The sequence below is a fragment of the Burkholderia multivorans ATCC BAA-247 genome (assembly GCF_000959525.1).
Lineage (GTDB): Bacteria > Pseudomonadota > Gammaproteobacteria > Burkholderiales > Burkholderiaceae > Burkholderia > Burkholderia multivorans.
Genome location: NZ_CP009831.1, coordinates 1,027,548 through 1,085,218 on the forward strand (window position 1 = coordinate 1,027,548; position 57,671 = coordinate 1,085,218).

A 57,671-nucleotide genomic window follows, 5' to 3' on the forward strand; every position below is an offset into this window, starting at 1 on the left:
ATTCTCGAAGCCGACCGTCGTGTGCTTGCCGCACAGCAGATCCGCGATCAGGTACAGCGCTTGCTGACAGCCGTTCGTCACGACGATCTCGTCCGGCATCGCGAACACGCCGCGGCGCGGCAGCACGCGCGTGCGGATCTGCTGGATCAGCGATTCGTCGTCGCGTTCGATCAGGTCCGGCGCCCAGTTGCGGATCTCCATCACCGACAGCGCCTTCAGGCAGCATTCGCGCCAGTCGTTGGTCGGAAACAGCGACTGGTCGAACTGCCCATAGATGAACGGGAATTCGTAGTGCTGCCAGTTCGCGGGCTTCACGATGTTGCGCTGCCTCGACGGCGGATGCGCGATCCGCTCGTGCCACGCGGGGCGGCCCGCATCGTCGTCGCTGTCCGGCTTCGCTTCGGGCGGCGCCGGCGTGAAGCCCGGCAGCCCTTCGAGCATCTTCGGATTGACGAAGTGGCCGCTGCGCTCGCGCGAGATGAGGTACCCCTCTTCGACGAGCATCTGGTACGCGAGCACGACCGTGTTGCGCGCGACGCCGAGCTGGTCGGCGAGTTCGCGGCTCGACGGCAGCGCGGCGTCCGGCCCAAGCTGACCGTCGAGGATCGCGGCGACGAGCATGCGCCGGATCTGGTCCTGCAGGCTCGTCTTCGACGTCGACGACCGCCGGAACTGCTGCGCCCATAACGCGGTCGGGGTACGGCTCGACATGCTTTCTCCTTCGAACGTGGCGGACACCGCGGCGCATCGCGCGGTCCCGCGGCGGGCGCGCGGTATCGCGAGCATACGCGCGCCGCGACCCAGATGTGGACTCAATGAAAGGCGGCGTCTGGTACTACTGCGCACCGACGTGGCAAGACGATACTGAACTCGTCGCCGCTGCACGATCCGGAAAACTCCCCGGTACGCAGGCGCGGGACGACGCACGCGCGGCGTGCGTCGCGAAAGCGGAGCGGAGGGAGCGTGATGCACGTCGTCGTGTTCAGGGATCGTTGCGCGCGCGTGATGCGCATCGTGTTCGACGATGCGCAGGCGCTGGCGGTCGCGTATCGCGACGACGAAGCGGTCGGCGAGCTAAGCATCGACGACAGTGCGCGTACGCCGCTGCTCGTGCGGCTCTATGTCGAGCCCGCGTACCGGCGCAGCGGCATCGCGCATACGCTGCTCGCGCATGTGTCGCGCGTGCTCGGCGAGCCGATTCGTATCGATACGCACACGCACGGCCGGCCCGATTCGCCGGCATGGACGACGCTGTGCCGCTGCCTCGCGCACGAAGGGATCGTCGTCGTCGACTGACGAACAACGACAGAAAAAGGGAGACCTCATGAGCACGGTGCTGAAGTCGATTCCCGTCGCGGACGCACGGCACGAAGCGTTGCGGATCGACGGGCAACGCGTGTGGCGCGACGCGACGATCGACGTGCGCAACCCCTACGACGGCACGCTCGTCGGCACGGTGCCGAAAGCGACGCTCGACGACGTGCGGCGCGCGTTCGCGGTGGCGCGCGCGTATCGGCCGACGCTCACGCGCCACGAACGCGCGGCGATCCTGCGTCGCGCGGCCGACATCGTGCGTGCGCGCACGGGCGAGATCGCCGCGCTGATCACGGCGGAAGCGGGCTTGTGCATCAAGGATTCGACCTACGAAGCGGGGCGCGTGGCCGACGTGCTGACGTTCGGCGCCGGCGAAGTGCTGAAGGACGACGGGCAGATCTTCTCCTGCGATCTGACGCCGCACGGCAAGAAGCGCCGCGTGTACACGCAGCGCGAGCCGCTGCTCGGCGCGATCTCGGCGATCACGCCGTTCAACCATCCGATGAACCAGGTCGCGCACAAGGTCGTGCCGTCGATCGCGACGAACAACCGGATCGTCGTGAAGCCGTCGGAGAAGGTGCCGCTGTCGTGCTACCTGTTTGCGGACATCCTCTATGAAGCGGGCCTGCCGCCGCAGATGCTGCAGGTGATCACCGGCGACCCGAACGAGATCGCGGACGAGCTTGTGACGAATCCGGCGATCGATCTGATCACGTTCACGGGCGGCGTGTCGATCGGCAAGTCGATCGCATCGCGCATGGGCTATCGGCGTGCCGTGCTCGAGCTCGGCGGCAACGATCCGATCATCGTGATGGAAGATGCCGACCTCGACGAAGCGAGCACGCTTGCGGTGTCGGGCTCGTACAAGAATTCCGGGCAGCGCTGCACCGCGATCAAGCGGATGCTCGTGCACGAGGCGGTGGCCGATCGCTTCACCGAGCTCGTCGTCGAGAAAACGCGCGCGTGGTCGTACGGCAATCCGGCCGATCCGTCGAACGACATGGGCACGGTCATCGACGAAGCGGCCGCGATGTTCTGCGAGTCGCGCGTAAACGATGCGATCGCGCGCGGCGCGCGGCTGCTGGTCGGCAATGTACGCGACGGCGCGCTCTATTCGCCGACGGTCGTCGATCGCGTAACGCCCGACATGTCGCTCGTGAAGTACGAGACGTTCGGGCCCGTGTCGCCGATCATGCGCTTTCGTGACATCGACGAAGCGATCCGGATGTCGAACAGCACCGACTATGCGTTGTCGTCGTCGATCTGCACCAACCGCTTCGACTACATCACGCGTTTCATCACCGAACTCGAGGTGGGCAGCGTGAACGTGCGCGAGGTGCCGGGTTATCGGCTCGAACTGACGCCGTTCGGCGGCGTGAAGGATTCGGGGCTCGGCTACAAGGAGGGCGTGCAGGAGGCGATGAAGAGCTTCACGAACGTGAAGACGTATTCGCTGCCGTGGTGAGCGACGCGTGTCGTTCCGCTGCGATCGTCGCGGCTAACAGGATCGATGTTGCATGCGAGCGTGCCGAAGCGGGGCCGGCGTTGCGCGATCGTCGATTCTTGACGCGTGAGGCACTGCGCGCGATCGCATGCGTGCAGCATCGCGCCACCCGACATCGGCGCGACGCGCACGCATCGCGCGGAGACGAAGTTAGCTCAACCCCACGCGCTTGCCGACCCACCGGCCGAAATCGCGCACCATGTCGGCCGTCAGTTCGTGTCCGGCCGCATAGCGCCGCGTGTCGTGCGCGACGCCGAGCGCAGTCAATTTCGCGTCGGCCGTTTCGGCCCACGTGACGGGCAGCTTGTCGTCCGCGTCGCCGTGCAGGATCAGCGCGTGCAGCGAACGCAGTGCGTCGCGCGGCGCGATCAGCGGATCGATCTCGGGCAGGATGCGTCCGCAGAGCACCGCGAAGCCGACGACGTCGGCCGGCGACGTGAGCGCGACGCTCGCGCTCATGATGCCGCCCTGGCTGAAGCCGGCGATCACGGTCGGCAGCGCGGCATCCGCGCCGTCCTGCGCGCGGAACGCGTGCAGCAGCGCGATCAGTTTCAGGCGGCTCGCGTTCGCGCGCGCGGGATCGATCTCAGGGCCGTTCGGCCCGAAGCGCACCGGAAACCATGCATGCTGGCCGGGACCGAAGCCGAGCGGCGCGCGCAGGAACGCGATCTCGATGCGCGGGTCGATCGCGTCGGCGACGTGCAGCAGGTTCGTTTCGTTGCCGCCCACGCCGTGCAGCAGCAACAGGCGCGCGGCCGGGCGCGTGCCGGTTGCGGCGCGCAGCCGATACTGCAGGCCGGATTCGGGATCGGTGGTCAGCGGCAGAACGTCGGTCATCGTGAGCTTCCGGAACAGGACGAAGCTGACAGTCTAGTGCGTCGCGGTGCGCGCGTGAACGCGCGCGGCGGAACGAGTCCGTTTCTTTTCCCGCATGAGTGGCCTCGCGCACATCGACGACGTGGGGGCGTGACGACGTGCCGCCCATTGGACGACCGACGCGCCGTAGATAAAAAACCGCGCGATAATCGGTATTCGGGAATGCGAAAACGTTTGCCGATAATCGAAGAATCGATTTTCGATCGATTATCGATGAGTCATTGAACCGCGCCATACCGCAAGCGACGTGCGGCGCGCAGCGCCTTTGCCCGACACGGAAGGGCGAAAGTTAACGGCAATCCGCCGAAAATCTTTAGCGTTTTTGATCGCAATAAATCATTGCATTTTCGTCGATGACGGATCGATTTTGCGTCATCAGACAGTCATATACCTTCCCCGATAATTCGGCGCTCACATTCTTTCAACAGACCAGAGCGCGAGTGAAATCGAATCGCGGCGGGGAGCAGTTCACATGACCATTCGTCATCGCATTACGTTGCTGGTTGTTCTGACGTTCGTCGCGTTGTCCGCGATCGGCGTCTATGCCGTGTACCAGACGCGCAAGAGCGCATCCGAGGTTCGCCAGGTCACGCAGGGCATCGTGCCGAGCGCACTCGCGTCGGCCGATCTCGTCGCCGACGTGAAGAACATCCAGATCGCGACGATGACGCTCGTGTACGCGCCCGACCCCAACACCGTCGCGCAGGCGGCCGACGAGCTGAAGACGAAGGAGGCCGCATTGCGCGCGGCGCTCGACGCGCAGGCGCGCTCGGCGGTGGGCCGCGCGCAGCAGGGCCTCGTCGCGCAGGCGAAGGACAGCGCCGCGAACTATTTCGCGGCGATCGACGACACCGTGAAGATGAAGACGGCCGGCAAGGCCGAAGTCGCGCAGGCGTACCTGTTCGCGAACGTCGCGCAGTACCGAGACGAACTCGAAAGCATCGTCGACACGCTGCGCGTCGAGAAGAACCGGCAGAAGGACGACGCGATCCTTGCGCTGAACGGCATGCTGTCGACGACGGCGACCGCGATCGGCGGCGTCGCCGGCACGGTCGTCGTGCTGCTGACCGCGCTCGGCTTCGTGCTGTATCGGCAGATCACGCGTCCGCTGAGCCGGATGCAGACGATGATGAGCGAGATCGCGACGAGCCAGGACTTCACGCGGCGCGTGCCGGTCGGCCGGATGGACGAGATTGGCCACTCGATCGTCGCGTTCAACGGGATGATCGAGAAGATCCAGGAGAACGCCGCGCAACTGAAGCAGAAGACGGCCGACATCCAGGCGATGCTGCAGAACATGCAGCAGGGGATTCTGACGGTGGTCGACGGCGGCGTCGTGCATGCCGAATATTCGGCGTACCTCGAGACGATCTTCGAGACGCGCGACATTGCGGGGCGCGACCTGATGGCGCTCGTGTTCGACGATTCCGACCTCGGTTCGGACGCGCGCTCGCAGGTCGAGGCGGCCGTGCACGCGTGCCTCGGCGAGGACAGCATGAACTTCGCATTCAACGAGCATCTGCTCGTAAACGAAGTCGCGAAACGGATGCCGGACGGCCGTCACAAGTGGCTCGATCTGAGCTGGTCGGCGATCACCGACGAGAGCGATACCGTCGTGCGGCTGATGCTATGCGTGCGCGACGTGACCGAGATTCGCGAGCTGACCGCGCAGGCCGGCGAGCAGCAGCGCCGCCTCGAGATGATCGGCGAGATTCTCGCGATCAGCCAGGAAAAGTTCCACGACTTCGTGCACAGCGCGAAGGGCTTTCTCAGCGAGAACGAGCGGATGATCCGGCAGCACGAGCGCGCGGATCACTCGGTCGTCGCCGCGCTGTTCCGCAACATGCATACGATCAAGGGCAACGCGCGCACGTACAGCCTGCAGCATCTGACCAACATCGTGCACGAAGCCGAGCAGGCGTACGAATCGCTGCGCCGCGCGGACAGCGGCCCCGAATGGAACCGCGACGCGCTGATGGAAGATCTTGCGCGCGTGCGCGAAGCCATCGATCACTACGCGACGATCAACGCCGTCACGCTCGGCCGCAGCGGCGGCCCGGCCGACGGCGCGCCGGCCGATTATCTGATGGTCGAGCGTGCGCATATCAGCGAAAGCCTGCGGATGCTCGATCGCGCCGACCCGGCAAACGCGGCCGACTGGCGCGCGGCGCGCGATGCGGTGCGCCGGATGCTGAGTCAGCTCGGCACGCAGGGGATCGGCGACGCGCTCGGCGGCGTGATCGAATCGCTGCCGTCGCTCGCGACCGAACTCGGCAAGCCGGCGCCCGTCGTGCACATCGACAGCCGCGGCTGGCGCGTGCGCAGCGAGATCGCGCCGACGCTGAAGAACGTCTTCATGCACCTGATGCGCAATGCGATCGATCACGGGATCGAGACGTCCGACGAGCGCCGTGCGGCCGGCAAGCCGGCGGCGGGCACGATCGACGTCGCGGTCGACGTCGATGCAGAGGCGCTGCGCTTCGTGCTGCGCGACGACGGCCGTGGGCTCGCGCTCGAGCGCATTCGCGCGATCGCGCACGAACGCGGCTGGCTCGATGCGGATGCGCCCGCGCTGTCGGACGAGGCGGTCGCCGAACTGATCTTCCGGCCGGGCTTCTCCACCGCGCGCGCGGTGACCGAGGTATCGGGGCGTGGCGTCGGAATGGACGCGGTGCGTAACTTCCTGAAGCGCGATGGCGGCGACATCGTGCTGCGCTTTACCGACGCGTGCGTCGGCGCGCCGTATCGTGCGTTCGAGACGATCGTGTCGCTGCCCGCACGCTTCGCGGCGGACGGCCACGCGCACGGCGACGGACACGCGGCCGACGCCGCACGGCAGCCGGCCGACGCCGGCATCGGCGCACGCTTCAGTACCGCGGAGCGATCGTGAGCGTGTGGACGATCGCGATCGCTGTGGCGCTCGCATCCGGTTTCGTCGTCGTGCTGGCCGCAATCGGCGTGCTCCGCGTGCGCGACGCACGGCGCGTTGCCGCGCTGACCGGCGAAACCGGTGCATTGCGCGCCGCGCTCGCCGCGGCCGACGCGCGCGCCGACGAAGCGACCGCAGCGCATGCGGACGCGGCGGCCGCATGGGCGGAGCGCGAAGCGCAGCTCGAGGACGCGCTCGCGCGCGCGCGTGCCGAATGCGACGCGCAGCGTGACGCCTGCCGTACGCTCGCCGCCGAACGCGACACGCTCGCGCAGCACGCGACGAAGATCGCCGACGAAGCGGCGCGCCTGCGCGGGCTCGCGGGCACGTTCGAGCGCTGGCACGAGCAGATGATCTCGCTGACCGCGCAGAACCAGGACATGCGCATGAAGAACCAGGAGCTGTCGGCGATCGTCGCGCACGTGTCGATCGTGTCGCTCAATGCGTCGATCGAAGCCGCGCGTGCGGGCGCCGCGGGCCGCGGCTTCTCGATCGTCGCGAGCGAGGTGCGCGGGCTCGCCGCGCGCTCGCAGCAATTGTCGAACAGCTATCGCGACAGCCTGAACCGCAACGATCTCGTGACGGCCGCGACGTTCCAGGACATTCAGGCCGGCGGCAAGATGATCACGGCCGCGCTCGCGACGGTCGAGACGCTGGCCGGCCAGCTGCGCGCCCGACTCGACGGAGCGGCCGCGTGATCAGCGCACAGGCGAAGGCCGGTTTCGAGCGGATCTTCTTCGACGCCGCGCGCACGCGGCTCGCCGCCGACAGCGCGTGCGACATCCGCCCCGTCGCGCACGATGCAGGCGATGCTTCGAGCGCGTCTACGCCCCCGTCCGCGTCGCGCCCGACGCCACGCCCGAACGCGCGCGCGGCCGAGCACCTTGCCGTGCTGACGATTTCCGCGCTGCATTTCCGGCTGCTGCTCGCGCTGAATTTTCGCGACGACGAAGCGACACGCCGCCATTTCGCGTCCGCGATGCAGACGGGCGGTGCACAGCGGCCGTTGCCGGAAGCGTTCATGGAGATTGCGAATCTGTGTTGCGGGGCGATCAACCAGGCGCTGACGGCGGCGTTCCCCGATCTCGGGATGTCGACGCCGTATCTGCTGCACGGCGCGAGCGTCGACTATCTGGCCGCGCTTCGCCCGGACCACATGGCCGCCTACGACGTGACGCTCGACGGCGACGTGCGGATCGGCGCGACGCTCTGCGTCTGCGCGAACGCGCCGGTCGACTTCCACGTGCCGGAAACGGCCGCCGCGGTAGACGCCGGCGGCGCGCTCGAACTGTTCTGACCGGCCCCGACGAACCCCGCGCGCGTGCCGCGCGATCGAACCCGAGGATTTCGCGAGATGACCGAAGACCAACCCGTCAGCAAGGTGCTGGTGCTCGAAGACAGCCGCGCGCATGCAGACGCGATCAAGCGCTTTTGCGACGAACATCATCTGGTCGGGCTGACCGTGCGACGCAACCGGCTGCTGCAGGTGCTGCGCTCGAACATCGACCTCGGCGCGATCCTGCTCGCCGAAGACTACGGCGGTTCGCCGGCCGAGAGCGCGATCGTCGCGACGCAGATCGACGCGCTGCGCCCGGAGTTGCCGATCATCCTGCGCCGCACGTCGCTCGCGTCGCGCGAGGGGCTGCCGGAGGCGCTCGCCCGCGTCGCCTGCGCCGCGTACGTCGCGGACGACATGACGCCGCTGCGCCGCGCGATCGACGAATACCTGTTCAGCCGCGACTACCCGAACGCGCTCGTGCGCGGCATCTCGGAGATCACCGAGGCGCGGCTCGACACGCTGTTTCCGGGCATGACGATCGAGCGCGACACGCCGTGCATCGTGCGCGACCAGATCATCTTCGGCGAGGTGTTCAGCCTGATCGCGCTGGAAAGCGCGTGGTGCCGCGGCTACATGCTGCTGCAGACGAGCGAGCAGCCGCTGCTCGACATGATCGGCAGCGTGCATCGCGACCGGGCGCCGGACTTTCGCGACGTCAACGGCGTGCTCGGCGAACTGACGAACCTCGTCTGGGGCGCGTTCAAGAACCGCTACCTCGGCGACGCCGACGCGCTCGCGCGTCATCCGGTGCAGGTGCCGCTCGTCGTCAATCACAAGCAGAAGTTCATCTCGTTCGGCGGCGACTGTCCGCAGCTCTGTTTCAAGTACCGGATGACGGACCCGTCGAGCGGCCGCGCGGTGCAGATCGATCAGCGCTTCGTGTTCAGTCTCAGCTGGTCGCCGGAGGATTTCCGCGAGCAGGTGCCGGACGTCGGGCCGATGGTCGAGTCGGGCGAACTCGAACTGTTTTGAAGTCAGCAACACACGAAAGGGGAATACCGCATGGCAAAGATTCTGGTGGTCGACGATTCGGGCACGGTGCGCGACGAGGTCGCGGGCTTTCTGCGCAATCACGGGCTCGACGTCGCGACGGCGGTCGACGGCAAGGACGGGCTCGCGAAGCTGCGCACGACGCCGGGCGTGCGGCTCGTGATCAGCGACGTCAACATGCCGAACATGGACGGGCTGACGATGGTCGAGAAGATCCGCGGCGAGCTCGCGAATACGTCGGTCAACGTCGTGATGCTGACGACCGAAAGCAGCCCGGCGATGAAGGAGCGCGGCAAGGCCGCGGGCGTGAAGGGCTGGATCGTGAAGCCGTTCAAGGGCGATGCGGTGCTCGATGCGCTAAAGAAGCTCGCGAGCTGAGCGCGGCGTCGCGCGGCGCCGCCGGCGACTGGACGGCGCGCCGAATGTGGAGGACCATTTGACCGTCTTCGTCTGTCGATGCCGGAGCGAATCCGGCCGAACCTCGTCGAGCGGAACATCATGGAACCCGATCACGCGACTTCCGAGCCGATCCTGTTGCGCGACATGCGCGACGGCGTCGTCACGCTGCGGCTGAACCGGCCGCAGCAGTTCAATGCCTTGTCCGAAGCGATGCTGGCCAGCCTGCGGGACGCATTCGATTCGCTGGCGGCCGACGCGCGCGTGCGCTGCGTCGTGCTGGCCGCCGAAGGCAAGGCGTTCTGCGCGGGGCACGACCTGCGCGAGATGCGCAGCAAGCCGGATCTCGACTATTACCGCACGCTGTTCGCGCAATGCAGCCGCGTGATGCTCGCGATGCGCGCGCTGCCGGTGCCGGTGATCGCGCGCGTGCACGGGATCGCGACGGCGGCCGGCTGCCAGCTCGTCGCCGCCTGCGATCTCGCGATCGCCGCCGACACCGCGCGCTTCGCGGTGTCCGGCATCAACGTCGGGCTGTTCTGCTCGACGCCGGCCGTCGCGCTGAGCCGCAACGTATCGGCCAAGCGCGCGTTCGACATGCTCGTGACCGGGCGCTTCGTCGATGCGGCGACGGCCGCCGCGTGGGGCCTCGTCAACGAGGCCGTGCCGGCCGATGCGCTCGACGCGGCGGTCGCGCGCAAGGTTGCGGAGATCGTCGCGAAGAGCCCGGCCGCGGTGCGCTACGGCAAGCAGATGTTCTACCGGCAGCGCGAATTGCCGCTCGACGACGCGTATGCGTACGCGGGCGACGTGATGGCGCGCAACATGATGGAAGAGGATGCCGGCGAGGGCATCGATGCGTTCCTGGAAAAGCGCGCGCCGACCTGGCGCGCGTAGCGGGGCGGCGGGCACTGCGCCGCGGTCGGCGCGGCGCTGACCGGAACGCGGCGGCGCGGCCGCCGCGCGTTCAGCGCCCGTAGCTGCCGGTGCGCAGCGCGGGCTGGAGCGTCGACGCGCCCGGCGGCACGATCGCGACCGGCACGCGGCGCGCGAGCGCGCACATCAGCTCGTAGCCGATCGTGCCGCTCGCTTCGGCCACGTCGTCCACCTTCACCTGGTCGCCCCACAGCTCGACGCTCGAGCCGATCCCCGCGTTCGGGCACGGCGTGAGGTCGACCGTCAGCATGTCCATCGACACGCGGCCGACGACGCGCGTGAGCACGCCGTCCACCGCGATCGGCGTGCCGGTCGGCGCGTGACGCGGATAGCCGTCCGCGTAGCCGCACGCGACGACGCCGATCCGCATCGGCCGCTCGGCCGTGAAACGGCGGCCGTAGCCGACCGTCTCGCCGGCCGCGAGCGACTGCACGCCGATGATCTTGCTCGTCAGCGTCATCGCGGCCATCAGCGGCGTATCGGCGATGTGCCGCGACGCGCCGGTCGGCGAGGCGCCGTACAGGATCGTGCCGGGCCGCACCCAGTCGCGGTGCGCGCGCGGATGCCAGAGCACGGCGGCCGAATTCGACAGCGTGCGCTCGCCGGGAATGCCGGCCGTGGCGGCGTCGAACTGCGCGAGCTGCCAGTCGATTTCGCCTTCGTCCGCATTCGCGAAATGCATCATCAGCGTGATCCGGCCGATCGACGGCGCGCTCGCCGCGCGCTCCCACGCGGCGCGGAATGCGTCGGGCCGGTAGCCGAGCCGGTTCATTCCGGAATTCATCTTCAGCTGGATGTCGATCGGCTGCTGCGGCCTGGCCGCGATCAGCAGGTCGAGCTGCTCGTCGCAGTGAACGGCGACCGTCAGCCGATGGCGCTCGACGAGTTCGACGTCGGCCGGCTCGAAGATGCCCTCGAGCAGCAGCACGGGCTTGTCCCAGCCGAGTTCACGCACGCGTACCGCTTCGTCGAGGTCGAGCAGCGCGATGCCGTCGGCGGCCGCGAGGCCCGGGTAGATGCGCTCGATGCCGTGGCCGTATGCGTTGGCCTTCACGACGGCCCATACGCGGGACTGCGCGGCTGTCCGGCGGATGAAGTCGAGGTTGTGGCGGACGGCGTCGGGACGGATATGGGCGACGATGGGACGGGGCATGTCGGGGCTCGTATCGATGGTCTTCGGCACGCGCGGCGGCGCGGGGCTGGCTCGCGCGAGAATGCGTCGAGCCAGTGTCGACCGCTATCTTATTGGTGTTCGACCAGTTTTAATTAACGTTTTTATCGCGGATTTGGTAGAAGTTTATGGTTCGCGCGACCGTCGCACGGCCATGACGCCCGAGTCTGCCGTCTAGAAAACCGGTGCACGACCGGCGCGCCGCAATGCTAAGCTCTCGCGACCTTGTCATTGATCAATGTAACCATAAGGAGGAGACGAAGATGACGACCTCGCAGCTATGCCTGTTCATCGTCGCGCTGTTGCCGTTCCCGATGACGATGCTCGCGAAGGCGCGCAAGGGCTATGACAATCACGCGCCGCGCGAGTACCTCGCAAAGCTTGAAGGCTGGCGTGCGCGAGCGCAGGCCGCGCACCAGAACGCGTGGGAAGCGCTCGCGCTGTTTACGGCCGCGCTCGTGGTCGCGTGGCATAACGGCGCGAACGCGCAGCACGTCGACCGGCTCGCGATCGCGTTCGTCGCGATCCGGATCGTCTATGCGCTGATGTATCTGCTGAACTGGGCGTCGCTGCGCTCGCTCGTCTGGTTCGCGGGCATGGTCTGCATCGTGTCGCTGTTCTTCGCCGGCCCGTGACGGCCGTGCATCGCTGATCGTCGACCGGCGGCGCGCACCGCGAGTGCGGATGCGCGCACGATCGCCGACCGCTTCCCCTCGGCGCGCGCGTCGCCGATGCGCGCGCCCGAATCTTGGCGCGACGTGCCGACGACGGCCGTCGCCGCTTCCGTTGACCCGCCCCGCAACGTCCTGCCGTGCCGACTGCATCGCGTCGGTCGCGCGCACGTCCTTTCCTCCGCCGCCACGCGTCGTCTCCGGCCGCGTCGCACCCGTCCGGGTTCGTCTCGATGCAAATGCATGCTGCGCACTCTTTTGTTGTCGTTGTATTGCTGTTGACAACATATGTTGTATCGATATCTAATTGCGCATCGCATGTTGTGATGCCGGCCGACGTGGTCGTTCGTGCCGGCCCGCGGCCGGCGCCTCGCTCGATCATGCGGAGAAGGCGACCCGATCGACCGGCCGCCGATGCCGCGGCTGAAGGAGTTTCTCAAATACGTGTCCTGAACCTCTGACCGATACGATATGCCGCTTACCGTTTCTCCCGTCATCGCCGGCACGCCGTTCGGCATCGGCGTGCGCCTCGGCGAGCTCGCGCGCCCGGTGTTCGACGCGTACATGCAGCAAAGCCGCGCATGGGCGGCCGTGCGCCGCTGGCGCGGCCACCCGTTCGTCGATGCGCTGCGGCAGGCCGCGCTCGCCGCCTATCCCGATCTCGTCGCGGAGCTCGACGGGATCGCGGCTGGCGTCGGCTGGCACGCCGACGACATCTTCCTCTGGAATTGCCGCGGCGAACTGATCCACAACGCGCCGGACGGCTGCACGACGCTCACCGCGCGCGGCGCCGGCGGCACGCGCTGGATCGCGCACAACGAGGACGGCGATCCGTTCCTGCGCGAGCGCTGCCTGCTCGTCGACGTGAAGCCGCACGGCAAGCCGGGCTTCGTCAGCTTCTACTACCCCGGTTCGCTGCCGGGCCATACCTTCGCGGCGAACCGCGCCGGCATCGCGCAGGCGATCAACAATCTGCGGATCCGCACGCCGGCCGTCGGCGTACCGCGCATGATCCTCGCCCGCGCCGTGCTCGACGCGACGTCGCTCGACGCGGCGCTCGACGTGCTGCGCACGCACGCGCGCGCGAGCGGCTTTCATCACACGCTCGGCGCGACCGGCGATGCGCGACTGATGAGCGTCGAAGCGAGCGTCGCACGCTGCTCCGCGATCGACGTCGCGCAGCGCGCCGGCCACGCGAATTATCTCGTGCATCGCGGCAGCGAAGCGGAACTGCAGATCGTGACGCAATCGTCCGACGATCGCCAGCGGCGCGTCGACGTGCTGCTGCCCGAACTCGACGCGATCGACGAAGCGGCGTTGCGGCGTGTGCTCGCCGACCGCGCGCCGCACGGGCTGCCCATCTATCGCGACGATCCGGCCGATCCCGACGACGAAAACACGCTTGCGACGGCGGTGTTCGCGATCGGCGCGTCGTCGATCGATTTCACGATTCATCAGCACGGCGCCGCGTGTTACGCGACGCGCATCGTGCCCGACGCACGCGCGCACGACGCGCACTGAACCATGAGGCAACGCATGACGACCGTTTTCCATCGCGCGCCGCGCGCCACCTTGCCCGTCGCCGTGGCCGGCGACGGCATCGAGATCATCGATTCGACCGGCAAACGTTACATCGACGCCTGCGGCGGCGCGGCCGTCTCGTGTCTCGGTCACAGCAACCAGCGCGTGATCGACGCGATCAAGCGGCAGGTACAGCAACTGCCGTATGCGCATACGTCGTTCTTCACGACCGACGCGGCCGAGGAACTCGCCGACCGGCTCGTCGCCGCGGCGCCGGCCGGCCTCGAACACGTGTACTTCGTGTCGGGCGGCTCCGAGGCGATCGAGGCCGCGCTGAAGCTCGCGCGACAGTATTTCGTCGAGAAGGGCGAGCCGCAGCGTCGCCACTTCATCGCGCGCCGGCAGAGCTATCACGGCAACACGCTCGGCGCGCTCGCAATCGGTGGCAATGCGTGGCGGCGCGAGCCGTTCCTGCCGCTGCTGATCGAAGCGCATCACGTGAGCCCGTGTTACGCGTACCGCGAACAGCGCGCCGATGAAACCGAGGAGGCGTTCGCGCAGCGCCTCGCCGACGAACTCGAAGGCAGGATCGTCGAGCTCGGCGCGGAAAACGTCGCGGCGTTCGTCGCGGAGACGGTGGTCGGCGCGACGGCCGGCGCGGTGCCGCCGGTGCGCACGTACCTGAAGAAGATCCGTGCCGTGTGCGACAAGTACGGCGTGCTGCTGATTCTCGACGAGATCATGTCGGGGATGGGGCGCACCGGCTATCTGTTCGCCTGCGAAGAGGACGGCGTCGCGCCCGATCTGCTGACGATCGCGAAGGGGCTGGGCGCCGGCTATCAGCCGATCGGCGCGACGCTCGTCAGCGACCGCATCTACCGGACGATCGTCGACGGATCGGGCTTCTTCCAGCACGGTCACACGTATCTCGGCCATGCGACCGCGTGCGCGGCCGCGCTCGAAGTGCAGCGCGTAATCGCCGAAGACAATCTGCTCGACAACGTGCGCGCGCGCGGCGAGCAGTTGCGCGCGGCACTGCGTGCGCGTTACGACGCGCATCCGCATGTCGGCGACGTGCGCGGCCGCGGCCTGTTCGTCGGCGTCGAACTCGTGCGCGATCGCGACAGCAAGACGACGTTCGATCCCGCGCTGAAGCTGCATGCGACGATCAAGCGCGAGGCGATGCAGCGCGGTTTGATGGTGTATCCGATGGGCGGTACGATCGACGGGCGCCACGGCGACCACATCCTGATCGCGCCGCCGTTCATCTGCACCGCGCAGCAGATCGACGCGATCGTCGAGCGGCTGTCGGACGCGATCGACGCGGCGCTGGCCGCCGCGCGCGCATGACGACGCCCGCACGCACACGTTGCGGCGCTTGCCGCGTTCACCTTTTCATCGACCGTCGATCGTGATGACAGACAGACTGCCTCCATTCGATGCCGCCACCGCGTCCGACGCGCAGAAGGCGGTGCTCGCCGAGATCCTGAACGGCCCGCGCGGCAACCTGAACGGGCCGTTTCTCGGCTGGATCGCGAGCCCCGAACTCGCGCAGCATGCCCAGCGCCTCGGCGCGTTCTGCCGCTACCGGACCGGGCTGCCGCTGCGGCTGTCCGAGCTCGCGATTCTCGTGACGGCCGCGCGCTGGCGCTCGCAGGCGGAGTGGCACATCCACTATCCGATCGCGCTCGACGCCGGCGTGCCGGCGGCGACGGCCGACGCGATCCGCCGCGGCGTCGAGCCGCCGTTCGAGTCGGACGACGACGCGCTGATCCATGCGTTCGCGACCGAGCTGTACGACACGCGGCGCGTGAGCGACGCGACGTTCGCGCGCGCACAGGCGCGCTTCGGGCACGCGGTCGTCGTCAATCTCGTCGCGCTGCTCGGCTACTACGCGCTCGTCGCGATGACGCTCAATACGTTCGATATGCGCGCGGACGGACAAACTGAATTGCCGTTTCCGGAATAATCTGCCCGCCCGCGCGCCGGCGCGGCCGCGCGCGGGTTTGCGCGCGTGCCGCGGCGCACGCGTGACAGCGCAAGAAATTTTCTCCGTCATTAGAATGCCGTCAACTGGCTTACGGGGAATCGGAAATGCGTTGGCTCCTGTTGATCGTCTTTCTCGCGTGCGTCGTCTACACGCATCGACGGGGCAGGGTGCGACACCGGTTTTTCCGCCAACTGTCCGATCATTCGACGTTCACCGCGCCGCTGAACTGCTTTTCGTATGCGTTTTCGGCGGTGCCGACGACACCGTTCATCGACACGCGTCATTTTCCGGAACTCGAGGCGCTGCGACGCGAATGGCGCACGTTCCGCGGCGAGGCGATTGCGTTGCGCGACGCGAGCCGCATCAAGGCGTCGGACGCATACAACGACATCGGCTTCAATTCATTTTTTCGCCGCGGCTGGAAGCGCTTCTATCTGAAGTGGTACGACGCGCCGCATCCGTCCGCGCAGGCGCTGTGTCCGCGGTCGGTCGAGATCCTGTCGCGCTTTCCGTCGATCAAGGCGGCGATGTTCGCGTCGCTGCCGCCGGGCGGCACGCTCGGGCTCCATCGCGATCCGTACGCGGGCGCGCTGCGCTACCACCTCGGGCTCGATACGCCGAACGACGACGCGTGCCGGATCGTCGTCGACGGCGAGCCGTACGCGTGGCGCGACGGCGAAGCGGTGATGTTCGACGAGACGTATCTGCACTGGGCCGAGAACCGCACCGAGCACGACCGGATCATCCTGTTCTGCGATATCGACCGGCCGATGAAATTCCGCTGGGCCCAGTGGATCAACGATGCGTTCGGGCAGCTGCTGATGCGCGCGGCCGCGTCGCCGAACGAGACCGGCGACCGCACGGGCGGACTCAATCGCGCGTTCCGCTATCTGTATATGATTCGGCTCGCCGGCAAGCGGCTGAAGGCGTGGAATCGCACGGTCTACTACATCGTCAAATGGGCGCTGTTCGGCGGCATCGCCGTCGCGATCTTCTGGCTCTGAAAGTAGGCCGCGGCCGATCCGTCCGACGATCGGCCCGAGATGCAACCAAATGTATTCGTCCGCGATGGCGCGGCGGCGCTCGAGTATGATGGCTTGTTCACGTCGTTCCGTCGGTGAGCAAGCATGACGAGTACCCGTAAGACCCTGATGATTGCCGGTGGGCTGCTGGTCGCCGCAGCGGCCACCGGATACGTGATGTTGCTGCGCGCGGATCATCGCGCGATCGCCGAGGCCGGCTTGGCGGATTCGTCCGCGCCTGGGCCCGCGCCCGCACCCGCGATTGCCACGCCGCCTGCAGACGACAGCCATACCGCGCAAGGCGCGATCGCGCCGCCCGTCGCGAAGGCCTCGAGCGCCGCGCACCCGACCCTTTCCGCTTCCTCCGCACCCGCGGCGATCGCGCCGGCGCCCGCCGTTGCCGCGGCGCCGCCCGCGCCTGCGCCCGCTCCGCCCCGGCCGGCTGCGACGCCATCCGTGAAGGTCGTGACCGTCGACGCGCAGGATGCACCCGCGCCCGCACCGGCGCATGCCGCGCCGCCGCAGCAGCACGCGCGACGCCAACGCGACGGCATCGAGCGCCATGCGGCCGTGAAGCCGGCAACGACGAAGGCGGAAATGAAAGCGGAAACGCCCGAAACGGCCGCGCTCGTCCGCGAATCGGCGAAGCTCGATCCATCGCTGCCGCCGCCGGCGATGCCGGTCGTCGCGACGACCGGCACGGCGCACACGAGCGCCGCGCGCCACGGTGCTTCGTCGGGCGCGAATCCGGTCGCCGCGGCGATGACCGAGCAACTGGTCCGCGAATCGACGAACCTGAGCGCGCCGCCGCGCGACAGCGCACCCGCGAAATAAAAAAGCGCCCCGCACGCTGACCAGCGCATGCGGGGCGAAGAGAGATGCGTTGTGTCGCGCGTCAGGCGGCGACCGCTTCGTCGGCTTGCGGCTGCGCGGCGACAGCCGGCGTCGCGTCCTGGCGGATCAGATGATCGAACGCGCCGAGCGACGCCTTGGCGCCTTCGCCGACCGCGATCACGATCTGCTTGAACGGCACCGTCGTCACGTCGCCGGCCGCGAACACGCCGGGCACCGACGTCGCGCCGCGCGCATCGACGACGATCTCGCCGTGCTTCGACAGCTCGACTGTGCCCTTCAGCCATTCGGTGTTCGGAACGAGTCCGATCTGCACGAACACGCCTTCGAGTTCGATCTTCTTCACTTCGCCCGAGCGACGGTCCGTATACACGAGCCCATTCAGCTTGCTGCCGTCGCCGGTGAGCTCGGTCGTTTGCGCTTCGGTGATGACGGTTACGTTCGGCAGGCTGCGCAGCTTGCGTTGCAGCACTTCGTCGGCGCGCAGCTGCGCGCCGTATTCGATCAGCGTGACTGCCTTCACGATGCCCGCGAGATCGATCGCGGCCTCGACGCCCGAGTTGCCGCCGCCGATCACCGCGACGCGCTTGCCCTTGAACAGCGGGCCGTCGCAGTGCGGGCAGTATGCAACGCCGCGGTTGCGGTATTCGCGTTCGCCGGGCACGCCGATCTCGCGCCAGCGCGCGCCCGTCGCAAGCACGACCGTCCTGGCCTTCAGCACGGCGCCGTTCGCGAGGCGGATCTGATGCACGTCGCCGGGAATCAGCGCTTCGGCGCGCTGCACGTCCATGATGTCGACGTCGTACTGCTTCACGTGCTGTTCGAGCGCAGTCGCGAACTTCGGTCCTTCGGTTTCCTGCACCGACACGAAATTCTCGATCGCCATCGTGTCGAGTACCTGGCCGCCGAAACGTTCGGCGACCACGCCGGTCGCGATGCCCTTGCGCGCGGAGTAGATCGCGGCCGCGGCACCGGCCGGGCCGCCGCCGACGATCAGCGTGTCGAACACCGGCTTGTTCTCGAGCGACTTTGCCGCGCGTGCGCCGGCGCCCGTATCGAGTTTCGCGAGGATTTCCTTCACGCTGCTGCGGCCCTGGCCGAACGATTCGCCGTTCAGGAACATCGTCGGCACCGCCATGATCTGGCGTGCTTCGACTTCGTCCTGGAACAGCGCGCCGTCGATCGCGACGTGACGGATGCGCGGATTGATCAGCGACATCACGTTCAGCGCCTGCACGACTTCCGGGCAGTTCTGGCACGACAGCGAGAAGTACGTCTCGAAGGCATAGTCGCCGTCGAGCGCGCGGATCTGTTCGATCACGTCGTCGTCGAGCTTGATCGGATGGCCGCCCGTCTGCAGCAGCGCGAGCACGAGCGACGTGAATTCATGGCCCATCGGAATGCCAGCGAAGCGGATCCGCGCGGGCTGGCCCGGTTCGCCGATCGAGAACGACGGCGTGCGCGCCTCGTCGTCGCGGCGTTCGATCACGGTGACGCGCGTCGTCAGCGATGCAATCTCGTCGAGCAGCGCACGCAGTTCCTGCGACTTCGCGCTGTCGTCGAGCGATGCGACGAGTTCGATCGGGCGCGTGATTTTTTCGAGGTACGCTTTGAGTTGGGTCTTGAGATTGGCGTCGAGCATGGCGTTTCGGATTCCGTAGCGAAGGTTCCGGCCGGGCACTGCATGCCGGAGAAGGGGATGCGGGCCGCGCGATGCGGCGGCCCGCCGTCGCGCGCCTCTGCGGCGCGCGGGGCGATCGTCAGATCTTGCCGATCAGGTCGAGCGACGGGGTCAGCGTTTCCGCGCCCGGCGTCCACTTGGCCGGGCAGACTTCACCCGGATGCGCGGCGATGTATTGCGCGGCCTGCACCTTGCGCAGCAGTTCGCCTGCGTCGCGGCCGATGCCGTTGTCGTGAATCTCGCAGAGCTTGATCTCGCCTTCCGGGTTGATCACGAACGTGCCGCGCAGCGCCATCCCTTCTTCCTCGATCAGCACGTCGAAGTTGCGCGACAGCGTCAGCGTCGGATCGCCGATCATCGGGTACTTGATCTTGCCGATCGTGTCCGACGTGTCGTGCCATGCCTTGTGCGTGAAGTGCGTGTCGGTCGACACTGCGTAGATCTCGACGCCGAGCTTCTGGAATTCCGCGTAGCGGTCGGCGAGATCGCCGAGTTCGGTCGGACACACGAACGTGAAGTCGGCCGGGTAGAACACGACGACGGACCACTTGCCCTTGAAGTTCTCGTCGGACACGGGCACGAATTCGCCGTTGTGGTATGCGGTGGCCTTGAACGGTTTGATCTGCGTGTTGATGATCGGCATCTGGTGTTTCCCTTTGCGTCGGTGATGAATGGAGAGACGCCAGTATCCGGGTTCACCCGCAGTCTGTGAAATTGCTTGTTTTAATCCGCGGCATCGGGAAATTCTATGTGCGGTGCCGGCGAGCGTCGCGGCGAACGGTCGGCCGGCTCGCCGGGGCTGTGTTCGAGGCGATTCAGCCGTCGGCGCGTCGCGGTTCGCACGACCATTCGGCGCGCGCATCGCGCTGATAGTCGATGCCGGACCGCGCGCGATGGCACCACAGACCGAACACGTCGGTGCTGCGTGCCTCGCCGATCCTGGCGACGTGGCGGCCGATGGCGTCGCGAATGACGGCATCGAGCGCGCGGTGTTCCGATTCGGCAATCCGCGTCAGTTCGGCGACGACCGTAGCAGGCAGATTGATTGAGATGCGACGCATTGTCACCCTCCGACTGTAGGACGCTCGTAGAGCGCCAAAGGGCGTGCTGCCCGTTGCTGTGAACGGGCATGCTGCGGCAATGCGAACGGCTATGTCAACCGTGCACTCCCGCCATCTCCCTCAACCATTCCGCGAGCCGCCTCGCGCCGTCCGGCAAGTCCGCGTCCTCGCGCGTGCACAGGTAGTAGTCGCGGCCGTCCTCGAGCGCATGATCGAACAGCTGCACGAGTTCGCCGCTCGCGAGTTCGCGCTCGACGAGCGGCGCGCGCAGCAGCGCGACGCCGAGATCCGCGCGTGCTGCGCTCAATGTGAGCTGCCCGTCCTCGAACATCGGGCCGACCGCGTGCGAGACGTTGCGCACGCCCGCGCCTTGCAGCCAGTTCACCCACGCGCTGCGATCCTCGTCGTGCACGAGCGGCGCATGCGCGAGATCGGCCGGCGTGGAAAACGGCCCGTGGCGCTTCAGGAACGACGGGCTGCACATCGGCATCATCGCGCCCGGCACCAGCCGTTCGCAGCGGTAGCCGGGCCAGTCGCCCGTGCCGAAGCGGATCGACAGATCCGACGCATCGCTGCGGTAGTTGCGGTGGTGCGCGTAGAGCACGGTGACGTCGACGTCCGTGTTCTCCGCAAGAAACGCGTGCAGCCGCGGAATGAACCAGCCGATGCCGAACAGCGGTATCAGGCTGATCGTGATCTGCCGCAGCGACGAACGGTCGCGCACGAAGCGCGTCGCGCTGCGCAGTACCGAGAACGCGGCGCTGATCGACCGGTAGTAGTCGCGTCCTTCGTCGGTCAGCGCGAGCAGCCGGCCGTCGCGTACGGTCAGCGGCGTCTGGATGAACGCTTCCAGCAGCTGCAGCTGATGGCTGACCGCGGACGGCGTGATGTCGAGTTCGGCGGCCGCCGCCGTGACCGAGCCGAGGCGCGCGAACGCCTCGAACGCGCGCACGGCACGCAACGGCGGATCGTCGTGTAACTGTTCGATATTTTTCATGTATCGAATTTTATAGAAAAATCAGGGTAAGCGACAACAATAAAAATGACCATGTTTTCATGGTGTTGGCGTATCGTGTGCGGAACGGCATAAGCATCCAACGATTGAGTATTTGGGATGTTCGTGTCGATTATTTAATATTTTTCATGTTTTGACAGACTCACGGTCCCCGCACATGAAAATCGCTCGTTTCACCGTTGGCTTCGCGTTGTCCGCGTTCGCGCTGGTCGCGTCCGTTACCGCCGGCGCGCAATCCGCGCCGCAGACGATCCTGATCGGTCTCGCCGCGCCGCTGACCGGCCCGTCCGCGCGCATCGGCAAGGATCTGCAGAACGGCGCGCAACTCGCGATCGACGATGCGAACGCGAAGCATCCGACGATCGGCGGCAAGCCCGTCGTGTACAAGCTCGTCGCAGCCGACGACCAGTCCGACCCGCGCACGGCCGTCGCGGTCGCGCAGCAGCTCGTCGACCAGCACGTGATCGGCGTCGTCGGGCACTGGAACACGGGCTGCAGCGTGCCGGCTTCGCGCGTCTATCGCGACGCGGGCATTCCGCAGATCGCGCCGGCGTCGACGGGCCATCAGTACACGCAGCAGGGCTACGCGACGGCCTTCCGCATCATGGGTCACGACGATGCGGGCGGCAACTTCACGGGCGCCTACGCGGTGAAGACGCTGAAGGCGAAGCGCATCGCCGTGATCGACGATCGCACGTCGTTCGGGGCGGGATTGGCCGACCAGTTCATCAAGGGCGTGCAGGCGAACGGCGGCACGATCGTCGATCGCCAGTACGTGAACGACAAGACAACCGACTTCAGCGGCGTGCTGACCGCGATCAAGGGCAAGCGCGCGGATCTGGTGTTCTTCGGCGGGCTCGATGCGCAGGCCGCGCCGATCGCACGCCGGATGCGCCAGCTCGGCGTGAACGTGCCGCTGCTCGGCGCGGGCGGTTTCGTGAGCCAGACCTTCCTGTCGCTCGCAGGCAAGGACGGCGACGGCGTGACCGCGCTCGAACCGGGCCTGCCGCTCGAGCGGATGCCGGGCGGCAAGGCGTTCGACGCGCAGTACCAGGCGCGTTTCCGCGCGCCGATCGAACTGCATGCGCCGTTTGCGTACGACGCGGCCGCCACGCTGATCGCGGCCGCGCAGAAGGCAGGCTCGACGCAGCCGGCGAAGCTGGTCGCCGCCGTGCGCGAGATCGACCGGCCGGGCGTGACGGGCGAGATCGCGTTCGACAAGGAAGGCAACCTGAAGAATCCGGCTTTCACGATCTATCAGGTGTGCGGCGGGAAGTGGACAGTCGTCGATGTGCTCGGCGGCGCGCGGACTGCGGCGAAGTAAAGGACGACCGCTTTGCAGGGGCTCGGAGAAGCGCTCAAGCGCCAACTCGGGACGACAGCTTTGCATGGGGCCCGAGTAAGCGCTAAAGCGCTAACTCGGGCCGACGCTTTGCATGGGGCCCGAGTAAGCGCTAAAGCGCTAACTCGGGCCGACACGGAGACGATTCCATGACCGAAACTACCAAAACCTCCACGACCACTCCGGAAGACACGCGCCTCGGCATCCTCGCGCGGCGCCGCATCGAAGCCGAAATCATCAAGCCGATCTACGAGATCATGAAGCGCGAATTCGGCACCGAGCGCGCGCAGGCCGTGATCGCGGAAGCGGTGCGCGGCGCGGCGGTCGACGCGGGCCGCACGTTCGCCGCGCAGGAGCCGCACGGCACGAGCGTGAAGTCGTTCATCGCGCTGCAGGTGCTGTGGGAGAAGGACGATGCGCTCGACGTCGAAGTGCGGCGCGCGGACGATGCGCACTACGACTACGACGTACATCGCTGCAGCTATGCCGAGATGTATCACGCGATGGGGCTCGGCGAGATCGGACATCTGCTCAGCTGCGCGCGCGACAGCTACTTCATCGAGGGCTACGATCCGCGCATCGCGCTGACGCGCACGAGCACGATCATGCAGGGCGGCAAGCGCTGCGATTTCCGCTACGCACTGCAACCGGCGCCGCAGGGCGGCGCACAGGAGGCCGGCGATGCGTGACGAAGCGCAAGCGGGCCTCCGCGCAGCGGGGCCGCGCGTCGACGGCGAGCGGCTCTGGGCGTCGCTCGAACGGATGGCGCAGATCGGCGCGACGCCGAAGGGCGGTGTCTGCCGGCTGGCACTGACCGATCTCGATCGCGAGTCGCGCGACCTGTTCGTGCAGTGGGCGCGCGACGCGGGCTGCACGGTGCGCGTCGACAAGATGGGCAACGTGTTCGCGCGGCGCGCGGGCCGCCGCGCCGACGCGGCCCCCGTGATGACGGGCTCGCACGCCGATTCGCAGCCGACCGGCGGCCGCTACGACGGCATCTACGGCGTGCTCGGCGGCCTCGAAGTCGTGCGCGCGCTGAACGACGCGGGCATCGAGACCGAACGGCCGATCGATGTCGTGATCTGGACCAACGAGGAGGGCTCGCGCTTCGCGCCGGCGATGGTGTCGGCCGGCGTGTTCGCGGGCGTCTATTCGCTCGAATACGGGCTGTCGCGCACCGACGCAGCGGGCAGAACGATCGGCGACGAACTGGAGCGCATCGGCTATGCGGGCGCCGAGCCGGTCGGCGGCTATCCCGTGCATGCCGCGTACGAGCTGCATATCGAGCAGGGCGCGATTCTCGAACGCGCGGGCAAGACGATCGGCGTCGTGACGGCCGGGCAGGGGCAGCGCTGGTACGAGGTGACGCTGACGGGCATCGATGCGCACGCCGGCACGACGCCGATGGAATTTCGCCGCGATGCGCTGGTCGGCGCTGCGCGGATGATCGCGTTCGTCGATGCGCTGGGCCGCCGCCACGCGCCGCACGCGCGCGCGACGGTCGGCATGATCGACGCTCGGCCGAACTCGCGCAACACGGTGCCGGGCGGCTGCTTCTTCACGGTCGAGTTTCGTCATCCGGACGACGCCGTGCTCGACGAACTCGACGCGGCGTTGCGTGCGGAGCTGACGCGTATGGCCGCCGAAACCGGGCTCGGCGCGCAGATCGAACAGATCTTCACGTATCCGCCTGTGCCGTTCGCGGCCGCCTGCATCGACGCGGTGCGCGACGCGGCCGAATCGCTCGGGCTGTCGCACATGGACATCGTCTCCGGTGCGGGCCACGATGCGTGCTATATCGCGCGCGTCGCGCCGACCGGGATGATTTTCGTGCCGTGCGTCGACGGTCTGAGCCACAACGAAGCCGAAGCGATCACGCCGGAGTGGGCGACCGCGGGTGCGGACGTGCTACTGCGCGCGGTGCTCAAAAGCGCGCAGGAAACCGGCGCGTAACGGCGTCGTTGCCGCTAGCGCGGCGCTTTGCGGCGCGCGACGTAGGCCAGATACGCGACGATCTCGTCGAGTTCTCGATCGCTCAGCTGCGTCGGCGGGAACGCCGGCATCGCGCGGCCCGGCCAGTCGCGCACCGACGCCGGGTTGCGGATATAGCGGCGCAGCGCGGCCGGCTGGAAATAGTCGACGGGGTTCATCGGCGCGTTCAGGTCGGGGCCCGCGTGGCTGCTGCCGGCGCCGTCGATCCGGTGGCACGCGAGGCATTGCGTGACGAACAGGCGCTGGCCCGTGCGCGCGGGGGCGTCCGCAGGAACGGACGGATCGACGGCGAGCGACGGCCAGCGTGCGAGCGGCGCCGATTCGACGGTAATGCGCACGATCTGATACGGCCACTGTTCGCCGCGCACCGACGACGCGTGCGGCCCGACCCACACGAGATAGAACGGCCCGGCGCTCACGGGCTTGCCGGGCAGCTTCGGCCACGGGCGCGACGGATCCTCGACCGCGAGCCACGCGACCGCGCCGGCCGCCGCGCCGCGGCGCACGAGATCGAGCGGCAACTGCGCGGCGAAGCCGTCGGCGGCGCGCGTCTCGAGCACGCCATCGGCCGGCAGCGGCGCACCGCCGAACAGGTTCACGAACGGCACCGCGCGGAACGTCATCGGGCGGCCGTATGCGATGTCTTGCGGCACGTGGATGTCGATGGCGTCGGCGCGCGCGAGCAGCGCTTGCGGCGTCAGCATCTGCGGCGTGCCGTCGATGTCGAGTTCGAGCGCCGGCGCGGACTGCGCGAGCGCGCGCGGGCCGATCGCGTAGAGGATCAGCAACAGAAGCGAAAACCACCGACGCATGAGCATTCGTTCTCCGGGAAGCGGCGTTCCGGGCGGCGCGATGCGCGGCCGCGGGTGACGAAACGGGTCGGGCGACAGTCTATCCGCTTCGCGCGCTGCCCGCGATCCCGATTTCGATGGCCGCGATGTCGGCGCGTGCTCGGATGGAGGCCGGTGCGTCTGCAACGATCCACGCTGCATGCCCGATAGCACAATGTCGCCAGCCGCGCACCGGCAATGTCGGTAGACCGCGCGCGCCCATATCGGTCGATACCGGCCGCTGCGGTCGCGCGCCAGCGGATTTCCGACGATGCTCGACGCGCATCCGGACGTGCTCGGCCGGCATGCGCGCAGACGCACGCTCGACTAGCAGAGGGCGAAACGGGGCGGGCACTGCATCGTGCGATTCGGCGAGGCAGGCGCATGCAGGAGCTCGCCCGACCGTAGCGGCGGCGCGGCCCGCGCTACCGCGACGCGGGTCCGCGCACGCGCGCGCTCAATGCGTCGAGCATTGCGTATCGGCGGCCGACATCGACGTATTCAGCACCGGTCCGAAGTCGGCTTCGCGCGTGCCCGACGAGGTCAGCGACACGAAATGCATCGCGTCGCCGTTCGAGCGGAACGCCGCGATGCCGGTCGAGCCCCACGGAATCGGCGAGCGCTGCGAGCCGGTCACGGCGATCGCGGCAGGCCCAAGCGTCAGCGTCAGCAATCGCCCGTCGCGCGTCGGCACGTAAGCGCGGGATCCGTCGACGCCGATCTGCGCTTCGCGCACCGATGCGGGCAGGCAGTCGAGCGTCGCGGTGCGCTGACCGTCCGGCGCGACGAGCATGGCGACGCCGCGACCGGCCGAGGTCGTCGTCACGACGATGAAGCGGTCGATCGCCGGCACGTAGGCGGCCGAGTACACGTAGTACTGGATCGCGTCGTTCAGCGTGCCGAGCTTGTCGAGCTGCGCGGATACCGGATCGAACATCGCCGCTTCGAGCGTCGCGTCGGTGCTGCCCGGAATGAATTTTTGCCAGAGCAGCAGCGCCTTGCCCGGCGAGCCCGCGATCATCGGCCACCATTCGCGGCGATGTGCGACGACGGGGACGTGGTTCAGCACGCGGCCGGTCGCGTCGTACGTCTTCACATAGACGCCGTTGCCGGTGCCGAGATTGTCCACGCCGCCGCCGTCGACCCAGCCTTCCGAATAGAACACGACGAAGCGGTCCGACGCGGTCGCGACGTGGCCGGAGTGGCCGCCCGCTTCGACGTCGTTCGGATAGGGCTTGATCGGCCGCAGGTCGCGCCGATAGATTCCGTAGCGCTGGTTCACGACCTGCGGCGTGTTCCAGCCGTCCTCGAACGTGACGAAGATGTCGCCGCGTGCGTTCTGCGCGATCGACACGGGCTCCTGCGCTTCCGGCCGGCTGATGAACGTGCGCACGCGCGCGATGCGCGGCTGGCCCGGGCTCCACTGGCCGACGTACACGTCGTGCGGCCAGTTGCCGTCTTTCATCGCGCCGCGCGGCACGCGCCCCGAACTGCTGAAGAACACCCAGCGCTTGCCGTTGCCCGCGTCGGCGACGCCGATGCCGTGCATGAAGCGGCGCGGGTCGCCGGTATCCTTCGCCGTGCCGTTCGGATCGACGGTGACGGTGTGCACGACCGGCGCGCCGGCGCGTGCGGCCGGCGGCGCCGCGCCGACGCAGCATGCGCTGCAGACGATCGACGCGGCGATCCATGCCGCGGCGCGACGGCCGGCGCCCGGCCGCGCGCCGGCGGAGGTGGCGACGCGCGGCGCCGTCATTCGACCGTCACCGATTTCGCGAGGTTGCGCGGCTTGTCGACGTCCGCGCCGCGCGCGCAGCCGACGTGATACGCGAGCAGCTGCAACGGGATCACGTTGACGATCGGCGACAGCGCATCGCCCGATTCGCGCACGCGGATCAGATGCGTGTCGCGGTCGGCCTCGAGTTCGAGCTGATCGCCGGCAAGCACGTACAGCCGCCCGCCGCGCGCGCGCACCTCGGCCATGTTCGACTTCAGCTTCTGGAACAGCTGGTCGTCGGGCGCGATCGTGACGACGGGCATCGCGCTCGTGACGAGCGCGAGCGGGCCGTGCTTGAGCTCGCCGGCCGGATAGCCTTCGGCGTGGATGTACGACACCTCCTTCAGCTTCAGCGCGCCTTCCATCGCGATCGGGAAATGAATGCCTCGCCCGAGGAACAGCGCGTTCTCGCTCTTCGCGAACTTCTCGGCCCAGCCCATGATCTGCGTCTCGAGCGCGAGCGCATGGCCGATGCGCGCGGGTAGCGCATGCAGCTGCTGCAGTCGTTCGGCCGCCTGTGCCGGGTCGAGCCGGCCGCGCATCTGGGCGAGCGTGAGCGTCAGCAGGTACAGCGCGACGAGCTGCGTCGTGAACGCCTTCGTCGACGCAACACCGAGCTCCGCGCCGGCGCGCGTCAAAAAGCGCAGCGGCGAGTTGCGCGCGATCGTGCTCGTCGCGACGTTGCAGATCGCCATCGACAGATCCTGGCCCGTCGTGCGCGCGCGTTCGAGCGCGCCGATCGTGTCGGCCGTCTCGCCGGACTGCGAAATGCCGACGACGAGCGTGCGCGGATCGGCAACCGCGTCGCGATAGCGGTATTCGCTCGCGATCTCGACCTGCGCGGGCACGCCGGCGATCGACTCGAGCCAGTATTTCGCGGTGAGCCCCGCGTAATAGCTGGTGCCGCAGCCGAGCAGCAGCACGCTTTTCACTTTCGACAGCAGCGCGCGCGTGTCCGCGTGCGCGTCGAAGAGGGCGGGCGAGATTTCCTCGATCCCTTCGAGCGTGTTCTCGATCGCCTTCGGCTGCTCGAAGATTTCCTTCTGCATGAAGTGCTGGTACGGGCCGAGCGCGGCATCGCTGTCGCGCGCGCGCACTTCGCAGAGCGGGCGGCGCGCTTCTTCGCCGAGCGCATCGACGACGTCGATACGGTCCGGCGTGATCAACGCGACGTCGCCGTCTTCGAGATAGACGAAGCGGTCGGTCAGGTCGCCGAGCGCCGCGCAGTCCGATGCCAGATAGTTCTGCGTCGCGCCGATGCCGATCACGAGCGGCGAGCCCGCGCGGGCGGCCACGAGCCGCTGCGGTTCATGCGCGCTCAGCACGGCGATCGCATACGCGCCGTGCAGCCGCTTGACCGCGCGCCGCACCGCGTCGAACAGATCGCCGCGATAGAGGCTGTGCACGAGATGCGCGATCACCTCGGTATCGGTCTCGCCGCGGAACTCGTAGCCGCGCTGCCGCAGCTCCGCACGCAGCGTGTCGTGGTTTTCGATGATGCCGTTATGCACGACCGCGATCGTGTCGCGCGACACGATCGGATGCGCGTTTTTCTCCGACGGCGCGCCGTGCGTCGCCCAGCGCGTGTGGGCGATGCAGGTCTGCGCCTCGAGCCCGAGCGTCAGCACGCGATCCTGCAAGTCGGCGACGCGCCGCAGCGTGCGCTCGCTGCGCAGGCGCCCGTCGCGCAGCACCGCGATCCCGCATGAGTCGTAGCCGCGATACTCGAGCCGGCTGAGGGCATTGACCAATTGCGGCACCTGATTGTTCAGGCCGCTTGCTCCGACGATTCCGCACATGTTTTCACCTCGTCCAGAAGATGGTTCCGGCTTGCCTGCGCGGCGCGTCGGGACGGCGTCCCGACAAGGTCGCACCGCGCGGAAGACGTGTCATGCATTGCTTCCGGGTTCGCCCGTCGCCCATTCGCGCGGCGGCGGCCCCGCGTGGGCGATCCATTCGATGCCGCAGATCGATCCGTTCGCGTCGTGCGACGCGACGAGAATGCGCGACGCGCGCGGCGTGCCGCTGCGTCGCCGGTTGCCGGTGAGCAGGGCGGCCGGCACCGAGTGCGCCGTGACGCTGGCCGAGCGTCGCAGGATCTTCGATACGCGCAAGCGGTACGCGAGCGGATGCACGACGCGCCCGGCGATCAGCCAGGTGATCAGCGAGCCGCCGATCAGCGCGATACAGGTCACGTAGAACACGAGCTGCTCGATCGGCATCTCCGCTTCGTTGAACGGCAGCAGATAGCGATACGTGTAGATGCAGATCGATGCCCATACGCCGCCGACCAGCGCAGGTCGGCCGAAGCGGAACCAGGCGACCAGCAGCGGGCCGACGACGCCGCCTCGTTCAGCGATCATTTCGCGCGGCGTGCGCAGGGAGAGGTCAATAATCGGTGCTTTGTTCATGTTGAATGCCTCGGTCGGGACTGACCCACACGGCTCGCTTGCCACGGCCTCGCAGCACGACCGCCGGCAGCGCGACGACGGTAGTGATCATGCTGATCAGCCAGAAAGCGACGGGGTACCAAACGGTGTCAAGGAAATACATCAGCAGCTTCTCGTCGTAGCGACGATCGATCATGCTGCCGATGATCAGCTGCAGGATGCAGGTGGCGACCAGCAGCATCCCGTGCCAATGCGGTACGACGGAAACATGCCAGCTCGGCGGCAGCGGATAGACGACATCCACGAGCGCGAGCAGCAGAATGAACGACATCGCGTAGGCCCACGCGATGCCGATCAGATACTCGATGAACAGCGGCCACATCATCATCCGCGTCGGCTTCGCGAGCGCGCCGGCGTACTTGATCAGCACCTGGATGCCGCCCTTCGCCCAGCGCAGGCGCTGCCGGTACAGGCCCTTCACGGTTTCCGGCATCAGGATCCAGCTCAGCGCATGCGGCTCGTACACGACGCGCCAGTCGCTGCACTGCAGCTTCCAGCTGATGTCGATGTCCTCGGTCAGCATGTCGGTGCTCCAGAATCCGACGTCGGCGAGTGCGGTCTTGCGGAACATCGTGACCACGCCCGATACCGTGAAGATGCGGCCGTACACCTGCTGCGTGCGCTTGATCAGCCCGACGATCGACGAGAACTCGCCGACCTGCATGCGGCCGAGCAGCGACGTGCGCGTGCGGATGCGCGGATTGCCGGTCACCGCGCCGACGCCCGGATCGGTCAGGAAATGGTCGAGCATCCATTCGATCGCATCGTGGCCGAGCAGCGAGTCGCCATCGATGCAGAGCAGATACTCGGCGTTCGACATCGTGGCCGCGGTCGTGAGCCCGACCGCCTTGCCCTCGTTGCGCGCGTGATGAATCACGAGCAGCCGCGGGATCTCCACCGCGAGCTGGTTCAGGATTTCGCCGGTGCGGTCCTTGCTGCCGTCGTTGACCGCGATGATGTCGTAGTTCGGGTAGTCCATCGCATTCAGATGCTCGATCACGCTGCGTGCATTCGCCTCCTCGTTGAAGCACGGCACGACGATCGACACCTTCGGAAAGCCGCTCGCGGCGATCTTGCGCTTCGACAGCACGCGACCCTCTTCGAGCAGGAAGTAGTGCACGACGCCGCCGATCATCCACAGGTACGACATGAAGAACGGATAGTAGAAAACGAAATCCTGCAGCTTCGTAATGAGGCCGTGCGTGGTCATGGTGTCTTGGTCCCGTTGCGGTGCATCTGCATCAGTGCATTGATCGAGGTCGGATCGAGACGCGATTTCAGCGACATCACGTCGCGCACCGTGTCGAGATTCGGCTGGTTGTTCAGAAAGTTGTCCGGGTAGTACCCGAAGTTCACCGCGCCTTCGCTGCGCAGTCTTCGCATCTGCGCGAGCAGCGTGTCGGCGCCGATGCTCTTGTTCGTGTGCCAGTCGTACGACTGCAGCTCGAACACGGTGCGCGACAGGCCGTTCGGTTTCGCGCGCACGGTGCGCACGAGCCGGTCGAGCCAGCCTTCGGGATCGTCCGCGCGTTCCATGTACGGCATCGCCATCAGCGCGACGTAGTCGTAGGTGGCGAGGAAGTCCGCATAGTTCTGCGCGTACCACGCTTCGGACTCGGGCTTCAGCACCGGCATCGCGAAGATGTTGCGCGCGGTCAGTACGTCACCCGCGTTCTGATGCGAGAGCACGATCTTTTCGAGCTGCAGCGTGAAGTCGATCAGATGACGCGTCTTGCGCCGCGTCCAGCGCGCCATCAGGTCGGGATTGCCGCGGATCTTCGCGACGTCGGCGGGCAGCCCCCACTGCGCGTACGCGCGCAGCGCGTGGCGGCTCGCATCCTCGTAGTCGTCGAGCACCGCATCGTCGCTGAACAGGATGCCGCTGAACGACGCGTACTTGCTCAGGTCCTCGTAGATCTCCTCGATCATCAGCCGCGCATCGGGGTCGAAAGGACTGAGCCGGAACACGCGCGAGCCGTTTTCGCGGGCCGGTGCGCCATCGAGCGCGCGGACGGCTTCGAGCGCGCGATGCTTGTCCGCCGGCGGCTGGAACGCGAGCACCGGCATCCACGCATAGACCTGCACGTTCGAGCGCGTGTTGAGCTGCCACGCGGCGCGCGAGAACAGGTCCGAGCGCATCGGCAGATGGCGGTTCGGGAAGTACACGGCTTCGGCGACACCCGTGCCTTTCGGATCCGCGTACGCCTGCAGGTAGACCGATTTCGGCTGCATCCGGTAGATGCGCTCGACGAGCACGCCGAGGTTCTTTTCCTGCTGCGCGGGGTTCGGGTCGTACACCTGGTCGAGATCGACCTGCACGATACGCTCGACCGCGTCGACCGCGCCGCGGTTCGTCGCCGGCTCGCGCATCGACCGTTCGAAGCCGCCGATGTCGACGTCGTACATCATCAGGATCCGGCGCAGGCGATCGAGCGGCACGTCGGGCGTGTTCGGCCCCGCGTCGAGGCTGAACTGGATGCCCATCCCGAGCGATGTCGAGATGTCGCGCACCGGCTGGTTCTCCGCGCCGTACGGCCACACCATCGAGCGAATGGTGATGCCGGTGCGCTCGCGCACCTGGTGGATGCAGGTCTGCAGGTCGTTGCGCACGCGTGCGTGGAATTCCTCGTCGGTTTCGTACCGCTTCTCGTCGGGCAGATACAGGTGCGACGTGGTCGCCGGCAGTTCGTTGCCCTGCGGATTCGCGATCGCGCCGTGATGCAGATTGTGCGTGTGGCACGCGAGCTCGATCAGGTCCGACGAGCCGAGCTTGCGCACGTCGTCCCACGACATGAAGTAGTCGCGCGGCACCGACACCTTGTCGCTGATCTTGATCGGCACGTCGGGCGGCGCATCGATCCACGACGTGACGATGCCCATCACGGCCGGATAGCGGAAGCGCTCGAGCAGCGGCAGCACTTTCGTGTAGTGGCTGCGGTAGCCGTCGTCGAACGTGAGCAGCACGGCGCGCGGCGGCAGCGGCTTGCCGCCGTGGCGCGACGCCTCGATCTGCTTGACCGTGATCGGGTGGTAGTTGTTCGTCTCGAGCCACGAGAAGATCGCGGTCAGCGTGCCGGTGTCGACCGCGAACGGGTCGACCATCGTCGACGATGAAAACGTCGACAGCAGATTGTCGCGGACATCGTGCAGGCAAATCACGCGAAACGTCTTGCCGTCGGCCGGGTCGGACGGCGGCAGCAGGTCGATCATCTTGGCCTTCGTCACGCCGGGAAACAACGAGCACGCGGCGAATGCCCCGAGGCATCCGCACATGAAGGTCCGTCTGGATTGCATGGAGAGCTCCTGTTACTAGAACGGCAGGTTGACCGACAGGAAGCCCGTTTCCGAGCGTTCCCGCTGGCCGTCGTACGCATGGCTGCTGACTTCGATGCCGTAGCTGAGCGTGATGTCGCGCTTGAACGTCCACGCGTGCTCGAGGCGTGCGCTCCACAGCGCGCTCGTGCCGAAGCCGCGCTGGTTGAACGCGCCGCCCGACGCGTACAGGCGCTGCTGCAGCGACATGTCGCCTTTCTTCCACAGCGTCATTTGATGCATCGCGGTGACGGCCGCGGCGTAGTCGCGCCTCGGGCTGAAGTAGGGCGTGTCCTGCCGCGAGTTGCTGTCGGTGCCAAGGCCGAGCGACACGTTGACGAGCTGGTTCGCGGACGTGTAGACGCGCTGCGTGCCGGTGGCGGCGATTTCCTGGTGGAAGTTCGAGTCGCTGAAGCGGCTCACGCCGTAGGTCAGCTTCACTTCGCGCCGGTCGTTCTGCCGGTATGCGATCTCGACGTTGGCCGAGCGGCCCCAGATGTGCGCGACATACGCTTTCCACGGCAGCGAGTTGTCGTTGCTGTCGACGGCGCCGCTCAGCGTCCAGTAGTCGTCGACGTTGTAGGTCACCGTGCCGCGTCCGCCGGTGCGACCGTCGCCGCCGAACGAGCGCGTCGCTTCGGCCTGGATCGTCAGCGGCCCGTGCCGATAGTCGCCGCCGACGCCCGTGCGCGTGCGGCTGATGCGGCCCGTATCGGTCTGCGCGAAGCCGTAGAACGTATGCGAGAACACGCGCCAGTTGTCGCCGAACGGCTGCGAGTAGATGTAGCTGTCCGACGAGAAGCTGTTGTCGGCCAGCGCGCTGTTGCCGTGCTCGTAGCTGATGTCGGTCGTAAACACCGGGCTGCGGTACGCGTTGTAGTCGCGCTTGAACGAGCGCACCGCGGCGCTGTCCGGGAACGTGTTGTCGAGAATTTCGTCGGTCTCGCGCGCGGTCGCGTAGTCGTCCGCCGTCAGTGCGGCCCGGCCGAGCCCCGCCCGCATTTCGACGCTGTCCGGGTGATCGGTCAGCGTCGCCCTGTACATCGCCATCGCCTGACGCGGATGCGACTGCCCGGACACCGCGTCCGCATGCGCGGAGCGCACTTCGGCATTGAACGGCACCTCCTTTTCGAGCCGTTCGAGCTCGGCGATGCCTTCGTCGACGCGGCCCGTGTAGATCAGGTACTGCGCGCGCAGCCGGTAATAACGCAGGTAGTCCTCGTTTGCCGGATCCCACGGATGCACCTGACTCGCGGGCGGCAGGGCCGTGTCGATGTCGTTCAGTACGCGGCCCGCATCGGCGGCGCGCGCCTGATCGATATACGACCAGAACAGCCCCTCGCGCAGCTCGATCGGCCGCGTGCGCGAACCGTACTGGAAGCCGCGCGTCGCGCGGTCCGCGGCCGGCGCGCTCGCCTGCTTCAGCGCACGCTCGTAGACGGCGCTCGCCTTGCCCGGTTCGCTGACGTAGAGATATGCATCGCCGACCGCGGCCAGCGCGTCGATCGAGATCTCCGCGTCGGGCGGAATCGTCTCGAACGTCGCGATCGCCTTGTTCATGTCGCCGCGCGCGGCATAGGCGATCGTGCGGTCGCCGGCGAGCGCCGTGCGCACCGACGAATACTCGGGCGTGACCGGCATGCGCGAGTCGAGATCGTCCGCGGCCTTCAGTGCCTGGTCGATGCCGTCGAAGCGGTCGGTACTCGTCATCGAGCGCGCCTTGTCGCGGCCGCCGCGTACCTGCTGGCGGATCGACAGTTCCTCGAGTTGCGCGAGATCGACGGCCGAGAACGCGTCGGGCCGCGCCTTCGCTTCGTCGAGCGCCTTGACCGCGCCGCCGCTGACCGCGAGCCCGAACACGTCGTTGCGGACGGTCGCGGGGTCGGCGGTGCGCAGATTCGGCGCCTGGGCGTTCGGCGCCTGCGCCTCCGGCGGCTGTTGGGGCGGGGGCGTTACGTCCGGGCGCTCGATCGACGGCGCGCCGATCATCGGCGCCGCGCCGGCCGGCGTCGGACTCGGCGCAGTCGGCATTGCCGTGCCCGACATTTGCGCGATCGCCGTCGGTGCGGTGGGCGGCTGTGCGGTGGGCGGCTGTGCGGACGGAGGCGTCGCGTGGGGCGTCGTTGCGTCAGGCGCCGTTGTATCGGGCGCCGTCGCGTCGTGCGACGTTGCGCCGGCTGTCGGCACATCCGCCGGCATGGTTTCGGACGCGCCCTGCGTGCCGGCGGTGCCGCTGGCGCCGACGGCGTCCGCCTCGCTGTCCGCGGCAAAACAGGAGCCGGAGGCGACGAGCAGCAAGACGAGCGGCGCGTGCACGAGCATCCGCCGGTTGGGCGGAGCGACGGTGGTGCATTGTTGTTTCGGATTGTTGGCCACGGTGTGTCCTCACTTCGAGACGATCACGTCGATCGCATACCCGGCGACACGAGTCGCCGGTTGCCGTGCGGCCGGGATTAGGGCCCCGGCTGCGCTAGGTCGCCTTAAAGGCGATTGCGGATAGCTTGTCCGAGCAATGCGCGCGACTCGCTGTTCATCGGGTCGATCGCAAGCGCGCGGCTGGCGTTCTGCTCGACGCAATCCCACTGGTCGAGCTGCGCGCACCAGCGCGCCCGCGCGAGCGCGCGTGCGCCTTCCACCTCGTCGCGCGACACGGCCGCCGGCTCCATCTGTGCGGCATCGCTGGCGTAGCGCTCGTGCTTCGGCGCGGCATACGAGCGTTTGTGCGTGCTCGCGAGCACCGATGCGCGCGGCCGATGCGCGTCGCGGCGACGCGTCGTCGAGTGACTCGACGTCGTTCCCGTACGCGGGGTCGCGGCGAGCGCCGCGGGTGTCGACGCGGCGTCGGCCGCCTGCGGCGGCGCGGTCCGTGCGTTCGAGGCGGCCGCTGGCACGGCGGCCGATATCGAGGCAGACGCAGACGCAGGCGCGCCCGGCGGCGCGTTTTGCGCGAGCTCGATCGCGGACGCCGAGTGCGCGCCGGACACTGCTGCGACGACGGCCTTGCCCGTCTTGTCGGCCGCGTTCCCGACCGCGCCGGAGATGTCGTGCGAGGCGCCTCCATGACCGACGCGCGCATCTCGCTCGATGTACGCGAAGCCGCCGAAGATCGCGGCAAACGCGACGATGCTCAATGCGGCGTTCTTTCCGGGTCCCCAGGTCGGCTTCTGCGGGGAGACGGCACGGTCGTCCGGTCGTTCTGCACGGGTCATTCACTGCTCCTCTGATCGATGTCGTTATTGGCGAGCGGCGTCGTCGCGCGCTTCGCCGGTGGGCCGGCACGGCGTGCCGTTCACCATCGCAGCTGCGCGGTCAGCGATCCCGTTTCGACGATCGCGAACTGCATCGAGCCCTCGTACGTCCCCTCGACGCGGTAGCTCGCTTCCGGAAGACTGAACAGGCAGCGCGGGCCCGTTGCGTTGAATTCGACGAGCACGCGGCCGTGCCGTCGGAGCCGAACCTGCACGTTCGACAGCGGCTGTCCCGTCTGCGCGGACACGAAGGTCACGCCGAGGTTGTACGGGCGGCCGTCGGGCGGCAGTGGCGCGCTGCTGTCGATCTGCGTGTCGCCGCACACGTACGAGATCACGTAGCGGCCCGTATCCGGCGCCGAGGCGGTCGCGCTCGTTTGCGCGTACGCGCCCGCGCACAGCGCCGACATGACCACCGCGATAAAAGGACCAGCGTGCTGGCGAAGCGTGGATGACATTGCGGCCTCCGTCCGGATTGGGGGTGCGTGATTATTCAGAACAAAAAAATGCCGGCGTAATTTCGCGACACGCTATTGATACACGAAGGGTTTTTAACAAACAACTGTGTGTCGCACTGATGGGATGGATTATCGGCCTGTATTAAATGCGAAATCAGATGAAACCGAATTTCTCGCTTAATTATGATTAAAGGCGATATTGCCGGTGCGCCTGGAATGCGCCGGTAGAGATTGATCGGCTCGCAAATTATGGTCCCGGAACGCGGGGATTTTGTGCCGGAAAATAACGGCAGACAAAAGCAAGATTTGCCTGCAAAGCCCGGCCCGGCGGGCTTCTGCGGAGTAATGGATCAGATGATTCGCGGCCGTCGGTGCGGTACCTTACATGACGCTGTCGGATGGTTCGCAAATCAAAATTTCTATTTCGGTTGTAACAAGGTATTTCCATACGATAGATCGGACGGAATTAGCCTTCAAACAGGTATGATGAAGTAAAAAATGCAACGCGGATCGGAAAACGTTTTCGGCTTAAAGTGAGTTTCATTATCGGCAGCGATTGTTATCTGGCGTACAGACGAAAAGAAAAATGCTCGCCGGGTACATTGATTGCACTATTTCGCCGCACCCGTTTCGTATGCGGTTTTCAGTCGCGGCCGGGTATGTCGCGACGGGTCCGAGGACTTTCGTTCGTCGTTGAGTTGCGGCGGCTCGCGATCGTGGCGGCGCTTGGACCAGACCCCGCAATGCGCACGTGCGGGCGCGCCGGCATGGCGACGCTGCGCGGCGAGCTTCCGGCGATGCGTAGTGGTGTGCGACCCGTATCACGTTCGTCGATGGAGGCGGCCCGGTCGACTATGACGACCCGAGGGTCCGGAGACGCCGCGCGGGGGCGAAGCAGTGTGCACGATTCAGTGGCGCGTTCGATCTCAACACGGCGACGCGGCCCGTCATACATTGGCGACCGCGGCGAATCGGCCGCGTGTAGTGGGCGTTGCCTGTAACGCGCCCGACAAGCGGCACAACGCCGGGTGTGCGGCGGGCGGAGCGGCGGCGGCCGGCTTGTTCCGACGAATGGGCGGTGCGGGGCTCACGCATGCAAGGATTGTCGATTGACGCGCTCGAGTTCTTGCCGGACGCGAGCTGCAGACAGGGCCGGGCGGCTTGCCGTTGTCACGGGCGCCGACGACAGGCAGATAGGCTGCGCGGGACGTCCAATAGCAAGGTGCGCATCCCGCGGAGTCACTGCCGCGCATGTTCGTGATCCGACCGCATCGTTGCCGTGTCGGCGCCGATGGACAGCATCGTCGAATTGACGCCGCCATTGCGGACCCACGTCATACCGCCGATCTTGTCGAGCGAAGCGGCGGTTGCAACGCGGGCGACCGGGAACCCGTTTCGATCGCGCCGCTACGACGAGCACGCGCTCGACCGTATGGTTGCGTATGCCGCGATCGAACGGCGGCCCGGCGACGGCGTCTCGCACCGCGTCGCATACGTTGAGTCGCGACGCGTGCTCAGCCGGGGCCGGGACGGCGCGCGTCCCGCGCATCGAATGCCGTCTACGTTGCGACGCGCATTCCGTCACGCGTTCGCGGCGCCGCTCGAGTCCAGCGCGCGATCAACCGGAAGCCGAACAGCATCGACGTGGAAGTGCTTCAGTTGCTCGAGCGTTCCTGCTTCCATCGTCGTGTACGCGGTGTGATGCCGACGTCGCCATCTATGAAAACGACCGTCTGATCGCTTGTCCTCGAAGTGCAAGATTGAATTAACACAATTAAACGCTGTTCTGCATACGCGCAAACGTTTCAATACGAATGAATTGCGCAATTTAGACAAATCGAATGCAGGTCGGATTGTCCTGAGGCACATAACTGCGCGTGGACGAATTCGAATTGCGTGAAAGCCTAAAGGCGATCGCTGCGAGTCTCGTAGCACTGCAACATAAGTTGACCGGCCGGCATCTGCATATTGCAGCGCGCGGTCGTTCGCTGCCGAAAGCCGACCCGTTCATTCGGCGCAGTCGCCGCGGCCGGCAGGGCCCGTACGCTCCGCAGCCCGCGCGCGGCCTCCGTCTCCGCGCGGGGCGGCTGCAGCGCTAGTCGCGCCGGCAAATCGCAATACTTTGTTATATCTATTTAATAGTTTGTTATATCCATTTAACAGTTTGTTATATCTATTTATTAATTCGCGATTCGTGGCGTGTCTCTATATCAAAAATTGACATTCTAAATTTGCCAGATACTTGGCGATTTTGATGGAAATTCGACCTATTAGGACGAGTCTATATTTTCTAAACGAAAATTTCGAACTCGTATTATTTTTGCGATGAGGGTGACATGAAAGAATCGCCGCCGTAATTTGAATCGTTAGTGAATATTTTGAAGTCGACGCGCCGTGAATCGGCACTACCGCCTGTGAGGCACGCCACGTTGCGAAGCGTGTTTGCCCGCATCCTCTCTGCCGTCGGTATCAGGCTCCTGTTCGTCGTCGTCGGCTTGGCGCTCGTCTCGGCCGGCGTGGCTTGCAACGCGATGCCCGCGCCGGCCGGGATGGTGTCGGAGCCTGCCGCCACGCCAGCGGGAGGCGTCGGCACCGTATCCGAGCCTGACGCCACACCGACGGAACCGGCCGACGCGCTTGCGGAGCCGACGACGACCGTACCCGCACGGCGTGTCGAATTCGACATCGAGACGCTGAAGGAGCGCGGTCTCGATCCGGCGCTCGCCCAGTACTTTGCGGAGAAGCCGCGCTTCGTCGGCGGCGTGCATCGTGTGTCGCTGTCCGTCAACGGTCAACCGCGCGGCACGGTCGACGTTCGCTTCGACGATCGCGGTAACGTCTGCTTCGACCGCACGTTGATCGGCCGCGCGCGCCTGCGCCTGCCGGACGAACTCACACCGCCGCGCCGGTGGAGCCTGCTCGCATTTCTGAGCGGACAGCAGCCGCTGCTTGCGGAGCCGGAGACGGTCGACACACGCGAATCGGGCACCGACGGATCGGCATCGCGCGGCAACGACGCGGCGGGTGCCGCAGCGAACGATGCGCGTCGCGTTGCCGAATCCGAACGCCGGCTGGCACAACCGTTCGCCGCGAACTGCTACGACTATCGGACGTTTCAGCCGCAGACCGAAGTCAGCGCCGATTCGGCGAAGGATATGGTCGAAATCGTCGTGCCGGCGGACGCGCTGACCCGGCCGCGTCCCGGCGATAACGCGTCGTCCGGCGGTGCCGGCGCGATGCTGAACTACAACGTCGTCGCAGGCGGCAGTCGCTCGAGCGGCAGCAGTACCGCGACGTTCCTGTCCGCGGATACCGAAGCCGGGTTCAATCTCGGCGACTGGGTCGTGCGCAGCGCGCAGACGTACTGGCGGCAGCAGGGCCAGGCCGAGTTTCAGATGCCGTACGCGTTTGCGCAGAAAACCGACGTCGAGACCGGCTATCTGGTGCAGGCGGGGCAGATCGGGATCCGGAACCCCGTGGTCAGCGGCATGCCGATCGAGGGCGTGCAGATCTTGCCCGACGACGCACTTGCGGCCAGCGACGGCGGCAGCACGATTCGCGGCGTCGCGACGCAGCAGTCGCGTGTCGAGGTCCGGCAGGCCGGCATTCTGATCTACACGACGCTGGTGCCGGCCGGGCCGTTTCTGCTGCGCAACGTGACGCTGATCGACCGCTCGTCGCTGATCGAAGTCACGCTGATCGACGACGCGAACAACAAGCGCAGCTTCACGGTCCCGCCTGCTTCGCTCGTCGCGCCGCGCGGCGCACCGCTCGGGCTGTCGCTCGCAATCGGCCGCGTGTACCAGTATCGCGGGCCGCGCGACATGGCGCGACCGATCGTGGTTTCCGTCGCGAAGGGATGGAACGTCGGCCGGCGGTCGAGCGTGGTGGCCGGCGCGATTGTCTCGTCGCGCCATCAGGGTGTCGGCGTCAGCCATTCGATGCCGCTGTTCGGAAACAGCGTATCGATGGGAAACAACGCACAGCTCAGTCGTTCACCGACGCTCGGCGAGCGCGGCGCAAGCGTCGGACTCTCGTTGTCTGCGCAGCTGCCGGGCGACATATCGATGAACGTGCAGGCGAATCGACAGACGATCGGCTTTCGCTCACTGTCCGACACGCTGTATGACGTGCCCGATACCGTTCGCCGTTCGGCGTACTGGGAGATCATGCGCCACTACCGGATCCGGGACGTGATGTCGGGCTCGGCGAGCTGGAACAGCAAGCAGCTCGGCGCGCTGTCGGCGTCGTTCAATCGCTTCTCGACGTACGCCGGCTTCTCCGGTCAGCACGTTGCCGCGTCCTGGAATCGTCAGTTCGGGCGAGCGAGCCTGTCGATCAACGTCGACCGTTCGCTCGGCCGCGGCACGACCGGCGACGATACGGCGATCTACGCGTCGCTGAGTTTTCCGCTTGGACCGGTTCACACGAGCACTTACGTGACTCGCAACGGCGGCATGCTGCGCGGCGGCGTGAACGCGAGCCAGACCGTCAACGACTTCGTCAGTTACAACATCGGCGTCGAGCGTGGGCAGCACAGCGGCAGCGAGCGCGGATTCGCGACGCTGAGCTTGTGGCCGCGCTACACGCAGGTGTCGATCAGCGGTTCGGCGCAGCGCGACAGCGGATCGCTGTCTGCACAGGTGCAGGGCGGCATCGTCGCGACGAAGGCGGGCGTCACGCTGTCGCCGTACAGCATCGGCGAAACGTTCGGCATCGTGTCGACCGGTGAACTGTCGGGCGTGAGCATCAGCACGCCCGCGGGCATCGTGTGGACCGATCCGCGCGGCAAGGCCGTGATCGGCAGCATTCCCGCGTATACCGAGGTCAGCACGGTAGTCCGTACCGAGACGTTGCCGCGCGACGTGGACGTGCGGAACGGCTATGCGGAGCTCAATGCGGGACGCGGATCGGTGAACTTCGTCGACATCGAGGTGCGCCGGACGAAAAGGATGCTGCTCAACGTGCATCTGCAAGACGGGAGCCCGCTGCCGGTCGGCGCATCGATTCGCGATGAGAAAGACCAGTACGTGACGACTGCCGTCGGCGACGGCGTCGTCTATCTCGATCAGGACCCGGCAGGGCCGCTCGTCGCGCGTTTGCCCGGCGGCGGTCGGTGCAACCTGCAGTTTCAGGTGCCCGACGCGCTGCGCGCGGACGCGACCGTCGCACAGATCGACGCGACCTGCGATGCCGATTCCCATCCCAACTAGGGAGTATTCGATGAACACGATTCGCACTTTGGCAATCGCGGCGTTCGTGCTGGGCGGTGTGACGCTTGCCCGCGCCGAACGCTGCGCGATCGCCGTCAGCGATCCGAAGGTCGATTTCGGGCGCGTATTCGGCGACCGCATCGGCGCACCGCGCGGTGCCGATCGCCGTCCGGTCGCGTCGGCGAACCGGGCGCTCGCCGTGCAGTGTCGACAGGAAAGCGTCGCGGCAATCCGCTTCGACGGCGTCCCGTCCGCGGACGGCAGCATCCGGCTCGGGGACGTAGCCCGCTACACGGTCACCGTGACGCGCGTCGCGCTCGACGGGCGCGACGTGATGGCGGGCGTTGCGCGAGGCGGCGATGCGGCGGCAGTCACGCCGGCCCCGCTGATCCTGATGCCGGGCGACATGCTCGTGCCGTACGACGCCAATCGTCCGGCAGCGGGCCGACGTCTCGACGTCTTTATCCGGATCGACGCATTTCGAGCGGCCGAGACGACGCTGAGCGGCGAGGTGACGGTCACGTCCGAGCCGCGCTTCAGCGTCGTTTCCACGCCGTGAGCGCGTTTCGTTCAACTTCGCTCTTTTCAAACCATATGGAGGACTGATGTCTCATATCAATCGCATTCTGTCGGCACTGCTGCCGATCGCTCTGACTGCCGTCCCGGCAGCACCCGCGCATGCGGCCGGCATGGTGCCGGAAACGTCCGTCGTTCTGATCGACGAGGCCGTCGGCGAAACCGCAATGAAAGTCCGCAACACCGACGACAAATCGGCGCTGCTGTACACGATCATCGAGCACGTGCCTGACGATCAGGAGAAGCTGTTCACCGTGACGCCGCCGGTCGCACGCGTCGACCCCGGTCAGACGCAGCTGGTTCGTTTCATCCTGACAAACAGGACGCCGCTGAAGACCGAGCGGCTCGCGCGCGTCGTCTTCGACACGATCGGCGAACGTAAGGACCCGGACGCAAGCATCGTCGCGATTCGCGTTCGTCAGAACCTGCCGGTGATCATGCACCCGAAAGGGCTCGCGGTGAATCGCGAGCCGTGGAAGCTGCTGAAGTGGGAAGCCGTCGACGGCAAGTTGCGCGTCGTGAATCCGAGCCCGTACGTCGTGCGTCTCGGCGCGACCGTCGAGGTGCTGCCGACGAAGAAGCAGGCGTACCTTCCGAACACGTACATGCTGCCCGGTCAGGCGACCTACGTGATGATGCCGAAAGACGACAAACGCAAGGGCGCGCCGCGCACGCCGTCCGCAAAGGATGCTGCCATCACGGCCGAAGCGAAGGCCGAAATCGAAGAGATGCTGAAGCTCTACCCGGGCGCCACGTCGATTCGCTTCCAGCCGGCAACGAGCTACGGCTACATGGCCGACATCTACGAGGCGCGGATCGAAACGCCCGCAGGCAGCCATCAAACGAACGCCGCGCAAAGCGGTTCGGCATCGCGATGACAATCGGGCCGGTCGCGGACGTCGTCAGGCAATTTAGAACTTGTTCTATATAAATTTGGATCACTGATCAATAGAATCTGTCACATCCGATATCGATGCCATTCTTTATCGGATATTTTTGAGCAATCTGCTATACAACAGGAGAGCAGCAATGAATCGAATGAAACTGAATCCGGCGCTGGGCGCGATCGCAATCGGCGTCGCGATGCTGGCCGCAGCACCTCAGGCATTCGCGCAGTCGTCCGCGGTGCTGAAGGTCACGGGCACGATCGTTCCGCCGGCATGCACGCCGACGTTCGAGGGCGGCAGCACGATCGACTTCGGCCAGGTGTCGCCCCGCGCGGATTTCACCAAGGTCGGCGAGAAGAAGACGTCGCTGCGCATCGCCTGTACGTCGCCTTCGTTCATCGCGTTCAAGGTCACCGACAACCGGAACGGTACGCAGGTCAATCGCGGTTTGCTGACGAACTCGAAGGACACGGTGATGAGCTGGCTGGTGCCGAACCTCGCGGATCAGGGCGGCGGCATCATGGGCTGGAACGACCAGCTGTTCGGCCTGGGCAAGACGACGAAGGGCGCGAAGATCGGCGCGTACTCGATGCAGCTTGGTGCGGCGAAGGTGTCGGGCTCGACGAGCGGCGGCCTCGGCTCGCTCACGAACCTGGCGGTCACGACCGGCGTCTCGCTGAGCGACTGGATGCCGGCCGTCGGCGGCATTGCCGATTCGACGTACAAGTCGATCGCCGGCATGGTGCCGGGCTTCAACGCATCGCATGGGCTGTGGATCACGCGCAGCGGGATGCTCGGTAAGCTGGATAGCGACACCGGTCTGTACATCGCGAAGAACTTCAAGTATTCGGCGGTGAACGCATTCAACATCGGCAATGCGCTGTCGATGGCGGTCGTCGGCGGCGGCGTCGCGCATGCGATCAACGGGACGAACTTCACGTTCCCGATCAAGGTGCGCGCGATGCTGAACTCGGCAAGCGAACTGGGTACCGGTACGGCCGAGAAGCTGGATGGTCAGGCGACGTTCGACCTCGTCTATATCTAATCTAGGCGCGGAATCGCTCGCCGGTCAGGCGAACCCGGGCACGACAACGGACGCGGTCGCGTCGCACATGTCGTCGTGCCGCTCAGGCGAGCGACCACGCCGATGTAGCGTGCGCCGCCGTGGTCGCGATCCTGCGATCACGGCGGCGCTGTCTTTTGAGCGGTCGCGCCGTTCGCGGGGGGCTTTCACGTCGGGATGGCTTGCGGCGCGGTCGCCGTGCCGCGAGAGCGCGGTATCGCAATCGACGCGCCGGCTTTGCAGGCCGCATTGCTCCCCGGTGCATGACGACGCTGGCCGCAAGCGGCGGGCGATGTTTAAGTCTTCGTTAATACTGCGCGCCTAGCATGACGGTGTCGGCGGCCGCGGTAGGTGGAGGTTCGGCGCCGATTGCACGCGCGGGTGCGTCGACGTGTTGGCGCCGCGCCCTCGCGCGTCGTCAGTCCATTGCAACGGCGGCCCAACATGATCAAGACTTTCGACTACCCGCTCGGCAACGACACGATTTCGCTTTGCGCAAGCTTCGGCGCCGGCCCGGCCTGGCGCCGCGTGCTCGTGAGCCGCGCCGATTCGATGGAGACGCTGGTGGTGCTCGACGCGCGCGGCCTGTCCGGGCTGCTGAAGGTCGCGACCGAGGCGCCTGAAGGGCTGCTGGACGACGCGATCCGCAAGGTCGGCGACGAGCGGCTCGTCGAGCGCGCGATTCGCGGGAGAACGGTGGTGGAGGCGTCGTTGTGACGACGTCGTCTGCGCGCTTGCGCGGTGCGCGCGGCGCCGCATCGTGCCGCGCGCCTTCGTGCGTGAACTACATGGCGAAGCGGTCGGTCGCCGCGAGCAGCGCGCTCAGGATGCCCGGTTCGTTGTATGCATGCCCGGCGTCGGGCACGATTTCCAGCGTCGCGTCCGGCCACGCCTTCGACAGCTCCCACGCGGTGCGCGCCGGCGTCGCGATGTCGTAACGCCCCTGAACGATCACGCCCGGAATGCCCGCCAGGCGATGCGCGTCGCGCAGCAGCTGCCCTTCATCGACGAAGCCGCGATTCACGAAGTAATGATTCTCGATGCGCGCGAACGCGAGCGCGTAGTGGCCGTCCGCGAAATGCTCGGCGAGTGCCGGATCGGGCAGCAGCGTGATCGTGCGGCCTTCCCACACGCTCCACGCACGGGCGGCCTCGAGCCTGGCCGTTTCGTCGTCGCCCGTCAGCCGTCGATGGTAGGCGGCCATCAGATCGTCGCGCTCGGCCGGCGGAATCGGCGCGATGAATGCTTCCCACAGATCGGGAAACAGCCACGAGGCACCTTCCTGGTAGTACCACAGCAGCTCGGCGCGTCGCATCGTGAAGATGCCGCGCACGATCAGCGCGCTGACGCGCGCCGGATGCGTTTCCGCATACGCGAGACCGAGCGCGCTGCCCCACGAGCCGCCGAACACGAGCCATTGATCGGCACCGACCATCTCGCGCAGGCGTTCGATGTCGGCGACCAGATGCCAGGTCGTGTTGTTGTCGAGGCTTGCGTGCGGCGTCGAGCGTCCGCAGCCGCGCTGGTCGAACAGCAGCACGTCGTAGCGCTGCGGGTCGAACAGACGGCGATGGTCGGCACTGCAGCCGGCGCCGGGGCCGCCGTGCAGGAACACGGCGGGCTTGCCGGCCGGATTGCCGCAGCGCTCCCAATAGATGCGGTGGCCATCGCCGGTGTCGAGATAGCCGTGGGCGTAGGGTTCGATCGGTGGATACATGGCGGCTCCTCGTGAACGGGGTCGCAGGCATTATGCGTGAAACGGCCGCGGTGTGTTCGGCGGGCGGCGTTTGCGCTAACCTGCGGGTTCTGAAAAAAAACACAACAGGGCCAAAATGATTCGCGACATGGAGGCTGTGCTCGACTATTGGCACAGTGTCGAATTCTTCAACAGCTACGATCTCGACGACCAGCTCGAGCAGGCACGCGGGCGCCGGCAGAACACGATCTGCGTGCGCGCCGACGCGACGGCGCGCGAAAGCTGGGAAGCCGCGGCCGGGCGAGCGGGGGCGCTGTACCTCGTCCCGTTCGACGTGTCGCTCGCGACACGGTTGATCGAAGCGCATGTCGCCGAGCGCTCGACGGCGCGCAGCGCCATCGAGCGGATTCGCGACGAGGAGATGGCGCCCGAGGGGCTGACGTGCTTCGCGAAACTCGCGATCGGCGCGGGCGGTCGCTCGAGCGGTGACGCGTTGAGCGTGTCCGCGTTGCCGTGGGCGCTTGGACGGCTGCGCGACGGCGAGCTGTCCGACCTCAACGCCGCGGCGTTCGACGCGCATGCGGCCACGCTCAAGAGCGATGTCGACGCGTTGCTCGGCGGCGGCACGATCGTCATCGATTGCGACGTGCTGGCTGCAATGGCTGCACGTCTGCAGGCCTGGGCGGGGCTGGCGCCCAAAGACGGGCTGCTCGCGTGGATGGTGGTCGAGTCTTCCGATCGGAGTCGTCCGACGCGCCAGCTGCGCGATGCGCGCGTGCCGGCCGGCACGGTCGCGCCGAGCGCCGCCGACGAGCCCGCCGCACCATCGGACGCCGATACCGATACCGACGAGGACGATACTGCAGCCGGGCTGCCGATTCTGAACAGCTTCTACGTGCGCGATCTGGCGGACGCGCGCCGGCTACTGCGCGCGCCTGCGCCGCCGCGCGCACTGATCGCGTATCTGGCGACGCACGATGCGGCGAAAACGGATCTCGATGCGTATCCGGCCGGGCAGCGCGAAATCGTCGATGCGCTGCACCCCGCGCACGGCGTCGCGGGACGCTGGCCGTCTCCGCCGGCGCACGTGCAGTCTCTGATGCAGCAGTATTCGCTGAACAAGATGAAGACGTTGGGCGTCGGCGAATTGCTCGCGGTCAACGGGCCGCCCGGCACCGGCAAGACGACGATGCTGCGCGATCTGATCGCGCATCTGGTCGTGGCGCGGGCGAGCGTGCTGGCGGCGTTGCCGGACTGGCGCGCCGGCCTGTCGGGGACGGTCGTCGAGGCGGACGTCGGGACGAAAACGTATCGGGTTCCCGCACTCGCGCCTGCGTTGACGGGCTACGAGATCGTCGTCGCATCGACGAACAATGGAGCGGTCGAGAATCTGTCGCTCGAACTGCCGCAGCGTCGCCATCTCGATCCGGACCTTCGCGAGCGACTGTCTTACTTCGGTCCCGTCGCAACGAAGTATGCCGGCAGCCGGGCAGGGAAGCCCTGGCAGTTGTCCGAGCCGGTGTGGGGGCTCGTCGCCGCGGCACTCGGCAAGCGCGCGAACGGCCGGCGATTCAGCAACGTCTTCAGTCAGTATGCGGCCACGCCTGCCGACAAACCGCAGGACGCGATCCTGTCGAGCAAGGACGTCGATTTTCCGAGCTGGGAGGCCGTGGGCGCGATGACGTACTGGCGCTACCGCAGCCAGTGGCGTGCCGGCGCGGTCGCGCGCGTGCCGTTCGACGTCGCGCAGCAGAATTTCCTGGCCGCACAGCGTACCTTCGACGCCGCGCGCCGCGAACTCGAACGGCTCGACGCGCGGCTCGATGCGATCGAGCAGGCGTGGCCGAAAGTGGTCGCCTGCTGTGCCGACCTCGCGCCGTTCGATCGTTGCATGCTGACATCCCAGCGCGAGACGCTCGATGCTCGTATCGAGCGTCTCGATCGCGAGGCGCTGCAGTTCGAGCGCCAACTCGGTCCGTCGTGGTTGCGGTGGTTGTCGAAATGGCTGCGGCGCGACGCCTACCGCGGCTGGCGCGCCGCCACCGATGCTGCACTCCTGCTGCGCAACGTTCGCGACGACTTGCGCGAAGCCGAGCAGATTCACGCGAAGTACGACGTGCCGCTATGGAACGGCGCCGATCTCGCACGCGGTGCGGAAGTCGAGCGCGCGAGCAGCCAGAAACATGCGTTCTGGCAAGGCGCGGTTATCAACGTATTGAGAAACGAACTCTTCGTTGCGGCGATGGCCTTGCACGAAGCGTTCTTCCTGACCGTCCACGCGGAAAAGCCGGCCTTCGACGAGCTCGTCTACGCCTTGTCCAATCAGCTGTCGCGACCGCCGACGCGCGGCGCAAACACACTGTGGCAATGGTTCTTCATGCTGACGCCCGTCGTGTCGAGCACGTTTGCATCGATTCGGCGGCAATTCGCCGGCGTCGATGCGGAGGGACTCGGCTGGCTCGTGATCGACGAGGCTGGACAGGCCGTGCCGCAGGCCGCGGTGGGCGCGTTGATGCGTGCGCAACGCATCGTCGTCGTCGGCGATCCGCAGCAGATTCCTCCTGTCGTCACGCAGTCCACGCAACTGCTCGCGAACCTCGGCGAGCACTGGCTCGGCGAACTGCGCGCGCGGTATGCGGTCGACCGTCAGTCCGTGCAGACGCTGGCCGATCGCGTCTGCGCGTTCGGCGTCAGGCATCCGACGATGCCGGACCGGTTCATCGGTGTGCCGCTGATCATTCATCGGCGGTGTCACGATCCGATGTTCGATATCGCAAACGCGATCGCTTACGGCGGCCGCATGCTGCACGAGCGGAAGATGCGGACGACTGACGTCTGTTTGCCGGCACCGCATCCCGCGCTCGGCCCGAGCGCCTGGTGGGACGTGCGTGCGGTGGCCGATGCGGAGTCGAAGTACGTGCCGGAGCAGGGCGAGCGCGTGTTCGATGCGCTGGTCCGGCTATTCGTGCAGTCGGCGGACACGACCGACGCGATGCCCGATGCGTTCGTCATCACGCCGTTCCGGCAAGTGAAGCGCGGTCTCGTCGAACGGCTCGGCGATCGCGATCGTTGGACGCGGGCGCTTGCCGGAACGGGAAAGCGCGTGCCGGCCGATCTGACGGACTGGATCCGTAAGTGTGTCGGTACCGTGCATACGTTTCAGGGCAAGGAGAGCGAAATCGTGTTTTTCGTGCTCGGCTGCGATCGACGGCATGAAGGCGCGATGAACTGGGCTTCGGCGGAAGCAAATCTGCTGAACGTTGCCGTCACGCGCGCGAAGTCCTATCTCTACGTGATCGGCGATGCGACGCTCTGGGGAGACAAACCGTACTTCGACGTCGCGCTGAATCGGCTGACGCGCAACGCGCAGCACATCGAGCGTTGCGCGGCGGCCGGTTGATGACGCACTCGCGCGCGTCGAGCGGAGAGACGCGAGCTGCATTGGGCCGCGGCGTGCGCTGCGGCACGCAGCACGGGCTGCCACACCCAACAAAAAAGGCCCTCGCGGGCCTTCGTCAACCGAACTGACGCAGCCTACCGCGTCAGCTCGCTGAACCCGTCCAGCAGCCGCTCGACGTCGGCCGCTTCGATCGCGCCCATCGTCGAGATGCGGAACAGTTCCTTCGACAACCCGCCTTGCCCCGCGTAAATCACGAAGCCGCGCGCCTTCAGCCCGTCGTGCAGCGCTTCATACGCGACGCCTTGCGGCAGCCGGTATGCGCGCAGCACGACCGACGACGCGCTTTCCGGCAGCACGAGCGGCATCCCGCGTGCGGCGAGCCCGGCCTGCGCCTGATCGGCGAGCGCCTTGTAGCGCGCATGACGCGCGCGCCAACCGCCCGCTTCGTCGAATTCGCGCAGCGCCTCGACGAGCGCGTAGTACGCATGCACGGACGGCGTGAACGGCGTGTTGCGCTGATCCTGCAGCTTCGCGAGACGGCCGAGGTCGAGATAGTAGGTGCGGCTCGCGGCGTTCGCGAGCGCGCTGCGGCGCACGATCACGAACGCCGCGCCCGGCACGCCGTGCAGGCACTTGTTGGCAGTCGCGGCGACGGCATCGATGTCGCCGCCCGCAAAATCGATCGCTTCCGCGCCGAAGCTGCTGACGCCGTCGACGAGCAGCTTCACGCCGCGTGCACGACAGACGCCGGCGATCGCGCCGAGATCGTTCAGGCGGCCGGTCGTCGTCTCGTGATGGATCACCGCGACGTGCGAGTAGCCGCCTGCATCGAGCCGCGCGGCGATCTGCGCGAGATCGGGCGCCTGCATCCATTCGTGCTTGAGCACGTCGTGTGCGATCCCGTACTGCGTCGCGATCTGCGTGATGCGTTCACCGTACACGCCGTTCTCGATCACGAGCAGCTTGCCGTCCTTCGGCACGAGCGCGGCGATCATGCTTTCGACGGCGGCCGTGCCCGAACCGGTCATCAGCACGGCAGTCCATTCGGCCGGATCGAGTTCGTATGCGGCGACGAGACGCGCACGCGCCTCGTCCTGCAGATCGAAGAATTCGCTTTCGCGATGGCACAGGTCCGGTTGCAGCAGGCTGCGGCGCACGCGTTCGGTCAGCGTGACCGGGCCAGGGTTCAGCAGCAGCATCAGTGGGCTCCTTCAGGGGCTTCGGTCAGGGCGGCGGCGCCGATGTGGCGCATCAGGCGCGTCTTCACGTCGACCGGCGTGACGGTCGGCCGCGGCAGCCCGTCGGGCACGCCCGTGCGGATCGCGAGCCGCACGAACTGTGCGCCGTCGGTGCGCGGCGCAGCCAGCGCCGCATCGAGCACGTCGAGCGTGTCGCCTTCGACTGCACTCGCATAGCCGCACGCGGCCGCGACGCCTGCGAACGACACATGCTGCGACACGGTTGCCTGGCCGCCGGTCGATTCGTGCGCGCCGTTGTCGAGCAGCACATGCGTGAGGTTCGACGGGCCGTACGTGCCGAGCGTCGCGAACGCACCCATGCGCATCAGCGCGGCGCCGTCGCCGTCGACGGCCACCACGCGCAGATCGGGCCGCGCCAGCGCGAGGCCGAGCGCGAGCGGCGTCACGCAGCCCATCGAGCCGACCATGTAGAGCTGGTTCGGCCGATCGTCGAGCGCGTACAGCTCGCGGCCGCAGAAACCGGTAGAGGCGAGCACGACGGTCGAGTCGACCGGCGTATGCGCGATCACGCGCTGCAGCGCGTCGTGACGCGTCGGCCATGCATCGGGCGACGCCGCACGCGACGACGACCGCGCGGCGACATGCGCGCGCGGCTGCGCGGCCGGATTCGCCTTCAGCTCATACGGCGCGACGCTGCCTTTCTGCATCACGAGTGCGTACGGGCGGCCCGTCGCGTCCATGTGCGCGATCGCGCGGTCGAGCGCCGGACCGACCTGTTCGGGGTCGGTCGGGAACGTCTCCCACGGGATCTCCATCGTGTCGAGCATCGCGGGCGTGATCGGCCCCATCAGCGCGTGCTGCGGCTCGTCGGCGACGCCCGGCTGGCCGCGCCAGGTGACGATCAGCAACTGCGGCAGGCGGAACGTCCACGTGAGCGACGTGAGCGGGCTGACGGCGTTGCCGAGCCCCGAGTTCTGCATCATCGCGATCCCGCGCTTGCCGCCGAGCGTCGCGCCGGCGATCAGCGCAACGGCGTCGCCTTCGTTCGCGGCCGACAGGTAGTGCAGCGTCGGGTCCTGCAGCACGTAGTTGATGAACGGCGTCAGGTACGAGCAGGGCACGCCCGCGTACCAGTCGAAGCCGCGTGCGCGTGCGGCCTCGACGAACTGGGCCGCTTCGATCATTGCGCGCCTCCGTTGCCGGCGCCCGGTTCGGACAGCGGCGTTTGTCCATGCGCGAAGTCGCCCGCGCGGCGGAAGTCTTCGAGATCGTTGACGCCGCGCCAGTGGCCGTGCACGTACTGCACCTCGATTTTCTCGCCGGCGTCGATCAGCGCGTTGAGCAGCGCGGGGATGTCGAGCGTGTCGAAATCGGCGCGTGCCTGCAGCGTCGCGAGCATCGCCTTCAGGCGCTCGACGCCGGCGCCGCGCACGTTCAGCAGCCCGATCCAGCGGCCGTGCGGCGTGCCGGCGGCGGCATCGCTCGACACGCGCTGGAGTAGCACCTTCTGGCCGAACAGCCCGCGGTCGTCGGCGGCCGAGCAGAACGCGAAGTCGCGCACGCTCTGGTTGGTCGGCTCGGTCAGCGACGAATCGACGACAACGCTGAACTCGGCCTCGCTTTCCGCGAGATCGCGCAGGATGTAGCTGCGGAACAGGAGGTCGCCGTACGAGATCACGGTGTCGCCGGTCAGGCGCTCGGCCGCGCAGGCGAGCGATGCGAGCTCGCCCGTTTCGGCGTGGCGTTCGTTGACGACGAGCTTGATGCCCGACGTGTCGATCGCATCGGCGCGATAGCCGCCGACCACCGTGATGTCGTTCACGCCGTGCTTCTTGAAGCCGTCGACGAGCCAGCGCAGCAGCGGCTTGCCGGCAACGGGCAGCATCACCTTCGGCTTGTCCTCGGTGACGGCTTCGAGCCCCTTGCCGCGGCTCGCGGCGAGCACGACCGCCGCGTTCGACGCGCGCGACGACGACGACAGGTAGATGCGCTCGGCGGCCGAGTATTCGTCGGCGTCCTGCAGACGGAAGATCTCGTTGACCGACGCGACGCGATCCTCGACGTTGATCAGCGTTTCGCTCTCGTGGATCTCGCGCGCGACGGCCTGCATCGCCGACGCCGACGCGCGGATCAGATGGTTCGCCCAGATCACGGTGCTGATGCCGGCCTGGCGGAACACGTCGGTCGGCGTGCTGTAGTACTTGGTCGGCACGATCACGAGCGGCGCCTTGCCGCTCCATTCGCGCGCGAACTGCAGGATTTCGTCGGGACGCGACAGCTTGCTGTGGATCAGGATCGCGTCGGCGCCGGCTTCCGCATAGGCGTTCGCGCGGCGCAGCGCCTCGTCCATGCCCCAGCCCGCGATCAGCGCTTCGACGCGCGCGACGATCGAGAAGTCGGGGTCGCTTTGCGAATCCTTGCCGGCCTTGATCTTGCCGCAGAATTCGTCGATCTCGGCGAGCGGCTGGCGCTCGCCGTCGATGAAGCTGTTCGTCTTCGGGAACTGCTTGTCCTCGATGCAGACGCCGGCGATGCCGCGCTGCTCGAGCTTCTTCACGAGGCGGCGCACGTTGTTGAAGTTGCCGTAGCCGGTGTCGCCGTCGAGCAGGATCGGCAGATCGCTCGCGTCGGCCATGAATTCGAGCACGTCGACGACCTGCGTCCAGCTCGCCTCGTTGTTGTCGCGTACGCCGAACTGCGCGGAGATCGCGAGGCCGGACGCCCAGATGCCCTTGAAGCCGGCTTCGCGCACGATGCGTGCGGACAGGCCGTTGTGGGCTTCCATCAGAAATTCGAGCTCGTCGCTGACGAGCATGCGGCGCAGGCGTGCGCTGCGCGATTCGGTGAAGTTGGGTTCGCGTGCATTCATCGTGCGGCTCCCGCAGTGGTGCGTTGAATCAGGGGGAGGACGTCCTGCGCGGCGCGCGCGACGTCGTTCGGGAAATCGATTTCGATCCAGGGCGCGCCCGTGACGTCGGCGACGTCGAACGTGTGGCCGCCTTCGAGCAGCAGGTCGCGCACGGCTTCTTCGTGCGGCATGTTCGCGCGGCCGCTGTCGACGTAGCCCGCGACGATCGCCGCGAGGCGGCGCGCGGTGCCTTCGGTGAAGCGGAAGAAGCCGACCGACTCGCCGATCGTGTCGTAGTCGAGGTCGACCGCGAGCTGCTTGCGCAGCTCGACCGGCACGCCGTTCTTCAGGCACAGCTTGACGGGCTCGTCGCCGGCCTCGAAGTCGCGGTCGATCAACAGGCGGTCGACCGGCTTGTCCGCGTCGGCCACGAGCGCGTGGAGAATGCTGTCGTCGTAGAGCACGTCGGCGTCCATCAGCAGCACGTCGCCGCCGCGCGTCATCGCATCGGCGACGGTATGCACGGTCAGCACGCTGCCCAGATCGTAGCGCTCGTTCAGCACGATCTCGGCGCGGCGGCCGAGGCGCTGCAGTTCCTGCTCGACCTTCTCGGCCTGGAAGCCGAGCCCGAGCACGATTTCGTCGACGCCGACGGCATCGAGCAGGCGCAGATGACGCTCGAGCAGCGACACGTCGTCGAAGCGCAGCAGGCACTTCGGAAACTGCGCTTCGGGCGGTTGTTGCAGGCGCAAGCCGAGGCCTGCCGCAAGAATGATGGCTCGCATGGGTTCTCCAACCAAAAAGCCGGCGGATCGGTGCGTGGACCGGTCAGTCGGCGAGCGGCTGCGGCGCACGGCGCCGCTGCCAGTTTCTTTCACTGAAATGCAGATAGAGCAGGCCGGGCAGGCCGAGCGCGAGTTCGCGCGCGCGTTTCGCGAGCGACAGCGCGAGCGCCGCGTCGGGCGGCAGACCGACGAGCGGCGCGAGGAGCAGGTAGCCGCCTTCCTGTGCGCCGAGCGAGCCGGGGATCGCGAAGGCCGCGCCGCGGATCGCCTGACCGACGCTTTCGAGCAGCAGTGCGTCGAGCCAGCCGACCGGGTGACCGAGGAAGTGCAGCGCGAGCCACACCTCGACGGTGCCGACGATCCAGCCGGCGAGGCTCAAGGCGAAGGTCTGCGCGACCTTCGCGCGATCGCGGTACAGCGCGCCGACCGCATCGTCGATCGCGTCGGCGCGCGTCGCGAGCGACGACCAGTCGCGCGGGCCGAGCAGCTTCGACGCGAGCCGCAGCCCGTGTCCGAACAGCCCGCGCCGCTGTGCCGCATAGAACGCGACCGCGAGGCCGCCGAGCACGCCCGTCGCGATCAGCGCCGGCGTGCGCAGATAGGCGACCGAATCGTGCGTCGCATAGAGGCTGAACGCGGCGATGCCGATCAGCGCGAACGCCATCTGCGCGAGCGCCTGCATCGTCGTGCTGACCGTGATCGCGGCGGCCGAGTCGGCCATGCGCGTGCCGCGCTGCGCGAGATGGCGCACCATCAGCACCGGGCCGCCGATCTGGCCGGCCGGCAGCAGGCTGTTCACCGATTCGCCGACCCAGCGCGCGCGCAGCGCGTTGCCGAGATCGGCGCCCGGCTGGCCGCGGCGGAACATCACCGAAATCGCGCCCGCGTCGATCGCGAGCGGCACCACGTGGAATGCCGCGACGAGCGCGAGCCCCCAGCCGGCCGCGAGCAGCGTCGACGCGACCGCGCCGACGCCCTGCCACGCGAGCAGTGCGATGAACAGCGCCGTCCCGAGGGACAGCAGAATCAGGCCCGCGCGCGTCATGACCCCGTCGAGCGCCGCGGCGCCAGCTGCTTGAAGACCTGACGGAAGCCGAAATACGCGATCGCGTCCTTCATGTTCGAGATGAAGCGCTTCCACGGCCGCATGCCGGGGTTCGTCACGTATTCGAAGGTCAGCGACACGCGAATCTCGTCCTGGCCGAGCGGCGTGATGCGATGGCGCAGCTTGTCGCCGTCGAACAGCACGATGCCGCCGTCGGCAATCTGCACGGAGCCCGGTTCGTCGGGCACGTCCGGATTGCGCGTGTGCAGTTCGTAGTCGAGCCGGCACGACGATTCGTCGATCACGCCGATCAGCAGCGTATAGCGGCGGCCGTCGTAGTACGAGGTGTCGTAGTGCCAGCCGATGTGGTCGCCCGGCTTCGTGTAGTAGTAGAGCGCGTACGCGTGCGGGTCGTCGTCGGGCGACAGCATCAGCTTGTCGCCGGTGATCTGTTCGAGAAAGCCGATCAGCGCCTTCGAGCGGTACAGCTCGGCGATGTACGGCGCCTGCTCGTCGATCGTGTGCCGGCTCACGCTGCCGCCCTGCTTGTGGCCGGGCAGGTAATTGCGGTTCAGGCCGGCCTGCAGCGCGCGGGCGGCGTCGGCGAGTTTCGCGTGCGCCTCGGGCGGCAGGAACGTGTCGAGGTACAGGAACGAGCCCTGGCGCGTGTAGTCGCTGCGCAGGCGCTCGAGGTCGAGGCGGCCGACGCTGGCGGCCACGGTTCGATCGGGGTCGGAGACGGCCGCGCGCGCGGGCGCGGGACGTGCCGGAGCCAGCACGGAATCGTCGCGCGTGCTAGGAGTCATTTGGAAGCCTGGATTTCGGTTGAATTCTGCGGAACGTTGCCGCGCCTGACGATGCGCCACCAGTCGATCACGACCCACGCGGCGAACAGCGGCGCGCCGATCGACGCCGCGAGCAGGAACGGCTCGACGCCGTCGGTCAGCGTGACGAGCGGCAGCAGATACAGCACGTCCTCGGTTTCGAAGCCGCCGACGAACGCCTGCCGCGTGCCGGCCTTGCCGGCGAACGATTCGATGCGCATCCGCAGATAGAAGATCAGCGCGACCGCCGCGCCGGCCGCCGCGCCGAGCAGCACAGGCGACGCGGCCATCCGGCCGCCTTGCGCGACGATCCCGACGCCCATGCTGACGAACAGCGCGATCGTCACGAGCGCGTCGGCGGCGAGGTCGTAAAAATGACCGATCTTGCTCGACTTGCCGCTGATGCGCGCGAGCTCGCCGTCGGTATGGTCGACGAAGTTCGACAGCACGATCAGGAACGCGCCCGCGTTGCTCCAGCCGAAACCGCCTTGCGCCAGGCACCAGGCGCCGGCGAGGCCGATCAGCAGACGGACGGTAGTGAGGTGATTCGGGGTGACCGGCGTGTCGACGAGCGGCCGGACAAGCGAGCGCGCGAGCCGCGCATCCCAGGTGCGCGGCAGGGGTGGCTCGGAGCGTGTTGCGGTTTTTCTGTGGTCCATCGGCGAAATATATACGGATTTGTAATTTGTTGCTTTTTATTCATTCAATGTCCCGACATGTGCGAGTGTTACCGTGTATTGCGCACAACGCGCGCCGCCGGCCGGACCCGCACGGCGCGCGTCCGAAACGTTGACCTGGATCAGACCCGAAAAATGTGCGCCGAGCACAATCGGTCTGCCGCGCGCCTGTCACAGATCGGCCGCCGGATATCCGGCAAATTCGGGAAGGTTGTTTTGCATCCGGCGGATATTTCAGGGCGACGCGGTCTGCGATACTCCGGCCGTGCCTGTGGTGCCGGCCGCCCAACGCGGCCCCAAGGGCTTCACGTCGCTCAGGAGACACCCCCCGCGACGTCAACGACAGACCGAAACGCGTCAGAAATCCCACCCATGACTTCATCACGCATCCTCGCTCCCGCGCTGCGTTCGCTCGTCCGCACTGCCGACCAGGCCGCCGCGCTGATCCGTCCCGGCATGACCGTCGCGATGAGCGGTTTCACCGGCTCGGGCTACCCGAAGGCCGTGCCGGCCGCGCTCGCCGCCCAAATCGAGGCCGCCCATGCGCGCGGCGAAGACTTCCGGATCAACGTGCTGACCGGCGCCTCGACCGCGCCCGAACTCGACGGCGCGCTCGCGCGCACGAACGGCATCTCGATGCGGCTGCCGTACCAGTCCGACCCGACGCTGCGCGACAAGATCAACGGCGGAGAAGTCGACTACCAGGACATCCACCTGAGCCACGTCGCGCAGTACGCATGGTTCGGGCTATTTGGCGAGCTGGACGTCGCGATCGTCGAAG

At 67.1% G+C, this 57,671-nt stretch carries 49 protein-coding genes (2 of these 49 cut by a window edge); 25 read left to right on the forward strand and 24 right to left on the reverse strand.

All coding sequences use genetic code 11. The annotated features are described in order from the left end of the window. Positions 1-711 carry the 5' portion of a MocR-like pyridoxine biosynthesis transcription factor PdxR gene (gene pdxR, locus NP80_RS06875; RefSeq protein ID WP_006410147.1) on the reverse strand. It extends 819 nt beyond the left edge of the window, so the window shows 711 of its 1,530 coding nt (coding positions 1-711); it begins with the start codon at positions 709-711; the stop codon falls past the left edge of the window. Positions 712-966: 255 nt separating this feature from the next. Between pdxR and NP80_RS06880 the strand changes: the two genes are divergently transcribed. Together NP80_RS06880 and phnY are read left to right on the forward strand one after the other, a co-directional pair. Continuing rightward, a complete protein-coding gene (locus NP80_RS06880) occupies positions 967-1,296 on the forward strand; it encodes a GNAT family N-acetyltransferase (RefSeq protein ID WP_006403854.1) in 330 nt (109 codons plus the stop codon). Between the two features lie 28 nt (positions 1,297-1,324). Next, positions 1,325-2,779 carry a phosphonoacetaldehyde dehydrogenase gene (gene phnY / locus NP80_RS06885; RefSeq protein ID WP_006410146.1) on the forward strand — a complete coding sequence of 485 codons (1,455 nt, stop codon included), beginning with the start codon at positions 1,325-1,327 and terminating at the stop codon, positions 2,777-2,779. A 189-nt stretch (positions 2,780-2,968) separates the two neighbouring features. Here the strand turns inward: phnY and NP80_RS06890 are convergent, their stop codons facing one another. Then, the gene (locus tag NP80_RS06890; RefSeq protein ID WP_006410151.1) at positions 2,969-3,655 is read right to left on the reverse strand and encodes an alpha/beta hydrolase; all 687 of its coding nucleotides are present in this window, start codon (positions 3,653-3,655) and stop codon (positions 2,969-2,971) included. A 511-nt stretch (positions 3,656-4,166) separates the two neighbouring features. On the opposite strand from NP80_RS06890, the gene NP80_RS06895 reads away from it, so the two are divergent. The 6 genes from NP80_RS06895 to NP80_RS06920 all read left to right on the forward strand — a co-directional run bounded on the left by NP80_RS06895 (position 4,167) and on the right by NP80_RS06920 (position 10,245). Continuing rightward, the gene (locus NP80_RS06895; RefSeq protein ID WP_006410149.1) at positions 4,167-6,584 is read left to right on the forward strand and encodes an MCP four helix bundle domain-containing protein; all 2,418 of its coding nucleotides are present in this window, start codon (positions 4,167-4,169) and stop codon (positions 6,582-6,584) included. Further along, positions 6,581-7,321: a methyl-accepting chemotaxis protein gene (locus NP80_RS06900; protein ID WP_045593280.1), complete on the forward strand. Its 741-nt coding sequence runs from the start codon at positions 6,581-6,583 to the stop codon at positions 7,319-7,321. Before NP80_RS06895 ends, NP80_RS06900 begins: the two co-directional genes overlap by 4 nt. After that, entirely contained in the window at positions 7,318-7,920 is a 603-nt protein-coding gene (locus NP80_RS06905; RefSeq protein ID WP_006409692.1) for a hypothetical protein, read from the forward strand. The genes NP80_RS06900 and NP80_RS06905 overlap by 4 nt, the downstream gene beginning before the upstream one ends. 57 nt (positions 7,921-7,977) lie before the next feature. Then, positions 7,978-8,934, forward strand: coding sequence for a chemotaxis protein CheX (locus tag NP80_RS06910; RefSeq protein ID WP_035946434.1), 957 nt, complete (start codon positions 7,978-7,980; stop codon positions 8,932-8,934). Between the two features lie 30 nt (positions 8,935-8,964). Then, entirely contained in the window at positions 8,965-9,330 is a 366-nt protein-coding gene (locus NP80_RS06915; protein WP_006399794.1) for a response regulator, read from the forward strand. Between the two features lie 120 nt (positions 9,331-9,450). Beyond that, positions 9,451-10,245 (forward strand): enoyl-CoA hydratase, encoded by a 795-nt coding sequence (locus NP80_RS06920; RefSeq protein ID WP_170933584.1) that lies wholly within the window; start codon positions 9,451-9,453, stop codon positions 10,243-10,245. A gap of 70 nt (positions 10,246-10,315) precedes the next feature. Here NP80_RS06920 and alr read toward each other — a convergent pair whose 3' ends face one another. After that, positions 10,316-11,437: an alanine racemase gene (gene alr, locus NP80_RS06925; protein WP_045593283.1), complete on the reverse strand. Its 1,122-nt coding sequence runs from the start codon at positions 11,435-11,437 to the stop codon at positions 10,316-10,318. A 281-nt stretch (positions 11,438-11,718) separates the two neighbouring features. On the opposite strand from alr, the gene NP80_RS06930 reads away from it, so the two are divergent. The 6 genes from NP80_RS06930 to NP80_RS06955 all read left to right on the forward strand — a co-directional run bounded on the left by NP80_RS06930 (position 11,719) and on the right by NP80_RS06955 (position 17,493). Next, positions 11,719-12,090: an MAPEG family protein gene (locus tag NP80_RS06930; RefSeq protein WP_006403843.1), complete on the forward strand. Its 372-nt coding sequence runs from the start codon at positions 11,719-11,721 to the stop codon at positions 12,088-12,090. A 507-nt stretch (positions 12,091-12,597) separates the two neighbouring features. Then, on the forward strand, positions 12,598-13,647 hold the full coding sequence (locus tag NP80_RS06935; RefSeq protein WP_006409354.1) for a C45 family autoproteolytic acyltransferase/hydrolase: 1,050 nt from the start codon (positions 12,598-12,600) through the stop codon (positions 13,645-13,647). Between the two features lie 15 nt (positions 13,648-13,662). Continuing rightward, positions 13,663-14,997, forward strand: a complete 1,335-nt coding sequence (locus tag NP80_RS06940; protein ID WP_006409353.1) for an aspartate aminotransferase family protein — start codon at positions 13,663-13,665, stop codon at positions 14,995-14,997. Between the two features lie 64 nt (positions 14,998-15,061). Further along, a complete protein-coding gene (locus tag NP80_RS06945; RefSeq protein ID WP_035946135.1) occupies positions 15,062-15,616 on the forward strand; it encodes a carboxymuconolactone decarboxylase family protein in 555 nt (184 codons plus the stop codon). A 125-nt stretch (positions 15,617-15,741) separates the two neighbouring features. Further along, complete coding sequence (gene lpxO / locus NP80_RS06950) at positions 15,742-16,641, forward strand: lipid A hydroxylase LpxO (protein WP_006409355.1); 900 nt, start codon at positions 15,742-15,744, stop codon at positions 16,639-16,641. A gap of 123 nt (positions 16,642-16,764) precedes the next feature. Further along, on the forward strand, positions 16,765-17,493 hold the full coding sequence (locus NP80_RS06955; protein WP_172488733.1) for a hypothetical protein: 729 nt from the start codon (positions 16,765-16,767) through the stop codon (positions 17,491-17,493). Between the two features lie 61 nt (positions 17,494-17,554). On the opposite strand, the gene ahpF is transcribed toward NP80_RS06955, so the two are convergent. From ahpF to NP80_RS06975, 4 genes are all read right to left on the reverse strand, one after another. Then, entirely contained in the window at positions 17,555-19,153 is a 1,599-nt protein-coding gene (gene ahpF / locus NP80_RS06960) for an alkyl hydroperoxide reductase subunit F (protein WP_006409866.1), read from the reverse strand. Between the two features lie 118 nt (positions 19,154-19,271). After that, positions 19,272-19,835, reverse strand: coding sequence for an alkyl hydroperoxide reductase subunit C (gene ahpC / locus NP80_RS06965; RefSeq protein ID WP_006399806.1), 564 nt, complete (start codon positions 19,833-19,835; stop codon positions 19,272-19,274). A 172-nt stretch (positions 19,836-20,007) separates the two neighbouring features. Next, positions 20,008-20,253: a hypothetical protein gene (locus tag NP80_RS06970; protein WP_006403834.1), complete on the reverse strand. Its 246-nt coding sequence runs from the start codon at positions 20,251-20,253 to the stop codon at positions 20,008-20,010. Positions 20,254-20,347: 94 nt separating this feature from the next. Continuing rightward, positions 20,348-21,250 (reverse strand): LysR substrate-binding domain-containing protein, encoded by a 903-nt coding sequence (locus NP80_RS06975; RefSeq protein ID WP_006403833.1) that lies wholly within the window; start codon positions 21,248-21,250, stop codon positions 20,348-20,350. A gap of 175 nt (positions 21,251-21,425) precedes the next feature. Between NP80_RS06975 and NP80_RS06980 the strand changes: the two genes are divergently transcribed. The 3 genes from NP80_RS06980 (at position 21,426) to NP80_RS06990 (ending at position 24,563) form a co-directional block, all read left to right on the forward strand. Next, positions 21,426-22,592 carry a branched-chain amino acid ABC transporter substrate-binding protein gene (locus NP80_RS06980; protein ID WP_006409862.1) on the forward strand — a complete coding sequence of 389 codons (1,167 nt, stop codon included), beginning with the start codon at positions 21,426-21,428 and terminating at the stop codon, positions 22,590-22,592. 167 nt (positions 22,593-22,759) lie between these two features. Beyond that, positions 22,760-23,299, forward strand: a complete 540-nt coding sequence (locus NP80_RS06985) for an L-2-amino-thiazoline-4-carboxylic acid hydrolase (protein WP_006403831.1) — start codon at positions 22,760-22,762, stop codon at positions 23,297-23,299. Further along, complete coding sequence (locus tag NP80_RS06990) at positions 23,292-24,563, forward strand: Zn-dependent hydrolase (protein ID WP_006403830.1); 1,272 nt, start codon at positions 23,292-23,294, stop codon at positions 24,561-24,563. The genes NP80_RS06985 and NP80_RS06990 overlap by 8 nt, the downstream gene beginning before the upstream one ends. Before the next feature lie 14 nt (positions 24,564-24,577). On the opposite strand, the gene NP80_RS06995 is transcribed toward NP80_RS06990, so the two are convergent. From NP80_RS06995 to NP80_RS07035, 9 genes are all read right to left on the reverse strand, one after another. Further along, a complete protein-coding gene (locus NP80_RS06995; RefSeq protein WP_035487805.1) occupies positions 24,578-25,420 on the reverse strand; it encodes a cytochrome c in 843 nt (280 codons plus the stop codon). Between the two features lie 469 nt (positions 25,421-25,889). After that, a complete protein-coding gene (locus tag NP80_RS07000) occupies positions 25,890-27,188 on the reverse strand; it encodes a hypothetical protein (protein WP_006403827.1) in 1,299 nt (432 codons plus the stop codon). Next, positions 27,185-29,008, reverse strand: coding sequence for a glutamine--fructose-6-phosphate transaminase (isomerizing) (gene glmS / locus NP80_RS07005; RefSeq protein ID WP_006399815.1), 1,824 nt, complete (start codon positions 29,006-29,008; stop codon positions 27,185-27,187). The genes NP80_RS07000 and glmS overlap by 4 nt, the downstream gene beginning before the upstream one ends. 90 nt (positions 29,009-29,098) lie before the next feature. After that, positions 29,099-29,620 carry a hypothetical protein gene (locus NP80_RS07010; protein ID WP_006410901.1) on the reverse strand — a complete coding sequence of 174 codons (522 nt, stop codon included), beginning with the start codon at positions 29,618-29,620 and terminating at the stop codon, positions 29,099-29,101. After that, positions 29,598-30,869, reverse strand: a complete 1,272-nt coding sequence (pgaC, locus tag NP80_RS07015) for a poly-beta-1,6-N-acetyl-D-glucosamine synthase (protein ID WP_006410904.1) — start codon at positions 30,867-30,869, stop codon at positions 29,598-29,600. Before pgaC ends, NP80_RS07010 begins: the two co-directional genes overlap by 23 nt. Beyond that, positions 30,866-32,953 carry a poly-beta-1,6-N-acetyl-D-glucosamine N-deacetylase PgaB gene (gene pgaB / locus NP80_RS07020; protein ID WP_006410898.1) on the reverse strand — a complete coding sequence of 696 codons (2,088 nt, stop codon included), beginning with the start codon at positions 32,951-32,953 and terminating at the stop codon, positions 30,866-30,868. Before pgaB ends, pgaC begins: the two co-directional genes overlap by 4 nt. Positions 32,954-32,968: 15 nt before the next feature. Further along, on the reverse strand, positions 32,969-35,347 hold the full coding sequence (gene pgaA / locus NP80_RS07025; RefSeq protein WP_035487802.1) for a poly-beta-1,6 N-acetyl-D-glucosamine export porin PgaA: 2,379 nt from the start codon (positions 35,345-35,347) through the stop codon (positions 32,969-32,971). Between the two features lie 104 nt (positions 35,348-35,451). After that, the gene (locus NP80_RS07030; RefSeq protein WP_006403820.1) at positions 35,452-36,102 is read right to left on the reverse strand and encodes a hypothetical protein; all 651 of its coding nucleotides are present in this window, start codon (positions 36,100-36,102) and stop codon (positions 35,452-35,454) included. A 158-nt stretch (positions 36,103-36,260) separates the two neighbouring features. Next, positions 36,261-36,677 carry a ubiquitin family protein gene (locus NP80_RS07035; RefSeq protein ID WP_006403819.1) on the reverse strand — a complete coding sequence of 139 codons (417 nt, stop codon included), beginning with the start codon at positions 36,675-36,677 and terminating at the stop codon, positions 36,261-36,263. 1,291 nt (positions 36,678-37,968) lie between these two features. Between NP80_RS07035 and NP80_RS31215 the strand changes: the two genes are divergently transcribed. From NP80_RS31215 to NP80_RS07060, 6 genes are all read left to right on the forward strand, one after another. Beyond that, positions 37,969-38,379: a hypothetical protein gene (locus NP80_RS31215; RefSeq protein WP_157160124.1), complete on the forward strand. Its 411-nt coding sequence runs from the start codon at positions 37,969-37,971 to the stop codon at positions 38,377-38,379. Between the two features lie 736 nt (positions 38,380-39,115). Continuing rightward, a complete protein-coding gene (locus NP80_RS07040) occupies positions 39,116-41,890 on the forward strand; it encodes a fimbria/pilus outer membrane usher protein (protein WP_226823149.1) in 2,775 nt (924 codons plus the stop codon). Further along, the gene (locus NP80_RS07045; protein ID WP_226823147.1) at positions 41,868-42,449 is read left to right on the forward strand and encodes a DUF1120 domain-containing protein; all 582 of its coding nucleotides are present in this window, start codon (positions 41,868-41,870) and stop codon (positions 42,447-42,449) included. The genes NP80_RS07040 and NP80_RS07045 overlap by 23 nt, the downstream gene beginning before the upstream one ends. Positions 42,450-42,495: 46 nt before the next feature. Beyond that, positions 42,496-43,344, forward strand: a complete 849-nt coding sequence (locus tag NP80_RS07050; RefSeq protein WP_006403813.1) for a fimbria/pilus chaperone family protein — start codon at positions 42,496-42,498, stop codon at positions 43,342-43,344. 151 nt (positions 43,345-43,495) lie between these two features. Then, complete coding sequence (locus NP80_RS07055; protein WP_006403812.1) at positions 43,496-44,398, forward strand: DUF1120 domain-containing protein; 903 nt, start codon at positions 43,496-43,498, stop codon at positions 44,396-44,398. Positions 44,399-44,860: 462 nt separating this feature from the next. Further along, on the forward strand, positions 44,861-45,133 hold the full coding sequence (locus NP80_RS07060; protein WP_006399824.1) for a hypothetical protein: 273 nt from the start codon (positions 44,861-44,863) through the stop codon (positions 45,131-45,133). Positions 45,134-45,200: 67 nt separating this feature from the next. Here NP80_RS07060 and pip read toward each other — a convergent pair whose 3' ends face one another. Continuing rightward, a complete protein-coding gene (gene pip, locus NP80_RS07065; protein ID WP_006403811.1) occupies positions 45,201-46,133 on the reverse strand; it encodes a prolyl aminopeptidase in 933 nt (310 codons plus the stop codon). Between the two features lie 127 nt (positions 46,134-46,260). On the opposite strand from pip, the gene NP80_RS07070 reads away from it, so the two are divergent. Beyond that, the gene (locus NP80_RS07070) at positions 46,261-49,512 is read left to right on the forward strand and encodes a DEAD/DEAH box helicase (protein WP_006410899.1); all 3,252 of its coding nucleotides are present in this window, start codon (positions 46,261-46,263) and stop codon (positions 49,510-49,512) included. 134 nt (positions 49,513-49,646) lie between these two features. On the opposite strand, the gene NP80_RS07075 is transcribed toward NP80_RS07070, so the two are convergent. From NP80_RS07075 to NP80_RS07105, 7 genes are read right to left on the reverse strand one after another with little or no spacing between them, the layout of a single operon-like run. After that, complete coding sequence (locus NP80_RS07075) at positions 49,647-50,711, reverse strand: 2-aminoethylphosphonate aminotransferase (protein ID WP_006403808.1); 1,065 nt, start codon at positions 50,709-50,711, stop codon at positions 49,647-49,649. Then, positions 50,711-51,895: a phosphonopyruvate decarboxylase gene (gene aepY / locus NP80_RS07080; RefSeq protein WP_006403807.1), complete on the reverse strand. Its 1,185-nt coding sequence runs from the start codon at positions 51,893-51,895 to the stop codon at positions 50,711-50,713. Before aepY ends, NP80_RS07075 begins: the two co-directional genes overlap by 1 nt. Further along, the gene (aepX, locus tag NP80_RS07085; RefSeq protein ID WP_006403806.1) at positions 51,892-53,580 is read right to left on the reverse strand and encodes a phosphoenolpyruvate mutase; all 1,689 of its coding nucleotides are present in this window, start codon (positions 53,578-53,580) and stop codon (positions 51,892-51,894) included. The genes aepY and aepX overlap by 4 nt, the downstream gene beginning before the upstream one ends. Beyond that, on the reverse strand, positions 53,577-54,344 hold the full coding sequence (locus tag NP80_RS07090) for a phosphocholine cytidylyltransferase family protein (protein WP_006403805.1): 768 nt from the start codon (positions 54,342-54,344) through the stop codon (positions 53,577-53,579). The genes aepX and NP80_RS07090 overlap by 4 nt, the downstream gene beginning before the upstream one ends. Before the next feature lie 43 nt (positions 54,345-54,387). After that, positions 54,388-55,389: an HpnL family protein gene (locus tag NP80_RS07095; protein ID WP_006403804.1), complete on the reverse strand. Its 1,002-nt coding sequence runs from the start codon at positions 55,387-55,389 to the stop codon at positions 54,388-54,390. Then, positions 55,386-56,195: a HalD/BesD family halogenase gene (locus tag NP80_RS07100; protein WP_035487792.1), complete on the reverse strand. Its 810-nt coding sequence runs from the start codon at positions 56,193-56,195 to the stop codon at positions 55,386-55,388. Before NP80_RS07100 ends, NP80_RS07095 begins: the two co-directional genes overlap by 4 nt. Then, the gene (locus NP80_RS07105; protein ID WP_006399835.1) at positions 56,192-56,872 is read right to left on the reverse strand and encodes a CDP-alcohol phosphatidyltransferase family protein; all 681 of its coding nucleotides are present in this window, start codon (positions 56,870-56,872) and stop codon (positions 56,192-56,194) included. Before NP80_RS07105 ends, NP80_RS07100 begins: the two co-directional genes overlap by 4 nt. Positions 56,873-57,262: 390 nt before the next feature. Between NP80_RS07105 and NP80_RS07110 the strand changes: the two genes are divergently transcribed. Next, a protein-coding gene (locus tag NP80_RS07110; RefSeq protein ID WP_006410897.1) for a succinyl-CoA:acetate CoA-transferase ScpC crosses the window boundary here: on the forward strand, positions 57,263-57,671 show its beginning. The gene runs 1,106 nt beyond the window's last position; the window shows 409 of its 1,515 coding nt (coding positions 1-409); the start codon lies at positions 57,263-57,265; the stop codon falls past the right edge of the window.

What these genes read in the sequence shown, in the direction of transcription:
- NP80_RS06880 (WP_006403854.1), top strand. Translation starts at nt 967, where the DNA reads ATGCACGTCGTCGTGTTCAGGGATCGTTGCGCGCGCGTGATGCGCATC.
- phnY (WP_006410146.1), top strand. Translation starts at nt 1,325, where the DNA reads ATGAGCACGGTGCTGAAGTCGATTCCCGTCGCGGACGCACGGCACGAA.
- NP80_RS06890 (WP_006410151.1), bottom strand. Translation starts at nt 3,655, where the DNA reads ATGACCGACGTTCTGCCGCTGACCACCGATCCCGAATCCGGCCTGCAG.
- NP80_RS06895 (WP_006410149.1), top strand. Translation starts at nt 4,167, where the DNA reads ATGACCATTCGTCATCGCATTACGTTGCTGGTTGTTCTGACGTTCGTC.
- NP80_RS06910 (WP_035946434.1), top strand. Translation starts at nt 7,978, where the DNA reads ATGACCGAAGACCAACCCGTCAGCAAGGTGCTGGTGCTCGAAGACAGC.
- NP80_RS06915 (WP_006399794.1), top strand. Translation starts at nt 8,965, where the DNA reads ATGGCAAAGATTCTGGTGGTCGACGATTCGGGCACGGTGCGCGACGAG.
- NP80_RS06920 (WP_170933584.1), top strand. Translation starts at nt 9,451, where the DNA reads ATGGAACCCGATCACGCGACTTCCGAGCCGATCCTGTTGCGCGACATG.
- alr (WP_045593283.1), bottom strand. Translation starts at nt 11,437, where the DNA reads ATGCCCCGTCCCATCGTCGCCCATATCCGTCCCGACGCCGTCCGCCAC.
- NP80_RS06930 (WP_006403843.1), top strand. Translation starts at nt 11,719, where the DNA reads ATGACGACCTCGCAGCTATGCCTGTTCATCGTCGCGCTGTTGCCGTTC.
- NP80_RS06935 (WP_006409354.1), top strand. Translation starts at nt 12,598, where the DNA reads ATGCCGCTTACCGTTTCTCCCGTCATCGCCGGCACGCCGTTCGGCATC.
- NP80_RS06940 (WP_006409353.1), top strand. Translation starts at nt 13,663, where the DNA reads ATGACGACCGTTTTCCATCGCGCGCCGCGCGCCACCTTGCCCGTCGCC.
- NP80_RS06945 (WP_035946135.1), top strand. Translation starts at nt 15,062, where the DNA reads ATGACAGACAGACTGCCTCCATTCGATGCCGCCACCGCGTCCGACGCG.
- lpxO (WP_006409355.1), top strand. Translation starts at nt 15,742, where the DNA reads ATGCGTTGGCTCCTGTTGATCGTCTTTCTCGCGTGCGTCGTCTACACG.
- NP80_RS06955 (WP_172488733.1), top strand. Translation starts at nt 16,765, where the DNA reads ATGACGAGTACCCGTAAGACCCTGATGATTGCCGGTGGGCTGCTGGTC.
- ahpF (WP_006409866.1), bottom strand. Translation starts at nt 19,153, where the DNA reads ATGCTCGACGCCAATCTCAAGACCCAACTCAAAGCGTACCTCGAAAAA.
- ahpC (WP_006399806.1), bottom strand. Translation starts at nt 19,835, where the DNA reads ATGCCGATCATCAACACGCAGATCAAACCGTTCAAGGCCACCGCATAC.
- NP80_RS06970 (WP_006403834.1), bottom strand. Translation starts at nt 20,253, where the DNA reads ATGCGTCGCATCTCAATCAATCTGCCTGCTACGGTCGTCGCCGAACTG.
- NP80_RS06975 (WP_006403833.1), bottom strand. Translation starts at nt 21,250, where the DNA reads ATGAAAAATATCGAACAGTTACACGACGATCCGCCGTTGCGTGCCGTG.
- NP80_RS06980 (WP_006409862.1), top strand. Translation starts at nt 21,426, where the DNA reads ATGAAAATCGCTCGTTTCACCGTTGGCTTCGCGTTGTCCGCGTTCGCG.
- NP80_RS06985 (WP_006403831.1), top strand. Translation starts at nt 22,760, where the DNA reads ATGACCGAAACTACCAAAACCTCCACGACCACTCCGGAAGACACGCGC.
- NP80_RS06990 (WP_006403830.1), top strand. Translation starts at nt 23,292, where the DNA reads ATGCGTGACGAAGCGCAAGCGGGCCTCCGCGCAGCGGGGCCGCGCGTC.
- NP80_RS06995 (WP_035487805.1), bottom strand. Translation starts at nt 25,420, where the DNA reads ATGCTCATGCGTCGGTGGTTTTCGCTTCTGTTGCTGATCCTCTACGCG.
- NP80_RS07000 (WP_006403827.1), bottom strand. Translation starts at nt 27,188, where the DNA reads ATGACGGCGCCGCGCGTCGCCACCTCCGCCGGCGCGCGGCCGGGCGCC.
- glmS (WP_006399815.1), bottom strand. Translation starts at nt 29,008, where the DNA reads ATGTGCGGAATCGTCGGAGCAAGCGGCCTGAACAATCAGGTGCCGCAA.
- NP80_RS07010 (WP_006410901.1), bottom strand. Translation starts at nt 29,620, where the DNA reads ATGAACAAAGCACCGATTATTGACCTCTCCCTGCGCACGCCGCGCGAA.
- pgaC (WP_006410904.1), bottom strand. Translation starts at nt 30,869, where the DNA reads ATGACCACGCACGGCCTCATTACGAAGCTGCAGGATTTCGTTTTCTAC.
- pgaB (WP_006410898.1), bottom strand. Translation starts at nt 32,953, where the DNA reads ATGCAATCCAGACGGACCTTCATGTGCGGATGCCTCGGGGCATTCGCC.
- NP80_RS07035 (WP_006403819.1), bottom strand. Translation starts at nt 36,677, where the DNA reads ATGTCATCCACGCTTCGCCAGCACGCTGGTCCTTTTATCGCGGTGGTC.
- NP80_RS31215 (WP_157160124.1), top strand. Translation starts at nt 37,969, where the DNA reads ATGGACAGCATCGTCGAATTGACGCCGCCATTGCGGACCCACGTCATA.
- NP80_RS07045 (WP_226823147.1), top strand. Translation starts at nt 41,868, where the DNA reads ATGCCGATTCCCATCCCAACTAGGGAGTATTCGATGAACACGATTCGC.
- NP80_RS07050 (WP_006403813.1), top strand. Translation starts at nt 42,496, where the DNA reads ATGTCTCATATCAATCGCATTCTGTCGGCACTGCTGCCGATCGCTCTG.
- NP80_RS07055 (WP_006403812.1), top strand. Translation starts at nt 43,496, where the DNA reads ATGAATCGAATGAAACTGAATCCGGCGCTGGGCGCGATCGCAATCGGC.
- NP80_RS07060 (WP_006399824.1), top strand. Translation starts at nt 44,861, where the DNA reads ATGATCAAGACTTTCGACTACCCGCTCGGCAACGACACGATTTCGCTT.
- pip (WP_006403811.1), bottom strand. Translation starts at nt 46,133, where the DNA reads ATGTATCCACCGATCGAACCCTACGCCCACGGCTATCTCGACACCGGC.
- NP80_RS07070 (WP_006410899.1), top strand. Translation starts at nt 46,261, where the DNA reads ATGGAGGCTGTGCTCGACTATTGGCACAGTGTCGAATTCTTCAACAGC.
- NP80_RS07075 (WP_006403808.1), bottom strand. Translation starts at nt 50,711, where the DNA reads ATGCTGCTGCTGAACCCTGGCCCGGTCACGCTGACCGAACGCGTGCGC.
- aepY (WP_006403807.1), bottom strand. Translation starts at nt 51,895, where the DNA reads ATGATCGAAGCGGCCCAGTTCGTCGAGGCCGCACGCGCACGCGGCTTC.
- aepX (WP_006403806.1), bottom strand. Translation starts at nt 53,580, where the DNA reads ATGAATGCACGCGAACCCAACTTCACCGAATCGCGCAGCGCACGCCTG.
- NP80_RS07090 (WP_006403805.1), bottom strand. Translation starts at nt 54,344, where the DNA reads ATGCGAGCCATCATTCTTGCGGCAGGCCTCGGCTTGCGCCTGCAACAA.
- NP80_RS07095 (WP_006403804.1), bottom strand. Translation starts at nt 55,389, where the DNA reads ATGACGCGCGCGGGCCTGATTCTGCTGTCCCTCGGGACGGCGCTGTTC.
- NP80_RS07100 (WP_035487792.1), bottom strand. Translation starts at nt 56,195, where the DNA reads ATGACTCCTAGCACGCGCGACGATTCCGTGCTGGCTCCGGCACGTCCC.
- NP80_RS07105 (WP_006399835.1), bottom strand. Translation starts at nt 56,872, where the DNA reads ATGGACCACAGAAAAACCGCAACACGCTCCGAGCCACCCCTGCCGCGC.